Source organism: Lysobacter capsici, assembly GCF_018732085.1.
In the GTDB taxonomy this organism is placed as follows: Bacteria; Pseudomonadota; Gammaproteobacteria; order Xanthomonadales; family Xanthomonadaceae; genus Lysobacter; species Lysobacter capsici_A.
The window spans coordinates 1668503-1724544 of record NZ_CP076103.1 but is presented as its reverse complement, the minus strand read 5'-3'; the positions used below and the strand labels follow the sequence as shown (position 1 = coordinate 1724544).

Below are 56042 nucleotides of genomic sequence, written 5' to 3'. Positions count from 1 at the left end.
CCGACGATGTAGCCCACGCCGAGCAGCGCCGGCGACAGGTTGGTGCCCATGAAGCCCAGGTACTTGCCGAGCCAGCCCGAGGCGATGGCGTTGTCGGGGATCAGGCGCATGCCGCTTTCGGCGGCGAGCTTGACCAGCGCGCCGACGCCGCCGGCCAGGCCGAGGATCTTCAGGCCCGGGCCGGGGTTTTCGCCGGCCTTGAGCACTTCGGCCGCGGCCTTGCCTTCGGGGAAGGGCAGCGGGTCTTCGACGATCATCGAGCGGCGCAGCGGCACCGAGAACAGCACGCCGAGCAGGCCGCCCAGGCCGGCGATGGCGAGCACCCACGAGTAACGAAAGTCCTGCCAGTAGCCCAGGATGACCAGCGCCGGGATGGTGAAGATCACGCCGGCGGCGATCGAGGAACCGGCCGAGGCGCCGGTCTGGACGATGTTGTTTTCCAGGATCGTGCCGCCGCCGAGCAAGCGCAGCACGCCCATCGAGATCACGGCGGCGGGGATCGCGGTGGCGATGGTGAGGCCGGCGAACAGGCCCAGGTAGGCATTGGCTGCTGCCAGGATCACCGCCAGGAAGACGGATAGCAGGACGGCTCGGAGGGTCAATTGCGGTTGTGCGGACGAGGCCATCGGCGTCTCCATCGCGGGTGATCGGGCAGTGCGGCGGTGTATGGGCGGACCCGGCCGCCAAGGGCCGGGCGCCACGCAATCCGCCGATGATCGCATCCGCTGCGGGCCGCTGTAAAAGTGCAGTGCGGCAAAAGCGGGATTGGGCAAATGCGGGGATTTTCCGGATTTGGCTGGGGAAAGTGGTAACGGTGGCGGGCGGCCCTCACCCCAGCCCTCTCAGCTCTGCACTTCCTTCGGTCGCCGCTAGCGGGAGAGGGAGCAACAGCCCGAGCGCAGGAACAGACGCGATGCAAGCTCGAGGTCTCCCTTCTCCCGCTAGCGGGAGAAGGTGCCCGAAGGGCGGATGAGGGCCGCCATGGCCCATAACCCTATACTCCGCCTCCCGGCCCGCTCCCGGACCGAAGGGAATCCACTCGTGCCCGCAGCCAGCACCCTGTCGACCCCGGCGCCCGACGCGCCCGGCAGCAACGACTTCCTCGGCCATCCCAAGGGCCTGTACGTGTGCTTCTTCACCGAGATGTGGGAGCGCTTCTCGTTCTACGGAATGAAAGCGCTGCTGCTGCTGTACTTGCTGAAGTACCACCTGTTCAGCGACGACGCCGGCTACGACCTGATCGGCGCCTACGGCGGCCTGGTCTACGCGGTGCCGGTGATCGGCGGCCTGCTGGCCGATCGTTACCTGGGCATGCGCAAGGCCGTCGTGCTCGGCGGCGTGCTGCTGGTGCTCGGCCACCTGGGCATGGCCTACGAAGGCCACGCGGCGAAGATGGTCAACGGCGTGGCGGTGCGCGACGAAACCGCGCTGCAGGCGTTCTACCTGTCGCTGGCGCTGATCATCGGCGGCGTGGGTTTCCTCAAGCCGAATATCTCGACCATCGTCGGCAAGCTGTACGCGCTCAACGATCCGCGCCGCGACTCGGGCTTCACCCTGTTCTACGCCGGCATCAACGTCGGCGCGCTGTTCTCGGCGCTGATCTGCGCCTTCCTCGGCGAAACCTACGGCTGGAAATACGGCTTCGGCGCGGCCGGCATCGGCATGATCGCGGGCCTGGCGATGTTCCTGTGGGGCCAGCGCTATCTGCAGGGCCACGCCGAACCGGCCGAGCCGGCCAAGCTGCGCGAGAAAGTCGGCCCGGCCGGTTTCAAGCTCTCGCGCGAGGTCTGGATCTACCTGGGCACCGCGCTCGGCGTGCTGGTGCTGTGGGGCACGATCCAGGTCGCTTCGCAGGTCACCATCGCGATCGGCAACCTGAGTTTCACCGCCGCGCTGGGGATCATGCTCGCGACCTTGCTGGTGTTCCTGATCTGGTTCTTCGGCTTCATCGCGCGCGGCTGCGACCGGGTCGAACGCGAACGCATGCTCGCGCTGGTGATCCTGATCTTCGCGGTGCTGATCTTCTTCACCCTGTACGAGCAGACCTACGGCTCGTGGGTGACGTTCAACGACCGGTTGATGACCAAGGACATGTTCGGCATGGCGCTGGGGCAGTATTCGCCGACGTTGCCGTGGTCGCTGTTCTCGATGGCGCTGAGCCCGCCGCTGATGATCGCCGCGCTGACCGCCAGCGATCGCGGCCGCGACGGCCTGGCCAAGGCGCTGGTCGGCGTGTTGACGCTCGGCCTGGCCCTGGCGACCGCGCACGACGTGGTGCTGGTGCCGCAGACCGCCGGGTCGCTGACGTACCTGGGCGCGTTCTTCATCGTGGTGCTGGCGCCGCTGTTCTCGTGGCTGTGGCCGTGGCTGGCGCGCAAGGGCCGCAGCCCGAGCAAGCCGCTGACGATGTCGCTGGGCCTGATCTTCGCCGGCCTGTCGTTCCTGCCGCTGATGGCCGCGGCCAAGGTGTCCGGCGGCGGCGAGATGGCCAGCGTGTGGTATCTGGTCGCGGCGTATTTCATTCTCGAAGTCGGCGAGATGTGCCTGTCGCCGATCGGCCTGTCGGCGGTGACCAAGCTGTCGGTCGCGCGCGTGGTCGGCCTGATGATGGGCGCGTTCTGGCTGGCGACCGCGTTTTCGGAAGTGCTGGCGGCGCAGCTGGCGAAGATCGCGTCGGTCGAGATTCCCGAGGGCGGTACGATCGACATGGCCGCGGCTTCGGTCAAGTACGGCGAATTGTTCTCGATGCTGATGTGGTTGGGGATCGGGTCGGGCGTGGTGTTCTTGTTGTTGGCGCCGTTGCTTAAGCGGTGGATGCACGGGTTGAAGTGATTGGGGCTGGGATTCGGGATTTGGGATTTGGGATTTGGGATTCGGGATTTGGGATTTGGGATTTGGGATTCGGATTTTGCAGAACGAAAACGGCGCCGAGTGGCGCCGTTTTTTTTATTGTCGCGGTCGCGGCTCGCGCCGCTCCTACATGGGCTAGCTGTAGGAGCGGCGCGAGCCGCGACCGCGAATCCGCAACCACGACGAAACCACCTTCACCCGCGCGGTCGCCGATCGCGCGGCCCGCTCCGCGACTTACCGCCTATCGCTCACGGCTTACGGCCTATAACCGAAATCATTTCTTCCCCGCCGCCTCAACCTTCGCCGGCGCCGCGGTCTTCCCACCCAACGACCGCGACAAAAACGCCAACAGCCGCGAATAGAACTCGCGCTTGTGCGCTTCCTCGTAGAAGCCATGGCCTTCGGTCTTGTAGTACAGCGTCTCCACCGGCACGCCGGCCTGGCGCAGGGCTTTCTCCATCTTCTCGCTGTGCGCCTGCGGCGCGCGCTGGTCTTCGCCGCCCGCGGCGAGGAACACCGGCACCTTGATCCGGTCGGCCAGGCGCGCGGGCGAGACCTTGTCGAGCGTCTCCGGCGGGCCGAGCCAGTTGCGCAGATAGCTTTCGCCCGAGCCGCGCTTCTGCACGTCGCCGGTGGTGTGCATCATCGGCAGGTCGTACACGCCGACATAGCCGGCCGCGCACTTATACAGGGTCGGTTCCTTGGCCACGCCCATCAGCGAGGCGTAGCCGCCGTAACTGGCGCCGTACAGGCAGATGCGCGCCGGATCGGCGATGCCCTGCTCGATCGCCCAGCGCGTCGCGTCGGTCAGATCGTCCTGCATCTTGCCGCCCCACTCGCGCTTGCCCGCGTGCAGGAATGCGCGACCGTAACCGCCCGAGCCGCGAAAGTTGAGCTGCAGCACGGCGTAACCGGCGGCCGCGAGCAACTGCGGGTCGTCGTCGAAATACCACAGGTCCTGGATGCCGAACGGACCGCCGTGCGGCATCACCACCAACGGCAGCGACTTGCCGGCGCTGCCGTTGGGCGTGGTCAACAGGCCCGACAGGCTCAGGCCGTCGCGCGCCTTGAGCGTGATCGGGCGCACCGGCGCGGTCTTGGCCGGATCGAACCACGCGCGCCGGCTGACCGCATGCGCGGCATGCTTGCTCTGATTGTCGAACAGGTACACGTCGCCGGGATTGCGGTCGTTCCAGACCTGCACCAGCGCCAGCTTGCCGTCGTCGGTCTGCGAGGTGATGCGCACCGCGTCGCCGGCGAACGCCGCTTCCAGGCTGCGGTACTGGCGCGCCTCGGGCGAGGTCTTGTCGAAGAACGCGGTGCGCGGCTTGCCGTCGTAATAGAACACCCCGACCGGCACGTGGCTGCGCAGCTGGTAGATGATCCGCGCCGGGTCGGCGACCTTGTCGCGCAGCAGTTCCTTGCGGGTCTTCGCCACCGTGTCGTAAGCGACGATCGCGTCGGGGCCTTGCGCCTGTTCGCTGCGGAAATACGCGGTGAGGTTGTCGGCGGAAAAACCGATCGGGATGTCCATGCCCTCGTCGTCATCGTCCGAGCGCAGCAGTTCCCAATCGGCCTTGTCGTTGCCGCGATAGAACAGCTTGCGCACCGAGTCGGTGCCGTAGCCGAGCGCGAAGCGGACGACGCCGGCGTTGTCGGTGTAGTAGTCGGCGTTGCGCACCGGCGCGATGGTGATCGCGTTGCGGCGGCCGGTGAACACGTCGAGGTGTTCGGCGCGTGTGTAGGCATCGGCGCTGAACTGCTGCACCGAGATCACCACGCGTTTGTCGTCGCCCGGCAGGTCGTCGACCAGGTAGGCGGCCACCGCTTCGACCTTCTTGGGCTGGATGCGGGTGCCGGTGTTGTTCACCTGCAGGCGGTAACCGACCAGCACGTCCACGCCGGTGCCGTTGGCGTTGATCGCGTAGATCTCGCCGGTCGGGATCGGCTCGTCGCGCGAACCGAGCTTCTGCGCCATGCTGATCAGCAACCGGGTCGGACTGACCCAGTCGAAATCGGCGACGTGATTGTTCTTGCCGAGCCGGAACGAGCCGGCCATCTTCATGTCGGTGCGGGTGAAGATCACCAGCCCGGTTTCATCGCCCATCGGCACCGAGGCGGCGTAGAACTCGCCGGTCGGCGACAGCTTGATGTCGCTGAAGGTGTCGGCCTTGACGAAGGCGTCGACATCGACGGTGGCGGCGGCCGATTCGGTGGCCGCAAGCGCGGAGGTGGCGGCGGCGGCCGTAAGCACGCCCGCCAGCAGCAGCGCGCATCGCAGATGGTTCATGGTGGTCCCCTGTGACCGTGTCGATCCGATCGCAACCGTGAGGCGGCGAATTCCCTGTGCATCCGCCGACCGCGATGGCGCGTCCGGCGAACCCCGACCGCCGCGTCCTCCCCGGACCCGCGACGGCCGTCGCGTCCGCGACGCAGGGATCATAGGCAGGAGGATGGGGGCGGCACAATCGGTCGGGGCGCGGCGCGCGGTGGGATTGGAGCGGCGCCTGCGGGTGAACAGGGTTTCGTCGCGATGGCGGGTTCGCGGTGGCGGCTTGCGCCGCTCCTGCAGGTAGCTCATGCAGGAGCGGCGCAAGCCGCGACCGTGATGTCGCTAGATCGCTTCGTCGGTACCGGCAGCGGCGTTGGTGTCGGCAACGGCAACATCGCAACGTTCTCGGCATGCGCGTCGAACAACGACGCCGGCAAGCACAGTCTCGTCGCGGTTGCGAATTCGCGGTCGCGGCTTGCGCCGCTCCTACAGGGGGCCCATGGGAGCGACGCGGATGCGGCTGGGTTCAGGCGCCCTGCCCGTCGCGATCCAGGGTCGTGCGCAAGGCGTCGCGCCACGCCGGAATCGCCAGGCCGTATTCGTCTTGCAAATGCCGCGTGTCGAGCACCGAATACGCCGGTCGACGGGCCGGGGTCGGGTACTCGGCGGTGGTGATCGGCAACACCCGCGGCTTGCGTTCGATCAGGCCGCGCGCGTGGGCTTCATCGAAGATCGCCTCGGCGAAGCCGTGCCAGCTGGTCTGGCCGGCGGCGACCAGGTGGCGCACGCCCGATTCGGCGATGCCCTGGCCCAGCACCTGCGCGGCCGCATCGGCCAGCAGCCAGGCCGGCGTCGGCGAACCGTGCTGGTCGGCGACCACGCGCAGTTCCTCGCGCTCGGCGCCCAGGCGCAGCATGGTGCGCAGGAAATTGCCGCCGCGGGTGGCGTAGACCCAGGCGGTGCGCAGGATAAGGTGACGCGCGCCGCTGGCGGCGATCGCCTGTTCGCCGGCGAGCTTGCTCTGGCCGTAAGCGCCGAGCGGCCCGGTTGGATCGGTGTCGAGGTAAGGCCGGGTGCCGGCGCCGTCGAACACGTAGTCGGTCGAGTAATGCAGCAGCCCGATGCCGTCGGCCGCGCACAGCTCGGCCAGCCGGCCCGGCGCCTGCGCGTTGACGATGAAGGCGAGCTCGCGTTCGGTTTCGGCGCGATCCACCGCGGTGTACGCGGTCGCATTGACCACATGGTCGGGACGTACGCGCCGCAGCAGCGGTTCGATCGTGTCGACCCGGGCCAGGTCGAGCGCTTCGCAGGCGCCGCCGTCGGCCAGCGTCCCGCCGCGTGTGGTGACGACGACCTCGCCCAGCGGCGCCAGCGCGCGGCGCAATTCGAAACCGACCTGGCCGTCGCCGCCGAGCAGCAACAGCTTCATGGCCGGCCCTGTTCTGGCATGTACACCGGCAGGCGGTCTTGCGCGATGTCCTTGAGCAGCGGCGCGGTGGTGTCCTTGCCCGACAGCGAAGGCTCGCTGATCGGCCAGTCGACCGCCAGATCCGGATCGTCCCAGCGCACGCCGGCATCGGCCTGGGCGTCGTAGGTGTGGGTGCATAGGTAACTGAATACCGCGCGTTCGCTGAGCACGGCGAAGCCGTGGGCGAAGCCTTCGGGAATCCAGAAATGACGCTTGTTCTGTCCGCTCAACACCACCGCGGTCCAGCGACCGAAGTGCGGCGAACCGCGGCGGATGTCGACCGCCACGTCCCACACTTCGCCTTCGATCACCGACACGTACTTGCCCTGCGGATTCGGCCATTGGTAATGCAGGCCGCGCAACACGCCGCGCGCCGAGGACGATACGTTGCCCTGGACGAAGTTGGGCTTCAGACCCACCGCCGCCAGTTTGTCGTGATTGAACGATTCGTAGAAAAAACCGCGCGCGTCGCCGAACACCTGCGGTTCGATGATCACACAGCCCGGCAGATCGGTTTCGATGATCTTCAAAACGGTTTCCTCAAGGCACGAAGCCGCGTTCGGCCAGGCCGAGCAGGTACTGGCCGTAGCCGTTCTTGGCCAGCGGCCGGGCCAGTTCGCTCAACTGCGCGTTGTCGATCCAGCCGTTGTTCCAGGCGATCTCTTCCGGACAGCAGATGCGCAGGCCCTGGCGCGCTTCGATGGTTTCGATGAAGTTGGACGCTTCCAGCAGCGACTGGTGGGTGCCGGTGTCGAGCCAGGCGTAACCGCGGCCGAGCTGTTCCAGGTGCAGCGAACCTTCGTCCAGGTACAGGCGGTTGAGATCGGTGATCTCCAGTTCGCCGCGCGCCGAGGGTTTCAGCTTCGCGGCGAAATCGCTGGCGCGGCCGTCGTAGAAATACAGGCCGGTGACGGCGTAGTTCGAACGCGGCTTGAGCGGTTTTTCCTCCAGGCCGACAACCTTGCGGTCGGCATCGAACTCGGCCACGCCGTAGCGCTCCGGGTCGCGCACCCAGTAGCCGAACACGGTCGCGCCGTGCTCGCGCTGATCGGCGCGCTTGAGCATCGCGGTCAAGCCGGGGCCGTGGAAGATGTTGTCGCCCAGCACCAGGCAGCTGGGCTGGCCGGCGAGGAACTCGCGGCCGATCAGATACGCCTGCGCCAGCCCGTCCGGGCTGGGCTGCTGCGCGTATTCGATCTTCATCCCCCAGCGCGACCCGTCGCCGAGCAAGGTCTTGAACAAGGCCTGCTCGTGCGGGGTGTTGATGATCAGCACTTCGCGGATGCCCGCCAGCATCAGCACGCTAAGCGGGTAGTAGATCATCGGTTTGTCGTACACCGGCAGCAGCTGCTTGCTGATGCTCTGGGTCAGCGGATACAGCCGCGTGCCGGAGCCGCCGGCGAGGATGATGCCCTTGCGGTTCATGCCTAACTCCTCAGTGTGCCGGGCTCAGGCCTGGCCGATGCGTTCGAGCCGGTAGCTGCCGTCGAGCACGCGCTGCACCCACGGCTGGTTGTCCAGATACCAGTCGACGGTGCGCGCGATGCCTTGTTCGAAGGTCAGGGTCGGAGTCCAGCCCAGTTCGTTCTTGAGCTTGGACGCGTCGATCGCATAGCGGCGATCGTGGCCCGGGCGGTCCTTGACGTAGGTGATCAGCGACTCGCGCGCGCGACCGTCGGCCAGCGGACGGCGCTGATCGAGCAAGGCGCAGATGGTCTGGACCACGACGATGTTGGGACGCTCGGCGTCGCCGCCGACGTTGTAGGTCTCGCCGACGCGGCCGGCTTCGAGCACGCGCGCGATCGCCGAGCAGTGGTCGCCGACGAACAGCCAGTCGCGTACGTTGAGGCCGTCGCCGTAGACCGGCAGCGGCTCGCCGGCCAGGGCCTTGGCGATGATCAGCGGAATGAGTTTTTCCGGAAACTGGAACGGCCCGTAGTTGTTCGAGCAGTTGGTGGTCAGCACCGGCAGGCCGTAGGTGTGGTGGAACGCGCGGACCAGGTGATCCGACGCGGCCTTCGACGCCGAATACGGCGAATTGGGCGCGTACGGCGTGGTCTCGCTGAACTTGCCGCTGTCGCCGAGCGAGCCGTAGACCTCGTCGGTCGACACGTGCAGGAAGCGGAAGCCGTCGCGCGCCGGCGCATCGAGCGCCTTCCAGTAGTCGCGCACCTGCTCGAGCAGGCTCAGGGTGCCGACCACGTTGGTCTGCACGAACGCGGCCGGGCCGTCGATGGAGCGGTCGACATGGCTCTCGGCGGCGAAATTGATCACCGCGTCGGGCCGGTGCTCGGCCAGCAGGCGCTTGAGCAGGTCCGCGTCGCCGATGTCGCCCTGGACGAATACGTGACGCGCATCGCCATCGAGAACGCTCAGGGTGTCGAGGTTGCCGGCGTAGGTCAGGACATCGAGATTGACGACCTTGATTCCGCGCCGGACCGCATCGAGGACGAAGTTACCGCCAATGAAACCGGCGCCGCCGGTTACAAGCCAAGTAGGCACTCAGGACACTCCTTCAAATGATCGACTGGCGAATGTTCGATTGAGCCGACCCGCCCCGTGCCGCGCGGCGCAACGGCGCAGAGCCGCCGCAACCTGTTCACTTTGGCGGGGCCGGCCGAACAATCGCGGGATTGTAAAGCCTATCGCCCCGCGGCCGGCGTCGACACGGTCGCATCGATAAGTTGCGCTACAGCTTGCATGCCGAAATCAAGCAAAAAAAAAGGCATTTCACCACCGCGATGCGGTCCGGCGATGCACAGATCGAATCCTCGGATCGGTCACGGATTCACGCCCTTCCGCTCACGCCGGAAACCGCCGCGCGCTTTGCCGATCCGGCCATCCGGGCGATCAGGCCGGACCGAACCCGGCCCGCGGCGACGGCCTGCCGCCCGCGCTCACTGCCTGGCCCCGCCCACCTCGAAATCGCGCTGCGCATCCCTGAGCCGGTCCAGGCCATCGCCCGGCGTCCACACCTCGAAGCGCGCGCGGGTCATGGCCAGATAGGCGGCGCGGACCGGACTGTGCGGTTCGCCCTCGCGGTTCACGAGGTAGCAGCACGGGCTCAGGACCACGGCGTCGGCCTCCATGTTCTTGCAATGCTGGACCAGGCTCAGGGTGAGCTGCTCGCTGCCCGGCTCGGCCTGCGCGGCCATCAGCGCATCGATATCCTCGCTGCCGAAGCCGCGTTCGATCATCCGCGCTATCGACCCCAGCCCGGTATCGGCCAGGTGCTGCGAAAACGCCGACCACGAACGGAAATCGCCCAGGCTGCGGCGCCCGTAGCTGTCGCCGCCCAGGTGCAGCGAAATCGCCGCCCGCGCCAGTAGCGCGACCTCGTCGGCCGAGGCCGGCACCAGGCGGAAGCGGCCGCCGGCGGCCTTGATCCGCAGCGCTTCTTCCAGCAAGGCCCAGCCGCCGCCGAACACGCGCAGCGCGCGGCCGGGCAGCTCGTCGCGGTTGCGGTAGACGCGGTTGCGGGTCAGGCGATCGGGCGCGCCGATCAGCGGAAACTCGATCAGGCGCTCGTGCGCCACCGCGAGGGTCTGGTCGATCAAGGGCGCGGCCTGCACGCCCATGCGCACCGATTGGCTCATCACGATCGTCTTGGCCTGGGTGGCCCTGGGCACATGGCCGAACAGGCGTTGGTACGGATCGCCCATCAGCACGCAGCCATGGCGATAGGCCTGCAGCAAGGCCCGCCACGGCGCGGACAGATCGTGGGCTTCGTCGACGAGCAAGGTGCCGTAGCCGTCGGGAACCACCGCGCCGCGCACCGACAACCACTTGACCAGATGCACAGTGTTGATATCGAAGGCCGCGCCGGCGTCGTTGGTCCCGAGCCCGGCGAACATGCAGTCCCACACCCGCTGGCCGATCTCGATCCAGCGCTTGGCCTCGATCGCCGCATACGGCACATGACGGGCGAAATGGAACTGGCCCAGCGCCGGCGCCGCGCTGTAGCACCACGCCCGCAGCGCCTTGTGGACGATCGCCAGCACCGCCTCGGGCGGACGTCCATCGAGGGCAGGGACACCGGCGATCTTGGTCTGCGCGGTCAGGCTGTGGGTGGTCTTGATCACCCGCGGCGCCCAGCGCAGCCGCGCGGCGCGGGCGTGGGCCGCGGCGGTCGCGTTGGCCAGCACGGTCTGGGTCACGGTCTGGATGCCCGTCGCGGCGCCGCCGGCGCGGATCTTGAAACCGTGGATATGCGCGACGGTGGGCGCCAGGTAGGTCATGCCGCCGGCCAGACCGCCGGCCATCGCCAGCAACAGATGGGTCTTGCCGGTGCCGGCGTAAGCGTCGAGGTTGACCAGTTCGTCCGGCGCCGCCGCGATCACCTGGGCCGCCACCGCCTGGTCGCGGGTGCCTTCCATGACCAGGCGGGTCCTGCGCGGCGCGGCCTGGGTATCGGCGCTGGGCGTGTCGTAGGGAACATCCGCGTCGGCGGCCGCCTCGTCGATCTGGTCGGCGCGATCGAAGCCGATCTCGAAACGGTCCATCGGCTGGCGATAGCGCTCCTGGAACACATGCGCGTAGCGGCCGTCGTCGTCGCGCCAGGCCTCGTGCCGCATGTCCTGGAGGTCGGCGAAATTCACGCCCTTGTCGGCCAGCCGGCCCAGCATGTCGGCACGCTGCGGTTGCGCAATGCCGCGCCGGCCCGCGTCCAGATGCGCCGCGGCGACCTCGGGCGAACTCGCCGTCATCAAGCCGTGGGTCTCGAAGATCAGGCGACTGATCGCGGCGTTGGAGTATTCCTGCGTCAACAGGACCAGCATCACCGACAGCGCCGCGCGCTCTATCGACGACTCGGGCAGGCGCCCGTCGTCGACGAAGGCCTGCGCGACCTCGCGGGTCACCGGCAGGTAGTACGGGGTGGTGTTGGGGATCACGTGGCGATGCTCGGCGCGGTTTGCGTCATTGTCCATGACCAAGGCGCTCGCAGGGCCGCGGCGGCGCGCATCGCCCGGAAAACGAAAACTCCGCGCAGATATCGCGGACGCGGGCCGGCCCGCGCTTGACGCCGGCGGCCGGCGACCCTAGCCTTTCGCCCGCAGTCGCCTCAACCGCGCTGCCGTAGGCGTTACCGTCATCCAACGCACCCTTCGTCGAGCGGGCCCCAGCAGGGGATCTCGATGCAACAGGTGCCACGGTACGCCATCACTTCCCTGCTCCGCGGGCCTTCGCCCGATCAAGACCTTTCGTGGGCAGGGTTTGTCGTGATGCTGCCTTGCCGGAACAACGCCACAGGCGCGTTCCGCAGCTTGCCGTGGCCTTTCCCCCATCTGGCCAGACAACCCTGGCCCGACCACGAGGCACGCATGAAAACGACCGGCAACACCCTGCTCATCACCGGCGGCACCAGCGGCATCGGCCGCGCGCTCGCCGAAGCCTTCCACGATCGCGGCAACCGCGTCATCGTCGCCGGCAGGCGACGCGCGCTGCTCGACGATATGACCGCGGCCCGTCCCGGCATGGTCGGCCTGTGCGTCGACCTCGACGATCCAGCCTCGCTGTCCTCGTTCGCGAGCGAGGTTCGAACACGCTTCCCCGAACTCAACGTGCTCATCGCCAACGCCGGTATTTCGCGCAGCGAAAACATGGCCGCGGACGACTGGGACATTGCCGACGCGCAGGCGATCGTACAGACCAATATCCTCGGCGTGCTGCGGGTCACCGCGGCGCTGCTGCCGACGCTGAAACGGCAGGCGAACGCGACGATCATGGCGACCAGCTCCAACCTCGCCTTCCTGCCGCGCGCCGACTTTCCGAGCTACTGCGCCAGCAAGGCATTCGTGCATTCGTGGCTGCAGTCGCTGCGTCATCAACTGCGCAAGGTTCCGGTCGAAGTATTGGAACTCGCGCCACCCTACGTGCGCACGCAGCTCACCGGTACACAGCAGGCCCAGGATCCGCGCGCCACGCCGGTCGACGCCTATGTGGCCGAAGTGATGCAGTTGCTCGAACGCGCAGAGCATCCTCGCGGCGAGGTGCTGGTCGAACGCGACCGCGCGCGGCGATGGGCCGAGCGCGATGGCCGCTACGAAGAAACCTTCGCGGCGATGAATCCGGATTGAGCCTGCATCCGGTAACCGGGCCGGCCCGGGAGCGGTTGCGCCGCTCCCGGGCCATCGCGTCGTGGATCGACGGCGGATCGCGGCAGCCGGCCTGACTCGGCGAACATCGGCCAAGGCGATGGCTTGGACCGATCGCGAGAAGACGACACAGGACATCGCGCATGTCTGCTCGAACGTCCTCGCGGCTGTCCCATCGCCGTCGTCATGACATCGCGATCGCTCGCTTGAAGGTTCGCGCAGCAACGCGCTCTTGACCCGCACCCTTCGTCCTCACGCATCGAACGTGCCTGCGTCACGCATCCGCGCGAAAGCGCACAAGCTGTGGCGAAGCACGCGTTACGGCCGCGAGCGCTCGCATAGGATCGACCACATCCGCGACCGCATCGAAGGGGCCGCAGTCGCCGGAGGACGACGCGATCGTCGCGCCGTCGCTGCACATCGGATTTTTTTGTCGCAGGCGTCGCCCGCGGACGCGAAGGCTTCGCGCCGTCTCGCTCCGTGATGCGGCGCTCATGTTTCCCCTACGAGGAGAAGACATCATGAAACTGTTGATGAAGGGCCTGGTTTTTCTCGTCGCATCCGTGTTCGCCGGCGGCGCCTGGGCGCAGAACTGGCAACTGGTATGGAGCGACGAGTTCAACGGATCGATCGGACCGGACTGGGTGTTCGAAACCGGCAACGGCAGCGGCGGCTGGGGCAATAACGAACTGGAGTACTACCGGCGCGAGAACGCCGGCATCGAGAACAACGCCCTGGTCATCAACGCCCGGCGCGAGGATTTCGGCGGTTTCCGCTACACCTCCGCGCGCATGAAGACCCAGGGCATCCGCAACTTCAGGTACGGCAAGATCGAAGCGCGGATGAAGCTGCCCTCGTTCATGGGCGCGTGGCCGGCGTTCTGGGCGCTCGGCGCCAACCTGCCGCAGGTGGGCTGGCCCGACTCGGGCGAGATCGACATCATGGAGCATGTCAACAACGAGGATCGCACCTACGGCACCATCCACTGGCGCGACCACAACGGCAACTACGCCCAGTACGGCGGCAACACGCTGATCAGCGTCGCCGACTGGCACGTGTACTCGGTGGAGTGGGACGCGAACGCGATCCGCTGGTACGTCGACGGCAACAAGTTCCAAGAAGCCAGCATCCAGAACAGCGTCAACGGCACCGAGGAATTCCATCGCGACTTCTTCTTGCTGCTGAACTTCGCCATCGGCGGCAACTGGCCGGGCTTCAACGTCGACGAAAGCAAGCTGCCGGCGAAGATGCTCGTGGACTACGTGCGCGTGTACAACGCCGGCGGCAGCAGCCCGTGGTCGCAGACGCTGGAGGCCGAAAGTTTCGCCGCGCAGAGTGGCGTGCAGGTCGAGGCGTGCTCGGAAGGCGGCTCCAACGTCGGCTGGATCGACACCGGCGACTGGCTGTCGTACAGCAACGTCAACTTCCCCAGCAGCGGCAGCTATCGGGTCGAATATCGCGTGGCGAGCCCCAACGGCGGCGCGCTGTCGCTCGATCTCAACGCCGGCGGCACGGTGCTGGGCCAGGTGCAGGTGCCGGCGACCGGCGGCTGGCAGAACTGGCAGACCGTCTCGCATACGGTCAACGTCAACGCGGGCACCTACAACCTCGGTGTCTACGCGCAGCAGGGCGGATGGAACATCAACTGGATTCGCGTCACTCGCTTGTGAGCACGGCGAGTCGCGAGGTCGGTTGACCCGGTGGGCGCCACGAAGCGGCGCCCACCGCGGTTATCGCCGAGGGACGTCCGTCACGCGGGCGACGGTGACCGCGGCGCCGGGATCGTGACCGCCTGAGCGCCTTCGTCATGAAGAACCGCATAGAATCGCGGTCGATGTCGATGCGCGTGACGGATCTCGACGATCGCCGCGATGACGCCACGGCGTTGCCGACATTCGTCACCGATCGATCGTGCTCCGGGTCCGTCGCGAATGTGCAGCGACGCGGCGCGCGTGTGCATCGCCCACCCCACTGCGCGCGCCATCATGAAACCTTCGCCCTGGCTGGTCCGATCCGGCAATTCCGAACACGCGCGCCTGCGCCTGTTCGCATTTCCTTTCTCCGGCGGCAGCGCGAGTTCGTACGCGTCCTGGCGCAAATGGCTCAGCCCGCAGGTCGAGCTGTTGTGCGTGCAACCGCCCGGACGCGGCATGCGTATGGCCGAGCCGCTGATCCGCGACGTCGACGCTCTGCTGACGCAGTTGCTGCCCGACCTGCTGCCGCTGCTCGACCGGCCTTACCTGCTGTACGGCCACAGCAACGGCGCGCTGATGGCTTTTTCCGCCGCCAACCGCCTGCTGCAATTGGGCGCGCCGCCGCCGCGCGCGATCGCGCTGTCGGCCAAGTGCTCGCCCACCGTGGACCGTCCGCGTGAGCGGGTCAGCGAGCTGCCCGACAATCGTTTTTTGGCCAAGCTGCGCAGCCTCAACGGCACGCCGCGCGAACTGCTCAACGACCCGGAGGTCATGCAACTGTTCTTCCCCGCGCTGCGCGCCGATTTCGCCCTCGGCGAGAACTTCCGCCTGCCGCCGGTGCATCCGGATCTGGCGCGGATCCCGGCGCTTATCCTGGCCGGGGAACAGGACGAAACCCGGGTCGACGACGTGTTCGCCTGGGGCGATCTGTTCGCGGATGCGCAATGCGCGGCGATGACCGGCGGCCATTTTTTCATCAACACCAATCCCGGCTTCGCCCGCAAGCTGGACGCTTTCGTGCGCGTACACTGCCCGCCGCAGACCGAGCCGGTCCCGGGCTGAACGCATCGGCCGCGCCGCGGCCGGGTTATCGCACTCAATCCGCCGACTGCCGGGGCGGCCATCCGATGCGCGCGGCATGGCGCAGGCAGGAACGCACGATCAAGCGGTGAAACGGCGCGATCGCCGCGATATACGCGCGGCCTAGGCGGTTGTGGCAATGCACCGCGGTCGAGACGATCAATCGCCGCCGCGCGACGGCCTCCCCGGGCGGCTGGCACAGCACCGACAGCTTGAAATCCAGGTGCTTGTCGTCTTCGCCCAGCACGATCTCCAAGGGCTGCCGTTCGTAGATGCGGAACATGCCGACGCGCTCGCCGCCGTTGGCGCCGAGCCGGTGCAAGCGCCGCGCGGTCTTCAGGCCGAGCCCCGCCACCAGCGCATCGCGCACGCGCATCAGTCCGCCGATCCAGGCCGGGCTGCGCGCGAACACGAATCGCGCCAAGGTTTCCGGATCGCCGGACGCCTGGTCGGGCAACTCGATCGAATAGGCGTCGTACAAATCCATCGACGGGTACACGCCCGCCACCCGCGAATGCGGCGGCGGCACGACGTCGGTCACTCGATGCAGCGCAATCGACATGGTCCGGACTCCCTGATGTCGGCCCGGTCCGCAGCCGCGCAACGTCGCCGACATCAGTATCGTCCCGTCGCCGACGCGACGCCTGCGACGCAGGCGCCATGCTCCACGCCGCGGATCCATCGGCCGCAGGCGATGGAACACCCCGAAGACCGCGCCGACGATGTCGCCGGCGCGATCGAACCGTCAGAACTTGTAGCCCACCGTGAAGCTGTAGCTGCGGCCGAAGATGCTGGCGTAATCGCTGGAATCGCCGAGGAAACTGTTGGGATCGTAGAACGGCAGGCGATCGAACAGGTTCTTGACGGTGACGCCGACGTTGAGCTTTTCGGTCGGCCGCCAGGTCAGGCTCAGGTTGGCCGTCCACCACGACGGCACGCCGTCGCACTGGGCCTTGGCCACCGGCAGGAAGCCGGCGGTGCAGGTCTGCGGGTTGTTGTCCTGCGCGTCGATGCGTTCCCAGGCCCACTTGGTGGTGCCGACGTAGTTCACGAAGAAGCTGGTGGTCACCTGGCGGTAGTTCCAGTCGGCGTTGATCGTCGCGCGCAGGCGCGGGTTGCCGTAATAGCCCACGGTATTGCCGTAGTACCAGCCGTTTTCGTCGTCCAGATACGCTTGGTTGCGGCGCGCGATGGTCGCGGCCAGGCCGATGTTCAGGCTGCCCCACTCGCCCAACGAGAAGCGGCTGCGCGCATCGATGTCGAAGCCGTCGATCAGGGTGCGGCCCTTGTTCTTGTACTGGCCGACGACACTCGCCACGTTGCCGACGCTGTAGCCCGGCAGCGTGCCCGGGCAGCTCACGCCGCTGGCCGGATCGGCGCACATCGCCGCCAGCGCGGCGACCGCTGCGCGATCGGACTCGGTGATCGGCGAACGCGTCGACGACAGGATGTCTTCGTCCTTGCTGTAGTCGGGCGCGGCGATCTCGTTGCGGCGATAGATGAACCAGTAGTCGGCCGACACCGACAGCCAGTCGAGCGGTTCGAACACGAAGCCCAGGGTGGCGATCTTCGCCTTCTCCGGCTTGAGGTCCTGGTTGGGCTGGGTCATGCGCGCGACGGTGCGGCTGCAGTCGGCATTGAGCAGCGAATTGCCCAGGTCGACATCGCCGCCGCGGCGCGACTGGCGCAACAAGTTGGCGATGGCGTTGGTTTCGGCGCAGCGCACTTCGTCGCGGTAACCGCCGAGTTGGGCGAACACGCCGCCGGTGCCGGACTCGGCCAGGCTCGGCGCGCGGAAACCTTCCGAGTAGGTGCCGCGCAACAGCAGTTGCGGCAAGACCTGATACTTCAGGCCGATCTTCGGCGCGACGTTGGCGCTGAAATTCGGGTACTTGTCCACGCGCAGCGCGGCGTCGAGTTCGAGCTTCTCGGTCAGCGGCGCGACGGTTTCGGCGAACACGGCATAGGTGTTGCGCTTGCCGTCGAACCACGAGCCGCCCTGCTGGGTGATCAGGCCGTTGGCCGCGTCCGAGTTGCCCGGGGTGTAGAAGGTCTCGCGGCTGACGTTGAAGCCGAACGCCGCGCGCACCTCGCCGGCCGGCAACGAGAACAGCGGGCCTTCGATCTTGCCGTCGAGGGTGTGCAGGCGGGTCCAGGACTGGATGTCGAAGGTCGGGAAGGCGGCGCGGATCAATGCGGCGTTGGCCTCGTTGATCTGCCCGAACTTGTACGCCGGATGATCGGAGATGATCACCCGGCCGGTGCCCGGGTCGGTGGTGTACGGGCCGAAGGCTTTCTCGAAGCCTTGCAGGTTGACGTTGATGGTCTGGTAGGTGGTCGAGTGGGTGCCGGCGGTGGCGAACGCGGTTTCCCAGTTCCAGTCGCCGATGGTGCCGCGCAGGCCGCCGAGCGCGCGATAGCTCTTGTCGGTGTTGCGCTGGCCGAAGTAGTTCGCGCCCGCATCCTGCAACAGGTATTGCAGGCCCACCACTCCGCCCATCATCGCCTTGAGCTGCGGGCTGGCGTGGTTGTACTCGTTGTTCGGGCCGAGGAAGGGATACAGGAACTGATTGACCGAAGTGCCGGTGTTGCGCGAGAACCAACTGGTCGGGTTGCCGGTGGTGGTGCTGTAGGCGCGCGGCGTGCCGCCGTTGGCGCGCAGGTCGATGTCGGTATAGGTCGCCTCGGCGAAGGCCTCGGTGCTGTCGCCGATCAGGAAGTGCGCGTTGACATAGGCGGTGTTGCGTTCGGACTTGGCGCCGGCGTCGATCTCGTTGTTCATCCAGGTCTGCCAGATGCAACGCGGACCGGCGGCTTCGGTGGTGAGCACGTTGTTGCAGCCCGGCGCGGCTTCCTGCACGCGCCGGCCGGTGACCGGGTCGAAGGCGAAGTAGCTGCCGGGATTGAACACGCCCGGCTTGCTGCCGGTGCCCAGGCGCAGGTTGTTGAGGTAGTTCGGGTTGTTGACGTAGTACTGCTTGGGCCGCTTGTCGTAGAAATCGCTCAGCGGGATCGCGTCGCGACGGTACAGGTTGACCGAGGCGTAGACGTTGTAGCGGTCTTCGTCGAGGTCGCCGAAACCGGCGGTGATGCTGGCCTGGTGCTCGCCGTAGGAATCGATGCGCGAGGACATGTCGGTGGTGACGTTGACCTCCGCGCCCTGGTAATTGCGCTTGGTGATCACGTTGATCACGCCGGCGACCGCGTCGGTGCCGTACACCGCCGATGCGCCGTCGGTCAGCACTTCCATGCGTTCGATCGCCGCGGCGGGAATGGCGTCGATGTTGACGAACTGGGTCTGGAACCCGGCCGGCGCGCCGTAGTACGACAGGCGACGGCCGTTCAACAGCACCAGCGTGCCCTGCGCGCCCAGGCCGCGCAGATTGGCCTGCGAGGCGCCGTCGGAACCGGTGAACAGCGAGCGCGAATCCTGCTGCGCCGGGCGCGCGGCCGGCAGGTTGTCGAGCACCTGCAGCAGCGTGCGCGCGCCCATGTTCTCGATGTCCTGCTTGCTGACGATCTGCACCGGCGAGGCGGTTTCCACGTCGGTGCGGCGGATGTTGGAACCGGTGACTTCGACCCGCGACAGTTCGGTGGTCTTGTCCTTGCTGTCCGTGCCGGCCGCGCCATCCTGTGCGGCGGCGAGGGACACGTGGCCCAGCAGTGCGACGGCCAGGGCCAGCGACAGCGGGGTGGCGGGGATGCGGTTGGCGCGGTGACGGCGCGTACGGCGGCTTGCGGGCAACATCGGAACTCTCCTGGCAGGACTGCGGCGCGGATGGCGGACGAAGGGCAACAGCGATCCCGGGCCGCGGCCGGATGGCCGCAGTCGGATTGGGCGGGGGGAGGAGCGGTGTTACGGGTTCGTGGTTACGGGTTCGGCGTTACGGATTCGGTTTGACGGGTTCGCTGCGGCGGTTGGGTTGCGTGTTCGGGGGCGTGTTCGGGATCGGGGGTTCGGAAGGTTCATGGCGCGATCACGCTGGCGGTATCGCCCTCCTGGCCGATCAGCACCGCGTTGGCCCAGTTCGCGCACACCTGCGCGGGTTGGCTGCCCTGCGCGCCCAGCGTGCGCAGGCTCAAGGTCGACAGCCCGCGGATATCGAGTTCCGGCTTGACCACGCCGGGCGCTTTCACCAGACCGCTGTCGTAGAGCAGACGATCGTCGCCCCACACCTGGAACTGCAGACCGCCGGCGGCGCGACAGGCATCGTCGATGCCGAGGTCGGCACGCAGCAATCGCCACTGACCTTGCAGGCGCAGATCGATGCGGCTGGTCGGGCCAACACCCAGACCGCGACGGAACAGCAGGCCGTTCATGCGCAGCGCGTCGTCGCCGCGGAACGTGCGATCGGCATGCACTTGGCTGTTCAACGCGGCCGGCAATGGCAACTCGGACAGATAACGCTGCTGCGCCGGACGCTCAGGTTCCTGATGTTCGAGAATGTGGAAACTCGACAGCGCGATCGGCCCGACATCGCGCGGCTGCAGCGCATCGACCGCGCGCGCCGCATTGCCTTGCGCGGCGGTGACCATCGGATCGGTCGCGGATGCGCCGTCGCCCTCGGGGTTCTGCACGCTGAGCACGCGGAAGCGCAGCAGGCGGCCGGCGCGCGCGGGGAACTCGATGCGCTGCGTTTCCTGCTTGAGCTGCAGACGGCCGCGCGCGATCGGCTCGCCCCACTCGCCGTTGCTGTCGCCCAGGTACACCTCGTAGTCGCGGACCTGGCCGTGCTTCCAGTTCTTGTCGTTGCGCGGCGCCAGTTCGATGCCGTCGATCAACTTGCGTTCGCCGAAGCCCACCGTCCATTCGTGCGCGCCGGTCCGCACGGCTTGATTGCGCACGCTGCGGAACCATGTCGCGGGATCGTCGTCGAACGCATTTTCCAGCGCGTGGCCGGGTTCTTCGGCGGGACGATTGACCACCAGCAAGCTGTCGGCCGGCAGCGCGCGACCGAGCGCAGGCGCGGCCGGGAACGCATCGTCGGCGGGCGCCGCGGCGGTGGCGATGTCGAGCGCGATCTGCAGAGGCTTGCGGATATCGACGGCGGCGGTGCGCACATGCAGGCTGCCCTTGCGTTGCGCCGGATCGAAGTACCAGCCTTCCGCGGCCGCCTGCAACGCGGCGGCATCGGCCAGCTTCGGCAGCGCGCGGCCGTCGACCGACACCGCGCGCGGCGCCTGCCGGCTGAGCACGCGCAAGCCGTAGCGACGTTGCGGCAGTTGGCCCTGGTACTGGCCCTGCACCGCATCGATCCGCACGCTCACCGGGCCGCTGCCCTGCGCCGGCGCGCTCATGCGCACTTGCTGGGTGCTCGACTCGCCTTGCTCATAACGACGCGTATTGCCGTCGTCCTCGTACAGCGTGTACTGCGAATCGCCCTGCGGATACAGGTCGAAGGTGATTTCGTCGAGCGGCTTTTCGCCGTCGAACAGCATCGCCGGATGCATCGGCACGATCGCACCGGCGCGCACGAACAGCGGCAGCGTGGCGAGATCGACCTGGCGATCGAGCTCGCGCCCGGCCGCGCCGGCTTGCACGCTGCGTCCGTCCCAGTAATCGATCCAACGGCCGGCCGGCAGATGGATGCCGCGTCGCCAGCCGCGGCTCGCGGCCTGGCTGCGGTAGACCGGCGCCACCAGCAGATCGCGGCCGAGCAGGAACTGGTACTTGTAAGCCTCATCGCGCGCATGCGGGTCTTGCGGGTAATCCCACATCAAGCCGCGCACCGGCGGCGCGCCGGTCTGCGCGGCGTCATGCGCCAGGCCGTACATGTACGGCGTCAGCCGCATCTTCAACTTCAGATAATCGCGATTGATGCTGCGATACGGCTCGTCGAACCACCACGGATGCTTGCGCGCGTTCGACGACCAACCCGACATGCCCATGAGCACCGGCGTAAAGGCTTTCCATTGCAGATCGCGGGTGTAGGTTTCGGCGCTGCCGCCGAAGATCGCATCGACATCGCCGGTGGCGTAGGCCATGCCCGACAGGCCCGAGCCGATCAGGGTCGGCACATGCCAGCGGATGTAATCCCAGCTCGCGCTCTGGTCGCCGGTCCAGGCCACCGCATAGCGCTGGATGCCGGCCCAACCCATCACCGTCCACAGGAACGGGCGCGAATCGGAGTTGTGCAAAATGCCGTTGAACGCCGATTGATTGGCATCCATCGCGAACTGATAGCCCTTGCCGGTCCAGGCCACGTCGAGTTTCTGCACCCGGCTGCCGGCGGTGCCGACTTCCCAGGCGATCTTGTCGACCCCGTTCTCGGTCCACAGGCCGGTGCGGAAGCCGTACTTCGCCAGCCCTTTCACCGTTTCGGGCAATTGCTTGTAGCCGCAGCCGTAGCCGTCGTTGGGCAGGATCCAGCCGCCGGGCATGTCGTGTTCGCGGTACTGGCGCGCGACGCTCTCGACCACGTCGATCGTGGTGCCGGTCGGACCGTCGTGCCAGCCCTCGGGCACGGTGCCGGGCTTCTTGCCGTTGTCGCCGTCGTTGTAGCAATCCGCGTCGCCGTAGGACAGCGCCCAGCGCGGCAACAGGCCGGGACGGCCGGTCAGCTGCGTGTAGCGTTCGAGCAAGTGCGGCAGTTCGCCGACGAAGTAATAAACGTCGAAGCGATCCTCGCGATGCAGCAAGGTGGATTGATCGGGCTGGCGCAGGTCGTAGCTGCCGTCGCTCCACGTGTTGCGCAACATGCCCCAGCCGCGCGAGCTCAGCAGCATCGGCGCGGGGCTCGGGCGATCGCCCTCTTCCCAACCGCCGGAGTACGAGACTTCCAGTTCGCGGCCTTTGAACTGGTAACGGCCGTTCTGCTGGCCGCCGCCGTAGAACGCTTCGTCGGCCTGCGACGACAGCACTTGCACGCTCTGGGTCGCGTCGAGGTCCAGCGGTTGCAGTTCCTGCCACAAGGAGGTGCGGCGTTCGCCGTCGATCCGTTCCAACCGCAGCTTCAACGGTTGCCGCTGCACGTGCAGCACCAGCGCGCCGGTGCGCACGCGCACTTCGGCGGCGTCTTCTTCAAGCGTGGCGTCGACCTTGGCCGCCGGTTGCGGCAGCACGATCGGCGCGGCCTTGTCGCCGGCCGGCGTCAGCTTGCCGCGGCGACCGGCCTGCACCCGCACGAGGTCCTGCGCCAGCACCTCGATGCGCAGCACGCTGCCGCTGTCGGTGCTCAGCTCCCAGCTCGGCGTCGCGCCGGCCTCGGCGCGGACCGCGCGCAGGTTGCCGACCGGCTCGGCCACGGCCGGCGAGGCCAGCAGCGCAGCCAGAATCGTGCTCGAAAGAATCGCGATCGACGGATGCGGACGACGCATGCGGAATGTCACCTTGCCCCCAAGGACCCGCTCGGCGGGCATTCGAAACCTGTTGCGGCCGACTCTAGGGCAGTGATTCGAAAGCTGTCAATGAATTGAAAGAAAAAAGGAAGAATTTATCTGGCAAAACGAAAGATTGTGCAATGCAATACTTTCTAAACATGGCAAAAATCCCTGTTAAGCAAGCAACGAAAGCTCATTCGCGCCGATCTTTCGTTTTTTCCGAGCGAGTTCGAAGAACAAGCTCACCCGATTAATTTCTTTTGTTTTACTTTCGATAATTGACTTTCCGAAAGAAAACGCAGATCGTCACCGCGCTCAACAGGGATTCTCCATGGACCTCACCCCGCTTCCCGACTCGACCGCCTGGCAACGCCTGGGCGGAGCCGATACCGCCGCTGAAATCGCCCAGCAGCCCGCTTTGTGGCTTGAGCTGGCCCGGGATCTGGCGCAGGCGCGCGAACGCGTGCAGACCTTTCTCGGCGACTGCCTCAACGACCCGCGCCAGCGCGTGCTGTTCACCGGCGCCGGCAGTTCGGGCTTCATCGCCGACCTCGTCGCCGACAGCATCAACGCGCAATGGCCGGCCGAAGTGCGCGCGCTGCACACCACCAACCTGCTGACCCATCCGGCGCTGTATCTGCAGCGCGACCGCCCGACCCTGCTGGTGTCGTTCGGCCGCAGCGGTTCCAGCCCAGAGAGCGTGGCCGCGGTCGAACTGGTGCGCGCGCAGGTCGAGCACGCGCGTTTTCTCGACATCACCTGCAATGCGCAGGGCGAACTCGCCCGCCGCGGCGCCGGCCGCGACGACACCTGCACCGTGCTGATGCCGGCGGCGAGTTGCGACCGCGCCTTCGCCATGACCAGCAGCCTGAGCTGCATGCTGCTGACGGCGCTGAGCGTGTTCGACCGCGCGCCGTGGCCGCGGCGGATCGAACGCCTGCAGCAACTGGCCGAACTCGCGCGCGAAGGCCTGTCGCAATGGGACGCGCCGGTCGCGGCCTTGGCGCAGCGGCCGTTCAACCGCGTGATCTACCTGGCCAGCGGCCCGCTGGAAGCCTTGGCGCGCGAAGCCGCGTTGAAGGTGCTCGAACTCACCGCCGGTCGCGTCCTGGCCTTGGCCAATACGCCGCTGGGGTTTCGCCACGGGCCCAAGTCCACGCTCGACGGCGACACCCTGGTCGTGGTGATGCGTAGCAATCACGCATTGGCGCGCCGTTACGAACACGACCTGCTCGACGAACTGCGACGCGACGGCGTCGCCGGGCACGTGCTGTCGATCGGCCCGCACGCCGACATCGGCGGCGATGACGACTACCGCTTGCCAGTGCCGCCGCTGGACGATGGCGCGCTGGCCGACAACGCGTTCGCCGACGGCATGTTTTCTGACAGCTGGCTGGCGCCGGTATGGCTGACTTTCGCGCAGATGTACGCGCTGCAACGTTCGGCCGCGCTCGGCCTGACCCCCGACAATCCCTTCCCGGACGGCACCGTCAACCGGGTGGTCAAGGGCGTCACTATTCACCATGGCTGACGCCGCCGCTTCCACGATCCGCTACGGCATCGACATCGGCGGCACCAAGATCGAACTGGTCGCCTGCGATGCCGCACTGGAAGTGCGCCATCGCCGGCGCATCGCCACGCCGCAGGGCAAATACCCGGGTTTTCTGACCGCGCTCGAAGCGCTGGTCGCCGCGGCCGACGCCGAACTCGGCCTCGCCGACACCGCGATCGGCATCGCCCTGCCCGGCGTGCGCGACCACCGCAGCGGCCGCCAACTCAGCGCCAACGTGCCGGCGCTGACCGGCCACAAGGTCGCCGCCGATCTGCAGGCGCGGCTGCGCCGGCCGCTGCACTTCGGCAACGACCTGCAATGCTTCGCGCTGTCCGAAGCGCATGGCGGCGCCGCCGAAGGTTATCCGAGCATGTACGGCGCGATCCTCGGTACCGGCGCGGGCGGCGGCTATTGCCTGCACGGCCGGTTGATCACCGGCTTCAACGGCCTGGCCGGCGAATGGGGCCACTGGAGCGTACCGGGGCATCTGCTGCAGCGCTACGCCTTGCCGGTGCTGGACTGCGCCTGCGGTCTGCGCGGCTGCGTGGAGCGTTATGTATCGGGCAGCGGCCTGGTCGCGCTGCACCGTCACTTCGGCGGCGAAGCGGCCGACGCGGCCGCGGTGATCGCCCTGGCCGACGCGGGCGACGTGCGCGCACGCGAGGTGATGGCGATCCATCTGGATTTGCTCGGCCACAGCCTGGCCAAGCTGGTGCTGGTGCTGGACCCGCATGTGATCGTGCTCGGCGGCGGCCTGTCGCAACACGCACCGCTGTACGGCGTGCTGCCGGCGGCGGTCGCCGCGCATCTGTTCGACGGCGTGCAGGTGCCGCCGATCGTGCCGCCGCGCTTCGGCGGCGCGGGCGGCGCGCGAGGCGCCGCGTTGCTGGCCTGGCCGTCGGCGTTGTCCTGAGTTTTCCCGGCTTGTACTGAGCCGTCTTGAACCGCGTTGGAGTGTTGCCATGTCGCCCGTGCAATCGCTGATCGCCTCCCACCGCCAGGGCCGCAACGTCGGCCTATACAGCGTGTGCTGCAGCAACGAACTGGTGCTGCGCGCCGCGATGGACGTGGCCCGCCGTCACCACACCTTGCTGCTGATCGAAGCGACCTCCAACCAGGTCGACCAGTTCGGCGGCTACACCGGCATGACCCCGCCGCAATACCGCGACTACGTGCTCGCGTTGGCGCGCGAAGAACAGTTCCCCGCCGATCGGCTGGTGCTCGGCGGCGATCACCTCGGCCCCAACGCCTGGCAGAAGCGCCCGGCCGAAGAAGCGATGGCGCATGCGCGGGTGCTGATCGAAGCCTATGTGGCCGCCGGTTTCCACAAGATCCACCTGGACTGCAGCATGTCCTGCGCCGACGATCCCTCGCCGCTGCCGGACGCGACAGTCGCCGCGCGTTCGGCGGAACTTGCGCGCATCGCCGAACGCACCGCCGCCGCGCACGGCCTGCCGCCGCCGGTGTACGTGATCGGCACCGAAGTGCCGATCCCCGGCGGCGAAGCCTCGCTGGCCGGCGGTCTCGCGGTGACCACGCCACAGGCCGCCGAACAGACCCTGGCCATCCATCGCGAAGCGTTCGCCGCGCCCGATCTGGCGCCGGCCTGGGAGCGGGTGATCGCGATGGTGGTGCAGCCGGGCGTCGACTTCGACCACAGCAGCGTGCACGACTACGATCCGGTCGCGGCCCAGTCGCTGGCCGATTTTCTCGAACGCCAGCCGCGCATCGTGTTCGAGGCGCATTCCACCGACTACCAGCGCGAGGACGGCCTGCACGCGCTGGTGCGCGATCATTTCGCGATCCTCAAGGTCGGCCCGGCCGCGACCTTCGCCTATCGCGAGGCGCTGTTCGCGCTGGCGTCGATCGAAGCCGAACTGCTGCCGCCGGAACAGCGCTCCAACCTGCCGCAGGCGCTGGAACGCTGCATGCTCGACAGCCCGCGCCACTGGCAGCAGCACTACCACGGCGACGAGCGCGAACTGCATCTGCTGCGCCTGTACGCGCTCAGCGACCGCTGCCGTTACTACTGGGGCGAACCGGCGCTGATCGCCGCCGTGCAGCGCCTGTTCGACAACCTGCGCGCGCACGCGCCGCCGCTGTTCCTGCTGAGCCAGCACCTGCCCGAGCAATACCGCGCGGTGCGCGCCGGCGCCCTGGCCAATACGCCCGAAGCGTTGGTGCGCCATCGCATCGGCCTGTGCCTGGACGAATACGCCCGCGCCTGCTCGGCGAATACCGCCGGCGAGCGTGCATCGGCTGAGCGCGCGTCCAGCGCGCCCGCCGCGGCGAACGGCTAATCTTCGACCTTTACCGCGGACCCACCGATGGCCATTCGCAACACCCGCGCCCGCCGGCAACAGATCCTGCAATGCCTGATCGAACTGGGCTCGGTGCAGGTGGCCGAGCTGGTCGATCGCTTCGGCGTGTCGGCGGTGACCATCCGCGCCGACCTGAGCCATATCGAATCGCAGGGCCTGGCCACCCGCACCCACGGCGGCGCCGCGCTGGTGCGCACGCCGCCGCAGGAACAGGACATCCACGAGAAGGACGCGCTCAACCTGCCGCTGAAAGAGCGCATCGGCGCGCGCGCCGCGCAGTTGGTGCAGGCCGGCGACAACATCATCATCGACTCGGGCTCCACCACCATGACCCTGGCCCGCCACCTGCGCGGCCATCGCGATGTCACGGTGATGACCAACGGCCTCAACATCGCCTGGGAACTCGCCAACGCACCCGGCGTCGACGTGCTGCTCAGCGGCGGCGTGCTGCGCAAGCAATCGCTTTCGCTGCAAGGCAGCCAGGCCGAGGCCAGCCTCAACGCCTACAGCTTCGACACTTTGTTCCTCGGCGTGGACGGCCTGGACCTGCAGTTCGGCCTGACCACCCACGACGAGGCCGAGGCGCGCCTCAACCACCGCATGGTCGAACACGCGCGCCGCATCGTGGTGCTGACCGACGCATCGAAATTCGGCCGCGTGAGCCTGCACCGCATCGCCCGCCTCGATCAGATCCACGCCATCATCACCGACGCCGGCATCGACGATCGCTACCGCGAAGGTCTGCAACAACTGGGGATCGAGTTGATCATCGCCGAGGCCACGCCATGAGCGAATTGCGCAGCCTGCAAGGCCGCATCCTGACCTCCGAAGGTTGGCGCCGCGGCGGCATCCGCTTCGACCGCGAGATTCGCACGATCGAAGAGCGCGCCCTTAAAACCAGCGACGGCGACGAATTCATCATCCTGCCGGGCTTCATCGACCTGCACGTGCATGGCGCCGCCGGCGTCGACCTGATGCAGGGCGGCGATGCCGCGCGCACGGTCGCGCGCGCGCACGTTCGCCACGGCACCACCGCCCTGCTCGGAACCACCATGACCGCGGCGGAGCCCGATATCGCGCATGCCTTGCGCGGCCTCGCCACCGCCATCGCCGAACCCGACCCGGAGGCGGCGCGCGTGCTCGGCGTGCATCTGGAAGGGCCGTTCATCAGCCCGCAACGCCTGGGCGCGCAACCGCCGCTGACGGTGGAAGCCACGCTGGAATCGGTGCAACGCCTGCACGCGCTGGCGCCGATCAAGGTGCTGACCTTGGCGCCGGAAATCGGCCACCACACCGAGTTGATCCCGCAGCTGAGCGCGCTGGGCATCCGTGTCCAGATCGGCCACAGCGCCGGCACTTACGAAGACGGCTTGGCCGCATTGCGCGCCGGCGCGTCCGGCTTCACCCATCTGTTCAACGGCATGACCGGCGTCGATCACTACACGCCCGGCATCGCCGCGGCCGCGCTGGCCCACGCCGAATACGCCGAGCTGATCCCCGACCTGCAGCACGTGCATCCCGGCGCGATCCGCCTCGCGCTGCGCTGCATTCCGCGCCTGTACGCGGTCACCGACGCCACCGCCGCCACCGGCATGCCCGACGGCGAGTACGCGTTGGGTTCGCAACGCGTACACAAATGCCTCGGCTGCGTGCGCCTGGCCAGCGGTTCGCTCGCCGGCAGCGCGCTGACCATGGACCAGGCACTGCGCAATCTGGTCGACGTCGGCCTGGACCTCGCCGACGCCGCGCATCGCGTCTCCACCTTCCCCGCCGATTACCTCGGCCTGGCCGACCATGGCCGCATCGCGGTGGGCGCCTGCGCCGACCTGGTTGTGCTGGACGCGCAGTTGCGCATCGTCCAGGTGCATGTCGCCGGGCGCGCTGTCGACTTGTCCTGACGCTCATTTCAAGCCGGGCCGCTTCGCCGGCTCGACGTCACCCGCGCCTTCGTCTGCGAGGCGGATGAGTAGACGCGACATGCGCGCTTGCAACGCCTGAGGTCGAGGGTGTGTGGGACCGCAAAGTGATCACGAACTTCTTCGTTGCGGCCGCTCCAAAGAAAAAGCCCTCCGAACGGAGGGCTTTGTGCGTACTGTTCAATCTTACGCGCTCCAATCCTGGAGCGGGCGCCGATCGGGATGGTAGCGAACATGCCGGGCCGCCACCGATTCCCGGCACAACCCTGTCTGCCGCTACCGCGGGTATCACGCGATTGCTTTCTTCGCGTCCAGGCTCAATCCGCCTGCGCCCACACTTGCCAGCAGCAGAAATCCGCCGGCGATCGCGATGTTCTTCAGGAACATGATCATCTGGATCTGGTCGGCGAATTGATGATGGAAAACGGCGGCGGTCAGCAGACTGAAACCCGCCAGCAGCAAGGCGACGATGCGGGTGCGATAGCCCAGTACGATCAACGCGCCGGAGCCGATCTCGAACACGATCGTCGGCCACAGCAGAGCCCCAGGCAGGTGCATCGCTTCCATATAGCCGCGTGTGGCTTCGGGCGCGCCGATCTTGGACAGGCCGGAAAGGATGAAGATCAGCGCCATCATCACGCGGGCAGCGGATATCGCGGCGGATTGCAGTCGGGTGCTCATATCGGATGGCTCACGGTTGTTTGAGTGGTTGAGTGGTCGAGAAGATGTAGCGGGCGAAGAGCCATCGGCCGTCGGTTTCGCGATGGAATATGAACAGTTCCTGGTTAGCTTCCGCGCTTGCGGGCGCGGCGGAGCCGAGCACTTTCACCGTGCCGTTGGACCGCGTACGGGCGTAGGCCCAGTCGCGCGACAACGGCTGGATCTCGTCGACGGTGAAGTCGACATCCAGTCGGATGGTGTCGAAGACACCGCGATAAGCCGCGCGGACCGCGTCCCGGCCGACGGCGGGAAGGCTGTGCTGTGGCATGAACACCGCGTGCTCGGCATAGAGCTTCATCACACCGTCAATGTCGGAGGCGTTGAGTGCTTGCTCATATCGATTCAGCTGTTGCGTGATCGCGGCTTTGACCGCATCGCTCGACGCGGGTTTGCCCGCGATGGCGACGACTGGAAGCAGCAAGGCCGTCAGCAGCGTGGCCGACCGCAGGCGTTGAATGAGGGTATGCATGGCGGTTTACTCCGGATGTGGGTTACAAGGTGACGACGAACTTGCCGAGCGCGCGATCGCTTTCCATCAGGCTGTGGGCGCGGCGCAATTCGTCGAAGCCGAAGGTCTGGGTACGTAACGAAGGCATGCGTCCCGCGGCGACTTCCCTCGCGATCCAAGCCAACGGCGACTCGGTCAGCGGCATGGCGGCCGATCCGAGCAGGCCGCTCGGAAAGAAGCTCAGCCGCACCGCGCCAGGCAGGTCCTGCATGAGATGGAATTGTTCGAGCACCGGCGGACCGCCTAGCAGACCGATCACCGAAACCGCGCCGAACGGTCTGAGCGTCTTGATCGAATCGCGCAGCGTGGCGGCACCGACGACCTCAAGCACGCCATCGACACCCGACGCAGCGATCTCGCGTACGCTCGCGGCGATCTCGCCGCCATCGATGACGACCTCATCGGCGCCCATGTGCCGCAGCCGCGCCGTGTTTTCGGACGAACGCGTCGTGGCGATGACCTGCAATCCGCGCGCCTTGGCGTAAGTCACCGCCGCGAGGCCGACCGACGAGGTCGCGCCACGCACCAGCAGCGTCTGTCCGGCCTGGATGCCAAGGCTCCGATCGAGCGCGCCCCACACGGTGAGATACGCCTGCGGCAAAGCGGCCAGCTCCTCCCACGACAACGTGCTGTCGTCCAGGGCAACGACGTTGTCGCGCAACACCGTGACTTGTTCTGCGTAGCTGCCGTTGCGGCTGAACTGCATGCCGCCCATTGCCGTCGCCACGCGTTGGCCGATGCGAAACACCCCGGCCGGATCGTGGATGACCTCGCCGACGGCTTCAATGCCGGGCACGACTTGACCGGCGATGGGTCCCATCTTGCCGGCGCGACGATAGACCTCGGCGCGGTTGAGGCCGAACGCCCGCACACGGATCTGCACTTCGTCGGCGCCGGGCTGGGCGGAAGAGAGGTCCCTGAGCAGCAGAGCTTCGGGGCCGCCGGCTTGTTCGATCACATAGGCTTTCATGATCGTGGACTCAGGCGCGCGGCTGGTTGGTGGCGAACAGGTAGCGGTGGATCTTCCATGCGCCGTTTTCGCGACGGAACACGAACAGTTCGTTGTTGCCCTCGGTCACCTCCACGTCCGCGGCGAGGATCTTGGTCCGTCCGGCCGAACTGGTCCGGACCCAGGCCCAATCGCCCGCCTGTTCGATCTCATGGATGTCGAAACCGACCGCGAGCTTGAGAGTGGCGAACACCTGTTCATAGCCGGCACGGACCGCGTCGCGCCCGACGAGGGCGGGAGCGTGCTGCGGCATAAACACCGGGGCGCTGCCGTACAGCGCCAGGATGGTCTCGATATCGTTGGCGTTGAGCGCGGTTTCGTAGGACTTGAGGACGGACTGGATGGACATGGCGGTGACTCCGTAGGGGGCTGTGGTGGCCGGTCTGCCGGCGGGTGAGCTCACTTTTCGACTTCCACTTTCGGCAGGGAATACACATGTGATATAGATTTATTGCCAAAAATGAGAGGGGCGCATGGACCTCAACGCCGTCCAAATGTTCGTCAACGTGGTCCAGGCCGGCAGCCTTTCGGCGGCGGCCGACCGCATGGCCGTTCCACTGCCCACGCTGAGCCGGCGAGTGCGCGAGCTGGAGCGGCAATTGGGCGTGCAATTGCTGGAACGTTCGGTGCGCGGCACCCGCCTCACCGATGCCGGTACGCGCCTGTACGAACACGCCAGCCGCGGGATCGAAACGCTGATGGAGGCCCAGCAAGCGGTGGTCAGCGATCAAACGCAGCTGAAGGGGCGGCTGCGGCTGTCGCTGCCGCCTGCGTACGAGCCGTGGTGGGAACTGCTGTCGGTGTTCCAGCAGCGCTACCCGGATATCCGCTTGCACGTCTACACGACGGCGCGGCGCATCGATCTGATCGAGGATGGGATCGACGTCGCGCTACGCGTGGGTACGATCACCCACGAGACCATGGTTGCGCGGCGCCTGTTGACCTATCGCCACGTGCTGGTCGCCGGTCCGCGCCTGGTGGAACGTCTGGGCATGCCCGAGTCCGTCGAAGCCCTGCATCGTTTTCCCTGCGCCATCTGGACCCCGGCCGCGAACACGCAGGGCGTGTGGCGGCTTGGCGGACAGGCGATCGAGCCCGCGCACGTCCTGGCTACGAACGACTACACGCACCTGCGCAGTCGCGCGCTTGCCGACGAAGTCGTGACCGAGCTACCGCCCTTCCTCGCCTCGGCGGCGATTCGATCCGGTCAACTGATCCCGCTGTTGCCCGACCATCCGATGCCCGAGCAACACATCCACCTGCTGTATCCGTCGCATCGGCATCCCTCGGCTATCGTCAGGACATATCTGGATTTCTGTCAGCAGCATGTATCGAAGCTGGAGGATGCCTGCGCGCTGAATCCTCAATCGCCCAGGGTCTCGTAGAGATCTCGCGGCCATGACTCTGGCGTAAGCCCAGGTCGTTGCCATGGCATGTGTCCATGACCGTGGACATAGGAGCAACCAACGCCCCGGACCCTTGTCGGAACGGCACGCTGGGCCGATCTGAGTTGGGTCGAGACGAGGCGCTTCTATCCGAAGGATTTCTCTTGGCCGAAGCCGCTTCGCGGCTCGGCTCAATTCAGGCACTGGGCCGCTACGCACGGGTCTTGAACCTTCGGCGAACGCGCAGTTGATACGCGGCGGAAATGACCAGCATCGAAAGCAGCGGCGCGCTCAACATGCCGCCGATCGTGGGCGCCGCGATGCGCCGCATGACCTCGGAGCCGGCTCCGCCGCCGACGAGGATAGGCAATAGGCCAGCAAGAATGACCGCGACCGTCATCGCTTTCGGCCGTACACGCTGTACCGCACGTTCGCTATTCGCCGCATCCAGCTCTATCGCGCCGGAAACCGGATTTTCCGCCCGCCGACGCTCCCACGCCTGTCGCAGGTACGACGGCATGATGATGCCGAACTCCACCGCCACGCCGGCCAGCGCGACAAATCCGATCAACCCAGCGACCGACACCGCGCGGCCATCGCCCAGAGCAGCCACAAGCCGCCCACCTCGACGCCAAGGCTGCACCAATCCGACAAAAGTCCACGCGACTATTTTTCGAAGGCTTCAAGCACAAAAAAGCCGCCACTGACTTTGCAGCCAGCGGCGGCTCTTCTCGTCTAAAAACCGCTTGTTTTTAGCCTTTTACCTGCCACGAACAAGTGCAGGCAACTTTACAGTCGATGCAAGCGCTTCTTAGAACGGGATGTCGTCATCGGCGAAGTCGTCGCCGAAATCGTTCGACTTGGCCGGGGGCGCTTCGCGGCGCGGCGGGCCGGCATCGCGATTGCCGCCGTAGTTGCCGCCACCACCGCCGCCGGCTGCGCGCGCCGGGCGCTCGCCACCACCGCCGCCGCGGAAGTCGCTGCGGCCGCCGCCTTCGCGTGCGCCACCGCCACCGCCGCCTTCACCGCCGCCGCCGAGCATCTGCATCTCGTCGGCGATGATGTCGGTGAAATACTTTTCGACGCCGTCTTGGCCGGTGAACTTGTCGTAGCGGATCGAGCCTTCGATGTAGACCTGACGGCCTTTCTTCAGGTACTCGCCGGCGATCTCGCCGAGCTTGCCGAACAGCTTGACCCGGTGCCACTCGGTACGTTCCTGCTGGTTGCCGTCCTTGTCCTTGCGGACGCTGGTGGTCGCCAGGCTGAGGGTGGTCACGGCCATGCCGCCCTGGGTGTATTTGGTCTCCGGATCGTTACCGAGGTTGCCGACCAGGATGACTTTGTTGACGCCGCGTGCCATGGGGTTCCTTAACTATTGCCGGGGTACGGCTGAGATGATGGATTATAGCCCCCCGCTCCGCCATGGGTCCCCGGCGCGGGGACGGGTGGGACTAATCTGGTTAGGTGGTAGGCGGGGCGGGCCTTGCCGGGTGGGGCTTGGGGGGCCTTGAATGGGGCTGTGGATGGCGCTTGCGGCCTGTCTGAACCGGTGCCTCGGCCAAACACGATGGCCGTGGGGCGTTGCACTGGCCCGGAACGAAAGGCGTCGGGGCTGAAGCCCCTCCCACCAAAGCAGTCCCTTTCAAACAACAGCCCGCGCAGGCCGCGGTCACTTTTGTGGGAGGGGCTTCAGTCCCGGCGCTCTCGGCTCAGGTCGCCGCAATCCACTGCCCGTCCCTGCCCTGTTCCTACTGCATATCCCGCAAACTCTCGCGCAACTTGGTCAAGGCCGCGTGGTGCAGCTGCGACACCCGCCCCTTGGTCAGGCCCAGGCTCTGGGCGATGTCCTGAAACGGGACATAGTGGAAATAGTGGGTCTGGATGATCAGCTTCAGCCGCTCGGGCAGGTTGTTCAGCGCGGCGCTCAGGCGATGCTCGGTCTGCCGGCGGTCGACATAGGCCAGCCCGTCGCGGGTGTCGCTGGGGCCGCCGTGGCGGCCGGCTTCGTCGAGCAGGAAGCCCAGGCCCAGGCCGACCACCGAGTCGACGATGCTTTCCAGCGCGTCCTGGCCGCCGTTGTCCTGCAGGCTCTGCAGGCGTTCGCGCAGGGTCGCCTCGTCGCGCGGCGGCGGACGGTCGCCGAGGATCGCGCGCAGGCCGTTGAACACCGCGCCGCGCACGCGCGGCTTGGCATAGACGCGAAAGGTCACGCCGCGCTCGGGGTTGTAGCGGCTCATCGCATCGAGCAGGCCGAGGGTCGCGTTCTGGATGAAATCCTGGCGGTCGACCGGATAGGCGCGGATGCGGCCGTGGACCTGCGAGGCGATCGCCTTGGCCCAGCCGACGTGACGCAGGAACAGCCGATCGCGCGCGTCGTCGCTGCCGCCGCGGTAGCGCTGCCACAGTTCGGCGTCCTCGCCGTCGGCCGTCGCCGTTTCCATCACGCCCCGGTTTCCGTCACGTCCAGTAACTGCTCAACAAGGCCCTGGACACCAGCACCCAGCCGTCGATCAATACGAACAACAGTATTTTCAGCGGCAGGCTGATCGTCGCCGGCGGCACCATGATCATGCCCAAGGCCATCAGCACCGCGCCCACCACCAGGTCGATCAGCAGAAACGGCAGGAAAATCACGAAGCCGATCTGGAACGCGGTCTTGAGTTCGCTGAGCAGGAACGCCGGCAGCAGATGACGGAAACGGATGTCGTCGATGGTCTTCGGCGCCGGCACCCGCGCCATTTCCAGCACCGCGGTCAGGTCCGATTCGCGGGTCTGGCCGACCATGAACTCGCGCATCGGCAGCAGGCCGCGGCGCACCGCTTCGCCGCTGCCGATCTGCTCGGCCATGTACGGTTGCAGCGCGCTGTCGTTGACCTTGTCGAGTACCGGCGCCATCGAGAAATAGGTCAGGCAGATCGACAAGGTCACCACCACCGCGTTCGGCGGCGTCTGCGGCAGGCCCAGGGCGTGGCGCAGCAGCGACAGCACGATCACGATGCGGGTGAACGAGGTCATCGCGATCAACGCCACCGGCAACAGCGACAACGCGGTCAGCGCGATCAGGTTGCGGATCGCCGGCGAGTAGTCCTGCTTGAGCGCTTCGCCCACCAGGTCGCTCGGCGCGGTCACGCCGGCCGCCGCAGCGGCGCCCGCGAACAACAACGCGGCAGCCATGACGCCAACAGCGATCGGCCAACGGCGGCGGTCAGGCGTACGGGTCATGAGGCGAGTTCGCTTGATCGAGAGGTTGCGCGGGACCGAGCTGTGCGCTCGCGGTCGATTCGACAATCAGATAACGGCTGCGTTCGTCGGCGACGCGGTACAGCACGGTGCGCGGGCTCAGCCGCAGCACCTGCTCCACGCGCAGGCGCGAGGCGTCGTCGGCCGCGCCGGTCGGCGCCGGCAGCCAGCGGTTCAACCAGCCTTTGCGCTTGGCGAAAATCAGGCCGCCGAGGCAGGCGCCGAGCAGCACCACCAGCATCAGCAGCACGCCGACCGCCGAATCGGCGACCGATTCGTGCTCGTCGCGAAAACCGATCGGTGCCGCGCTGTGCACCGCGCCCGGCGCGACGACGGGCGCCGCTGCAGGCGCAGCCACAGGCTGGGTCGCCGTCGGCGCGGTTTGCTTAGCGGCCGCTTGCGTTGCGTCAGCGCTCACGCCAGTTCCAGGATCCGCACGCCGAAGTGATCGTCCACCGCGAGCAGCTCGGCGCGCGCGACCGCGCGGCCGTTGAGCATCAAGGTGATCGGCGCTTCCAGCGCTTCGTTCATGTCGATCACGTCGCCGGCCTTGAGCCCGAACAGACGCTCGACCGACAGATTGATCGTGCCGACCTGGGCGGCCAGCGAAACCTGCACATGGCCGATCAGGCCGATGTCCTGGCGCGCGCCGGCGTCGCGCAGATCGAGGGTGGTCTTGTCGGCCGGGATCACTTCGGCGGCTGCACTGTTCTTCATGAGGTTGCCCCTTGCTGCATGGAAATCGAGGAAATACGAATGGCGCGCTGGCCGTCCTGGGCGATCAGCTGACCGCGCGCGAGCGTCGCGCCGGTCGCCGAACGCAAGGTCAATGCGGTGTCGAGCTTGACCGCGGTGCGGATGACTTCGCCCGGCCGCAGATCGAAGGCCTGGCCGATTTCGGCCATGCCCAGATCGAGCACGACCTCCAGGCCGACCTGCGCCTGGGTCATCGCATCGCGGCGCTTGCTCAGCGCGAGCGCCGCGACGGGTTTGTCGACCGGCACCAGCGCATCGCACACGCCGGCGTCGAGGTACAAGGCGATGCGCACGCCGGCCACCTGCACCAGCAGACCGACCACGCCGTGACGCGCCGCCAGCGCGCGTTCGCTCGGCGCGACCGCATCGCTGAGCGCATCGGCGTCGGACGCGGCGGCGAACCAGGCGCGCATCAGATCGCTCCAGGCGCGGCGGCCGACGCCTTCGGCCAGGCCGAGCGTGTCGGATTCGTTGCTGCCGAGCAGGCGTCGCCCCAGTTGATCGAACCCAGCCGAGCCCATGCACGCATGCACCGTGCCGCCGCTGGCGCGCGTGGCGAACCACTGGCCGGCGCCGACACCGCTGTCGAGCGGTTCCAGCTTGAACTCCAGCGCGGCCTTGTCGCTCGACCACTCGCGCAGCCACTCGCCGCCGCGCGCCGACAACAGCGAACGCAGACGCGCCAGGCGGCTCGCGCCGTGCCAGCGCACCGGCAACAACACGGCCATCAGCTGCCCCTCGTGCTGTTGTAGAGCTGCTCGATCATCTCGTTGCTCACGGTCATCACCCGCGAGCTGGCCTGATAGCCGCGCTGGATGATGATCATGTCGGCGAACTCGCGGGTCAGGTCGATGTTGGACAGCTCCAGGCTGCGTCCGACGATGCGGCCGTAGCGCGACTCGCCGGGACGGCCGAGCTCCTTGTCCTGCACGCTCGGCCCCGACACCATGCGGCCGCCGTCGAGCTTGAGCGAGCTTTCGTTGGGCAGCGAGGCCAGCGCCAGACGTGGGCCCTGGCGTTTTTCCTTGGTCGAATACGACAGCTGCAACACGCCCTTCTCGTCGAAGGCCACGTCGTTGTAGCCGAGGATGCCGTGACCGTCGGCGACCGTCGCGGTGACGTTGACGCTGCCGCCGCTGAACGAATAAATGCCGTCGAAACCGCCGGGCGTGCCGAAGTTGAACGTCACCGGCTGCGGCGTGGCGCCGCCGAAGGCGAACTGGGCGGTGAACTCGTTGGTCTCGCGGGTCGGCGTGCCGAGCGTGTCGAACTTCAGGGTATGCGTGGCGATGGTCGCGTCGGTGGAATCCTTGATCACCACGTTGAACTCGGCCGGCATGTTGTTGGCGCTGGTGCGGGTGAACACCGCCGACAGGCGCCGCGCGGTGCCGTTGGAATCGAACACGTCGATCGAGGTGATCGTGTACGGCGTGGTCATGCTCGGAGTCAGCGTGCCCTTGAAGTTGACCTTGCTGGTCAGCTCCGGTGGCAAGGTGCGCATCGGGGTGAGATCGATCGCGGCGAGGTTGCCGTCGCCGTCGTAGCCCATCACTTCGTAGTCCGACACGGTGTCGACCAGCACGCCTTTCTCGTTGAAACGGAACTGGCCGGCGCGGGTGTAGTGCAGTTCGCCGCTGCGATCGCGAAGAATGAAATAGCCCTCGCCGTCGACCGCCATGTCGGTGGCGTTGCCGGTCTGGCGGATGTCGCCCGGTTCGGTGCGCATGCCCTCGCCGCTGATGCGCGAACCCAGGCCGCCGCGCACGTTCTCGAAGAACGCATCGCTGCCGCGGAACCCGGGCGTGTTCATGTTGGACACGTTGTTGCTGATCGTGTTGAGCCCGCGCGAGAAACTGAAAAGTCCCGACAGGCTGTTGAACAAGGCTTGGAACATGAGCGCGCTCCTGCGACTGCTTAAGGCTGCTTGACCAGGGTGACCTGGGACAGGCGGATGCCGGTGGTGACCTGTTTGTTGGCGTCGGTGACGCTCAAGGTCGGACCGTTCTCGGTGAACTGCACCGCGGTGACCGAACCGGTCAGCGGGATCGCCTGACCCTGCACGTCGACGCCGCGGCCGATCAGCGCCAGGGCCTGGCTGGTGGCGTTCATCGACAGCAGCTCGTTGGTGTTCTCGCTGGTCTGGCGCGATTGCTCCAGCGAGGTGAACTGGGCCAGCTGAGCCAGGAATTCGCGGTTGTCGACCGGTTCCAGCGGGTCCTGGAACTGCAGCTGGGCCAGGAACAACTTGATGAAGTCTTCCTGGTCGATGCTCTTCTGCCGGGTCAGTACCTGGTTCTGCGGGTTCGGCGTGCTGCCGATGGCGTCGATGGCCATTAGACGTTCTCCTGTGAGCTGTTGCGATCGGCGCGCCAATGCTCGCGGCCGTTGACGACGATGCGTTGCAGTCGGGTGCCGTGTTCTTGCGCGAGCGTGTGCATCAAACGGCCGAGCCGTTGCGCGGCGTCCGGGTCGAGGCGGTAGTCGCGGATCCACAGGGTGGCGTCGCCGCCTTCGCTTTCGATCCAGCGCAGCACGCGGCTGGCCCACGGCGCGGCCGCGCCGTCGGATGCGTTGCGCGGCGCGCTCGCCGAGGCGGTGGATTCGCCAGAACTCGTGGCGCTCGATTGCAGCGGATCGGCCAGGTTCGGCATCGGCAACACCTGCGGCGACGCCGCGTCGGCCTGGGCCAAATGGCGGATGCTGTATTCGACCCAGGCATCGGCCAACGCCGCGTTGGCGCGGGTCGCCGCGTCGCGCGCGGGCGACGAGGCCAGGCCCTGGCCGCTCGTTCGCTGCGTCGCGCTGAGCAACTGCGACAGGCGCCCACTGGCCGACAGCCGCCACGGCAACGCGAGCAATTCCTGCTCGCCGCCGCGGCCGCTGACGTGGAACTCCAGCAGCAGATCGGCTTGGTCGGCCGCGGCGATATCGAACGCCAGCGACGGCGCATCGATATCGCCGGCCGCGCGCGATTCGCGCTGGGCATCGCTGTGTGCATCGGGCGCATCCGAGGCCGGCGTACGGCCTTGGTCGGAACCGATCCAGCGACTGAAATCGGAGCCGCCCTCGCGTTGCGGCGCGTTGTGACGCGGCAACAGCGCCGCGGCGGCGATGGAGGTGGGTTTGATCATGCGCGATCGCTCCGGTGACTCGCGTACAGATCGGCCATGCGGTCGAACATCAGTTTTTCCTCTTGATCGCGTTCGCCGGCGCGCAGGCGCTCGTGCCGGGTCTGGGCCACGCGGGTGCGGGCGCGCGCGGCAACGTGTTCGTCCTGCGCGGCGTCCTGTTGACGGCGCGCGGCGGCGTGTTCGTCGCGGCGGGTGTCGAGCCGGCTCCAGGCCTGCGCTTCGAAAGCGTCCACCGCCTGCAGCAACACCAGGTCGACGCTATCGGCGGTGAGCAGTTCCTCGCGTCGCGCGTTGATCGCCTGCAGCACGTCCTGCGCTTGCTGCATGCGGCTGAGCGCCTGGCGGGTTTCGTGGCAACGCTGCAGGAACACGGTCGAGGCGCGCGCTTCTTCGAACTCGCGCCAGCGCAGCAGGGTCGACACGGCGGCGGAAGGTTTGCGGTTCATGCCGCGCCGCCTTCGTGCTTGATCGCGGCAGCGAGCTGGCGATAGGCCTCGGCGCGCGCGGTCGCTTCGAGCGGGGTCTGCTGCATGATCCGGTCCAGCGCCGGCTTGAGGTCGACCGCGCGATCCAGCGCCGGATTGGCGCCGCGCTGATGCGCGCCCAGTTCGATCAGATCGCGCGAGGCGGCATAGGCGGCGATCTGCTTGCGCGCGTCGCGGGCGATGGCCTGCTCGGATTCGCTGGCGACCTGGCTCATCAGGCGGCTGGTGCTTTGCAGCAGGTCGATCGCCGGATGGTGGCCGCGCGCGGCGAGGTCGCGGGTCAGCACGATATGGCCGTCGAGGATCGCGCGCATGTGGTCGGTCACCGGCTCGTTCATGTCGTCGCCTTCGACCAGCACGCTGTAGATGCCCGAGATCGAGCCGCCGCTGCGCAGACGGCCGCAGCGCTCCAGCAATTTCGGCAACTGGCTGAACACCGACGGGGTGTAGCCGCGGAAGGTCGGCGGCTCGCCGATCGCCAGGCCGATCTCGCGCTGGGCCATGGCGAAGCGGGTCATCGAATCGACGATCAGCAGTACCGAGCGGCCCTGGTCGCGGAAGTATTCGGCGATCGCGTGCGCGGCATGCGCGGCATGCGCGCGCAGCAGCGCCGGTTCGTCGGACGTCGCCGCCACCACCACCGAACGCTTGAGGCCTTCGGCGCCGAGCGCATGGGTCAGGAACTCGCCGACTTCGCGGCCGCGTTCGCCGACCAGCGCCAGCACGGTCACGTCGCTGCGCACCTGGCGCGCGAGCATGCCGAGCAAGGTGCTCTTACCCACGCCGCTGCCGGCGAACACGCCCACGCGCTGGCCGGCGCCGAGGGTCAACAAGGTGTCGATCGCGCGCACGCCGGTGTCGAGCGCGCTGTCGATCGGCGCGCGCGCCATCGGATTGATCGGCTCGCGGTACAGCGGGTAGGCATCGGAGTACGCGATCGGGCCGTGTTCGTCGAGCGGATTGCCGAACGCACCGATCACTCGGCCGAGCATGGCCTCGCCGACCGGCACGGTGACCGGCTGCCCGGTCGCGCGGATGTGGCTTTCGGTGGAGATCGCGCCGACGTGGCCGTACGGCATCAACAGCACGCGTTCGTCGCGGAAGCCGACCACTTCGGCCATCACCCGCGGACCCGGCGCGGCCGATTCGATCTCGCACAATTCGCCCAGGTGCGCTTCCGGCCCGAGCGCTTCGATCACCAGGCCGTTGAACGAGACGATGCGGCCCAGCCTGCGTCCCATCGGAGCAAGTTGGATATGGGCCTGGGCGCGCGCCGTCAAAGCGTTCATGCGTCGGCCTCTCCGCCGTCGACGCTGCGCAGCAGCGCTTGCTTCAACGCGTCCAGACGCACTTCCAGGCTGGTGTCGTACAGGCCCTTGTGGGTTTCCAGGCGGCATTGTCCGGGGCTCAGGCGCGCATCGGCGATCACCCGAACTTGCGCATCGGACGCGAGTTCGCCGACCGCCTCGACATCGGCCGCGGCCACGCGCACGGTCACCGGACGCTGGCGGTATTCGCTCAAGGCTTGACGGCACAAGCGCTTCATCAACTCGCCGTCGGCGCCGATTTCGCCGAGCAGACGGGTCACGCAGGCGAACGCGATGTCCAGCGACAGGGTCTCCAGGCGCTGGTCGAGTTCGTCCGCGGCCGCCGGCCAGGCCTTCAGCAAGGCGGCGAGTTGCTCGTTGGCGTCGTGCAGCTTGCGCGTCTGCGCGGCATGCGCCTGTTCGATCCGCGCTTCGGCCTTCTGCTGGCTGGCGAGGATCTGTTCGTCGGCGCGCTGCAGGCCGCGCTTGAGCCCTTCGGCTTCGGCGCGTTCGAGCACGGCCTTGCGTTCGCGTTCGAGTTCGGCGGCCGGATCGGGCCGCGCCTGCGACGGCGCCGCGTTCGGCGCGGCCGCGGGCTGCAACAGCGCCGACAATCCGACGATGCGCCCCTGATCGGCGGAAATGCGCTCCATCAGGCGCGTCCTCCGGCCGGCAACGCGGTGGACGCGGCCATCGCTTCGGACACCAGTTGCAACGACTCGGCGCGCAAGGCGTCGGCCAGCTTCGGCGGCATCCGGCCGATGCGGTCGAGCTCCTCGCGCACCGACGCGGCGACGCGGTTATCGAGCAAAGCGAGGCAGAAATTGCGATCGACCCCGGTCCACACCGACAGCACCCGCGCGAACCACGCATGCGGCAAGGTGGTCGACAGCGCGACCAGTTGATCGACATCCAGCGACGTGCGCGCGGTCAGGCCGCGCATCTCGTCGCCGAGCAGGGCGTCGGCGAGTTCCGCCGCCGGCAGCTGGCTGCGGCGCAGGTCGTGCATCAGCGCGCGGATCGTGCGCGCCGACGCCGCCGGCAGCCGCGCCAGCAACTGGCGCTGGTCGGACGCGCCCAGGCTCAGCAGCAACAGCGCGCTCTTGCGTTCGCCCAGGGTGCTCATGGGGTTTTGCTCGCGACGATGCGATGTTCGACCGGCATCTGCCCTTCCGACAGCCAGCCGCGCAGCTTGGCCAGCACCGCTTCGCGTTCTTCGGCGCTGAGCTTGCGCGGCTTGCGCTGCGCGGCGAAGGCGAAGATCGCGCCGAGCAACAGGCCGACCGCGCCGGCCAACGCCCACGGCATCCACGGTTGCAGCTGCAGCGAGCGGTTGGCGATCAGCTCGCCGCGCGGTGCGGCGGGTTCAACCCGATCGGCCGGCTGCGGCGCGGTCAACGCAGCCACCGCGGGCGGCGTCGCGCGCGCCTTGCCGCTGGGCAGGCGCGAAACTTCCAGACGATCACCGCGATTGGTGTCGATACCGGCGGCGGCCGAAACCAGCGAGTGAATGCGCGCGACCTCCTGCTCGTCCAGGTGCTGCGGCAGGATCACCGCGACCGACAAGCGCTCGACCCGGCCCGGCGCGCGCGAAACCTCTTCGCGCGACATGCCATGCACGTATTCGGACTCTTCCTGGCTCTGGCTGCGGCCGGTGGCGTCAGGCGCGAGGCTGGAATTGACCCGCTTGCGCGCGAGCAGCCCGTTGCCGTCGTCGCCCTGGGCGATCGGACGCTCGCTGACTTGGCGCACCGCGTCGAAGTTCAGGCTCGCGTCGACCGAGACCTTGAACTCCTCGTTGTTGAGCACCTGGCCGAGCAGTTCGACCACGCGCAGGCGGATGCGATCTTCCAGCCGCGCTTCCTCGTCGGAACGTTCGTCCAGCGCGATCGCGCCGCGCCCGCCGTCGGCGCCGCCGGCCAGCAAGGTGCCGTTGGAATCGAGCACCGACACGTCGGCCACGGCCAGCCCTTCCACCGCCGACGCGACCAGGCTGCGGATGCCCTGCACCTGCGGACGCGCGAGGGTCTCGCCGGGATTCATCGCCACCGCGACCGAGGCCTTGGAGCTTTCGCGATCGCCGACGAACATGCCCGGACGGCGGATCGTCAGATGCACACGCGCGGTCTGCACGCCCGGCAGCGAGGCCACGGTGCGTTCGATCTCGCCCTGCAGCGCGCGTTGGTAATTGACCCGCTGAGCGAACTCGGTGACGCCGAAATCGGCGTCGTCGAACAGCTCGAAACCGACATGACCGCCGCGCGGCACACCGGCCGAGAGCAGGCGCATACGGGTTTCGTACACGCTGTCGGCGGCGACGGTGATGCCGGTGCCGCCGTCGATGATCTGATGCGGGACCTTCCACTCGTTGAGCGACTGCACGATCTCGGCGGTGTCGGCTTCGCGCAGCTTGCCGAACAGCAGTTGCTGGCGCGGCGCCATCAGCCACCACAGCATGCCGGCGGTCAGCGCCACGATCGCCAGCACGCCGACGATCAGGCTCACCCGCGCGGCCGGAGACAGGGAAACGAAATAGCTTTTGGGATTCATGGGCGTGGTTCAGGTCACAACTGCATGCGGGTCAGTTCCTGGTAGCTCTCGAGCATCCGGTTACGGACCTCGACGACCAGGGTCAGGTCCATGCGCGCTTGTTCCATCGCGATCATCACCTCGTGGATCGGGATGTCCTGGCCGGCGGCGAGCGCGCGCAACTGGGTGTCGGCGCTGCGCAGGCTCTGGTCGGCGCGGCTCAGGCCGGCGCCCATCACGTTCATGAAATCCGCGCCCTTGATGCCAGCCGTGGCGGTCGGCGCGATCGCGTCGGTGCGGATGGTTTCGGGTTGCGCGAGCGCGCTGAGCGCGATCGCTCCGATGGCCTCGACGCTCATCACTTGGCTCCTATTTCGAGCGCGCGCAGCATCATGCCGCGCAGCAGGTTGAACGAACGCACGTTGGCTTCGTAGCCGCGGCTGGCGGTCATCAGCGTGGTCATTTCGCCGACCATGTCGGTGGCCGGGTAATGGACCATGCCGTCCTTGTCGGCCATCGGATGCGCCGGGTCGTTGACTTCGCGCAGGCCGGTGGGTTGTTCGGACACCGCGGCGGCGAAACCACCGCCCGCTCCGTTCAATCCGGGCGCACCGACGCTCAGGCGGGTCGCGCCGTGGCCGGCGGCGACCGGCACGTTGGCCGCGGCGATGTTGCGGCTGGACGCATCCAGGCGCAGGCGTTCGTACTGCATGCCGGCGCGCGCGGCGTCGAGGATCGATTCGATGGCCATGCTCAGCTCCTTCCGGTGACGGCCAGGCGCATCAAACCGAAATGCCGGCTCAGCGCTTCGCTCAGGGATTGGTAGTTCAGGCTCGCCGCGACCATGTCGCCAACCTGTTCGTCGAGTTGCACGCTCTGCCCGACCGAGGCGACCGGCACCGATTCGGGGCTGGTCGTCGTCTGATGCAGGCGCGCGGCGAGTTCGGAATCGCGGCCGCCGGCCTGCGCGGCTTCGTTCAACAGACCTTGCAGGCGGCCGAAGTCGGCGCGCTGCACGCGCGCGTCGGCGCGGTTGGCGCCGGCGATGTTGGCGCTGGCCAGGCGCGCCTGCAGATCCTGCATGCCCAGCGCGAGCCGGACCGCTTCGGTGGTGATGTCGCTGCTCATTGCCGCTTCCCCTGGAAAATGCCGTAGACCGCCATCGATATGCCGCTGCTCGTAAACCCGTGCATCACTGGATCACCAGTTCGCCGTCCAAGGCACCGGCGGCCTTGATCGACTGAAGTACCGCGATCACGTCGCGCGTGCTGAGCTTGATCGCGCGCAAGGCCGACACCAGTTCGGCCACGCTCGCGCCCTCGCGCACGCTGACCAGCGGCGCCGGACCCTCGTCCGCCTTGATCTCGGTGCGCGGCACCACCACCGAGCCGATGCTGCTGCCCGGACGCACGAACACGCCCTCGGGTTGCGACACGGTGTAGTCGGTGCGGATCTCGACCTTGAGATCGCCGTGCGACACGGTCACCTCGCCCAGGCGCACGTCGCCGCCGGCGACCACGGTGCCGGTGCGCTCGTTGACCACCACGCGCGCCTTGCGCTGCGGTTGCACCGACAGGTTTTCCAGGCGCGATATTTCCGAGACCAAGTTGGCCGGCGCATTCGCATACGCCACCGTGACCTTGCCCGCATGCTCCGCCCGTACGCTTGCCCCCGACACCGACCCGCGAATCGCATCGGCGATGCGCTCGGCATTGGTGAAATCCGGCTCGTTGAGCAGGATGCTCAGCGAACGCCCGTCGCCGGCCACGCGCAAGGGCGAGCCCTGTTCGACGCTGGCGCCCTGCGGCACCCAGCCGACGGTCGGATGGTTTTTCTGCAGCGAGGCGGTGACGCCTTCGAACTGATAACCGCCGACCGAGATCGCGCCCTGCGCGATCGCATAGACGCGACCGTCCGGGCCCGACAGCGGCGTGAGCATCAAGGTGCCGCCGGTGAGGCTGCGCGCGTCGCCGGACGAGGCGACCTGCACGTCGAGCATCTGCCCGGGCTCGGCGAACGCCGGCAGGCGCGCGGTCACGATCACCGCGGCGACGTTGCGGCTGGCGAGATCGGCCTCGCTGACGTTGACACCGAAGTTGCGCAAGGTGTTGGCGACCGATTGCAGGGTCGCGCGATTGCGCGCCGAATCGCCCGAACCCGACAGACCGAACACCAGGCCGTACCCGGTCAACGGGTTGTCGCGCACGCCGGCGACGCGGGCGAGTTCCTTGACCCGCACGCCGGCCGCGGCCTGCGCGGTCGCGGATGCGCCCAGCAACGCGCCGAGCGCGACGCCGGTCAGCAGCAGATTCTTGAAAGTCGTCATCGCGCTCACATCAACCTCAGCCACTTGAACATGCGATAGATCAGGCTCTGACGCTGCGACGAACTGACCACGCCGACGCCGACCAATTCCAGGTCGGCATTGGCGATGCGGTGCGAGAGCACGGTGTTGTCGGGGCCGACGTCTTCGGGACGGACCAGGCCGCTGACCTTGATGGTCTGTTTCTCGCCGTTGACCTTGAGCGTCTGCAGACCCTGGATCTGCAGGCTGCCGTCGGGCGTCACCCCGACCACCTGCGCCGAAATCTGCGTGCGCAGTTCGCCGACACGGGTGGTCTGGGCGCCGGCGCGATTGCTGCCGCCCAGGCCCAGGCGCGCGTCGAAATCGGTCGACGGCGAGGTCAGGCCGGCGCGCATGTCCAGATCGCTGGACGCGTCGGTGGCGGCCTGCGACTTGGCCCGCGTGGCTTCGATCACGTACACCGTGATCACATCGCCGATGCGGTGCGCGCGGTGATCGGCGGCCAGACCGCGATAGCCGTTCACGTCGATCAGGCTTTCGCGCGACGGCGCGGACACTGGCGCGGGCATGGGCATCGGTTCGATCGTCTGTTGCGGCATCGACGGCTGCTGCGCGATCGCCGGGCCTGCGCAGACCGCCGCGACGGCCAATGCGATCGGAACCAGCGCTTGCCGCGCATGGGCGTGCTTATTCATCCACTTGCACCTTTTGTTTTCCGGTGACGCGTGAAACCACGGTTCGTTCTCCATCGTCGGCGCGCACCGGGATGCGCTCGCCGATCCGGCCGTCGCGCAAGGCGACCCCGGGTACGCTGAGCCGCACCGCGCCGCGGGCGACATCGATATGCACGGGCTGTTGCGCCTGCACGTCGGGAATGACTTCGAAATCGGCGACCATCGCCGGTTGCCCGGCGCGCACCGAACGTTTCAGACGCAGCGACTGCACGGCATCGATCGATTCCAGCGCGTTACCCGCGCAGCAATTCATGTCGACCTGCGCCGTGGCCAGGGCGATGCCCTCGCCGGCACGGCGCGCGGGGTAATCGGCGCTGTAGGTCGGCACATTGCGCAGGTCCTGGCTTTCGACCCACACCGTCAAGCTGCGCGCAACCGCGCCGTCGACACGCAGTTGCACCGGCACGCCGACCCGTGCGCGCGGCCAACGTCCGGCAATGCTGCCGACTTGAGTGCTCAATGCACCCGCGGGTACGGTCTGATCGTCGATTCGACCGGCCACTTTCACGCTGGCCTGGCTACGTCCGGCCGCCTGCAGCCGCGCGCGCAGCTCGGCTTCGACCGTGCGCGCGATCGCGTCCGCGCTGACCTGCTGCACGGGCGCGGCGGCAGGCACGGCCGCGCCCATCGCAAGCGGTGCGGCGAGCGTGGACAGCAGCAGGACGGCGCAGGCGTTCATGCTCAGCGGCGCAGGTTGTTGATGGTTTCGAGAATCTGGTCGGCCGCCTGCAGCACGCGTGCATTGAGCTGATACGCGCGCTGCGCCAGCACCAGCGCCGACATCTCGTCGATCATCTCGACGTTGGCCAGTTCGACATAACCTTGCTGCAGCCCGCCGAAGCCCGGTTCGTTGGGGCGGCCGTAGGACACCGTGCCCGAGGCTTCATTGGGCACGTAGCGGTTGTTGCCGATCGAGACCAGCGCATCGGGCGCGGCGAAAGTGGCCAGCTCGATGTCGCCGAGCACCGAACGCGCTTCGTCGCCGGCCAGCAGCGCGGTGATCTCGCCCTTGGCGTCGATGCGGATGTCCTTGGCGTCGGCCGGAATCTGCACCGAATGGGCCAGGCGCTGGCCGTGGATCGAGGCCAGGAAACCTTCGTCGTCGAGACGGAACTGACCGTCGCGGGTATAGACCGTGCTGCCGTCGGCGGCTTCGAGTTCGAAGAAACCGTTGCCGTCGATCGCCAGGTCCAGCGCGCCCTGGGTCTGGCGCATTTCGCCGGGCGAGAACAGAGTCGAGGTCGAGATCACCCGCGCGCCGTTGCCGCGCATCAGCGACTGCGTCGTCAGCTCCGATTCGTTGGACTGCGCGGCGACGGCCGCGGTCGCGACTTCGGCGAAGTTGACCCGGCTGCGCTTGAAGCCCGGGGTCTGCATGTTGGCGACGTTGTTGGAAATCACGTCGATCTGTTTTTGTTCGCCGCGCAGGCCGCTGGCGGAAATATAGAGTGCGTCGATCATGGTCGTGCTCCGTTGATTCAGTTGTCGCCGAGGCGGTTGATGCCGGTGTCCATGGCTTTGTCGTAGATCGAGATCGCGCGCTGCACCGATTCGGCGTGGCGCGTGGTTTCCATCAGGCGGATGGTTTCGCCGGCCGCGTCGATATTCGCGGCCTCGAGCGCGCCCTGGATCACCTGGCCGCTCCACGGCTCCTGCTCGCCTTCGTAGCGGTACGCGCCGCCGCCGGCCGGACGCAGTGCGCCCGCGTCGGCGACGGTGATCAATTCGAGTTGGCCCAGGCTCTGAGTGCCATTCCACAAGGCGCCGTCGGCGTCCACGCGCAAGGCATCCAGGTCGGTTCCGATCGGCGCGTTAGGGCCTCGCACCACGTCGCCGTTGGCGGTCACCAGTTGCCCCTGCGCATCGACCCGGAACGCGCCCGAGCGCACCAGCAGCGGCTCGCCCTCGCGTTCGACCACGAAGAAGCCCGGGCCCTGCAGCGCCAGATCGAGCTTGCGCGCGGTCTGCATCACGCTGCCGTCGGTCTGGTCCAGCGACGTGCGCAGCAGCGCCTGCTGGCTGAACTCCGGCACCGCGCGCACGCCGCGATAACCCGGGGTGTTCATGTTGGCGACGTTGTGGCTGATCGTGCCCAAGGTCTGCACGTCGGTGCTCAAGGCGCGGGCGATGGCTTGCAAGGTGTCGGTCACGGCGGGATCGCTCAGTTGGCTTGGATGGCGGCGAAGGAACGCACCGAGGTGGTCGGCGGGATCTCGTTGAGACCCAGCACGGCGACGTAAGGCATCGAGCGGTGCAGCAAGGCGCGCAGCGAACGCCGCACCGGCGAGGGACACAGCACGACCGGGCTGAGATTGCGGCCCATCATCGATTCGGCCTGACGTCCCAGGTTTTTCATGAAGCCGTCGAGCTGGCCGACTTCGTTGAACAGCCCGCCCTTGAAATCGCCGGGACGCGCATTGGCCATCAGGCTGCGTTCGAGCTCCGGCGCGAGGGTCAGCACATGCAGGTCGCCCTGCGCGTCGCGCAGGCCCTGGCAGATCATCGGGCCGAGCCGTTCGCGCACGCGTTCGGCCAGATCGTCGGGCGATTTCAGGGTCTTGCCGGCGTCGACCAGCACTTCCAGGATCGCTTCGATATGGCGAATGCTGACCTGCTCGCGCAGCAGCAACTGCAGCACCTTCTGCACGTCGGAGAAACTCAGCACGTTCGGAATCAGTTCGTCGATCAGCGAACCGTGCTGATCGCGCACGCGCTGCAACAGGCGCTCGGTATCGGCGCGGGTCAGCAGGTCGGCGGCCTGGCGCTTGACCAGTTCGCTCAGGTGGGTCATCAGCACCGTGTCGGGATCGACCAGGGTGTAGCCGGCGCTGCGCGCGAACTGGCGCGCGTCCTTGGCGATCCACTGCGCCGGCAGGCCGTAGGCCGGATCGCGGGTGTCCGGGCCTTCGAGCTTGGCGCGATTACCGCCGGGATTGATCGCCATGACCCGGTCGACCGACAGCTCGCCCTGCCCCACCCGGCAGCCCTGGAAATGGATTTCATAGCGGTTGGCCGCCAGTTCGGTGCGCTGGCTGGTCTGCACCTTGGGCAGGACGAACCCCAGGTCGAGCGCGAACTGCTTGCGCAGGTTGGCGATGCGTTCGACCAGATCGCTGTTGGCGCCGATCAGCGCGGTCGACAGCTCGCTGCCCAGGCGCACTTCGATCGGTTCGATCTTCATCCACTGCTGCAACTCGTCGGCCGGCTTGGCCGCGCCGCCGCTGGTGGACGCCTCGATGTTGTCGGGATCGTCCTCGGCCTTGGCCGCGCGCTGCGCGCGCATCGCCACCCAGATCAGCGCGCTGAGCACGATCAGCACGAACAGCACCGGCAGTTTCGGAAAGCCCGGCAGCAGCAGCACCGCGAACAGCGAGATCGCCACGATCAACAACGCGCGCGGGTTGTTGAGCACCTGCTTGGGAATTTCCGAGCCCAGCTGCGCATCGGCCGCGGCGCGGGTGATGATGATGCCGGTGGCGACCGCGATCACCAGCGACGGAATCTGGGTGACGATGCCGTCGCCGATGGTCAGCAGGGTGAAGCGCTGCACCGCCTCGCCCCAGGACAGGCCGAGCTGGGCGATGCCGATGGCGAGGCCGCCGACGATGTTGGTCAGGATGATGATGATGCCGGCGATCGCGTCGCCCTTGACGAACTTGGTCGCGCCGTCCATCGCGCCGTAGAAATTGGCTTCCTTCTCGACCATCGCGCGGCGGTGACGGGCCTCGTGTTCGTCGATCAGCCCCATGTTCATGTCGGCGTCGATGCTCATCTGCTTGCCGGGCATGCTGTCCAGGGTGAAGCGCGCGGCGACCTCGGCCACGCGCTGCGCGCCGCTGGTCACCACCACGTACTGCACCACCACCAGGATCAGGAACACCACGATGCCGACGATGTAGTTGCCGCCGACCACGAACTCGCCGATCGCGTTGATCACCCGGCCCGCGTCGGCGCCTTCCAGGATCAGGCGCGTCGCCGAGACGTTGAGCGCCAGCCGCAGCAGGGTCGACAGCAGCAGGATGGTCGGGAAGGTCGAGAACTTCAGCGGCGTTTCGGTGAAGAAGGTGATCAGCAGGATCAACAGCGCGATCGAGATGTTGATCACCAGCAGGAAGTCGAGCATCGGCGCCGGCACCGGCACGAACAGCACGGTCAGCACGCCGATCACCATCGCGATCAGGGCCAGGTCGCGCTTGCCGCTCCACAGTTGGCCGAACAGGTCTTTCATGGTGACGCGTCCTTCGCTTCGTTCGGTTGGGCGTGGTTCGTCGAGGCGCTATTGGAAGCGTCGTGAGTCTTTGAAGCCTTCGCCGCGGCCTTGTCGGCCCACAGCTGCCGATAGATCGGCGCGAGTTGCGCGTAACGGTCCTCGGGCACCGGACCGTCGATTTCGCATTCCTGGTACAGCGCGCGCGCCAGCGGCGGCACCCGCACGATCGGGATGCCGTGACGCGCGGCGAGCGCGCGGATGCGCTGGCTGAACATGCCCGCGCCCTTGGCCAGCACCACCGGCGCGAGCATCTGCCCGGGCCGGTAACGCAGCGCCACCGCGACGTGGGTCGGGTTGGTCAGGATCACATCGGCTTCCTGCACCTTGCTCAGCGCGCGCGCCTTCTTGAGCAGATCGCGCAGTTGCTGTTTCTGCTTGGACTTCACCGCCGGATCGCCGTCGCGGCGCTTGACCTCGTCGCGCAGTTCGCGCCGGCTCATGCGCATGCGCTTCATGAATTCGCGGCGGCTGAACATCAGGTCGATCAGCGCCGCCAACCCGATCACCAGCAACACGTAGACCGAGGTCTTGATGAAACCCGACAGCACCAGCGAGCCCAGCCGCTGCGGCAGGCTCATCGCGGTGGCCTCGGCCAGCGCGCGCGCCTTCCACACGAACAAGGCGCAGATGCCGGCCAGCATCAGGCACTTGACCACCAGCTTGCCGAGCTCCCAGATCGTGCGCATCGAGAAGATCCGCTTGACCGTGTTGGCCGGGTTCATGCGCTTGAAATCGGGCTTGAGCGGATGGGTGGTGAACATCGGCCCGGTCTGCAGCACGTTGGCGACCACCGCCGCGATCAACAGCCCCAGCACCAGCGGCGTCAGCGCCTGCCACACCGGCGCGTAGGAACGCATCACCCAGTCGAAGAACGAACCGTTCAAGGCCGGCGCATTGCCCGACAGCTGCAGCATGCGCCGGGTCGCGGTCGCCAGCGCGCTGGCCACGCCGGCGCCGGTGACCGCGATCACCGCGGCGAACACGATCATCACCAGCGCGCCGGCGACGTCGGGGCTCTTGGCCACTTCGCCGCGCTTGCGCGCTTCTTCGAGCCGATACGGCGTGGGTTGCTCGGTCTTGTCCTGATCGCCCTGCGACACGGTCAGCCTCCCAGGATCGCCGGCGCGCGAGCGAACGCATCGCGGAACAACCGCCCCATCAACGCGGGCACGAACGGCAACGTCGCCACCAACAGCAGCAGCGCGACCACGATCTTCAGCGGCAGCATCAGGAAATACACATTGGCCTGCGGCATCGAGCGGGTCGCGTAAGCCACGCCGACATCGACCGCGAACAGGCCCAGCATCACCGGCGCGACGATCATCAGCGCCAGCAGGAAACTGCTGCCGATCAGTCCGAAAAACGCTTCCACGTCCAGATGCAGCCCCGCGCCGCCCACCGGCATCACCGCAGTACTCGCAACCAGCGCGCGATACAGCTCAAGGTGCAGGTCGAGAGTGAAGAACAGCACCGTCGCCAGCAGCATCAGCGCGGTGCCGATCATCGACTGCATGTCGCCCTGCCCGCCCGGGTTGAAGATCGCCGCCGCGCTCAGGCCGGCCTGCACGTCGACCAGCCAGCCCGACAGGTGCAATGCGGCCTGCGGCATCATCACCACCAGGCCGAACACGAAACCGATGCTCAACTCGACGATCGCCGCGGCGATCCAGCCGCCGGCCTGGGTCGGCATCGCGCTCCACGCGTCGACCGGCATCGCCAGCACCGTCATCCACGCCAGCGCCATCGCCAGGGCGATGCGCACCAGCGGCGGCGCCCAGTTCAACGGCGACAACGAGGCCAGCGCGATCGGCGGCAGATAGCGCAGGAAGGCCAGGCCGAGCATGCCGACGAAGCGTTCCAGACCATCCACAGCGGCGGCGTTCATCGCTACAGTCCCGCCGCCACTTCGAACATGCGCTTGGCCAGTTCGATCGCGACCGACAGCATCCAGCTGCCCAGCCCCAGGCAGACCACGACCACCACGCCCAGCTTGGGCACGAAGGTCAAGGTCATTTCCTGGACCTGGGTGACGACCTGCACGATCGAAATCAGCAGGCCGACGACCAGGGTCGCCAGCAGGATCGGCGCCGACATTTTGACGGCCGCCAACAGCGTGTCCGTCAGCAGACGGATCGCGAAATCGGAATCCATGGCACTGCTCCGGGCGGGTTAGCGCGGTTGGATTCCGAGGGTGGCTTTCAGGCGCTGGGCGAATTCATGCACCGGCAGCGGACTGCCGGGCATCAACTCGCCCATCAAGGCATCGGCGGCGGCGTTTTCGCCGCGCGCTTCGAGCACCAGGGTCTTGGCGTAGCGCGCGGTGACCGCCTGCGGGTCCAGGCGCAAGGCGCGCTTGATGCCCTGCTCGGCGGCATCGTAGTCGCCGCGCAAGGCGTCGATCAGCGCGAGCCCGCCATGGGTGTCGCCGAAGTTGCGGTCGAGCTCGTAAGCCTTGCGGTAACTGGTTTCGGCCGCGTCGCGATCGTTCTGCAACAACTGCGTCCACGCCAGCGCATGCCAGGTGCCGATGTGATCGGGCATCGCCACGACCGCGTGGTGCAAGGTGTCGCGCGCGGCGGGCAAGTCGTTGCGCAGCATCTGCAACTGGCCGTAGCCCGACAGCGCGCGGCCCGAATTCGGATGCCGTTGCAGGCCGCGTTCGAACAGCACCTGCGCGCTGTCCAGATCGCTCTGCCACAACGACATCGTGCCGGCGACCAGCAGCGCTTCGTGTTGTTCGGGATAGCGCAGCAGGCAATCGCGCGCGGCGACCGCGGCCTCTTCGAAACGGCTGGCGTCGAACAGGGCCAGGGCGCGCACGCCCTGCGCGGCTTCGTCGTCGGGATCGAGCTGCAACGCGCGATCGAGCGCGTCGACTGCCTCGTCGTAGCGCTCGCGCATCAGCTCGATGCGGCCCTTGAGCACGAACAGCGCCGGCGCCGGTTCGAACCGCGCGAGCGCGGCCTCGACCGTGGCCGCGGCCTCGTCGACATGACGCTGGCACAGCTGGGCGAACGCCAGATCGTGCCGGATCGCGAGGTTGTCGTGACCGTGCTCGACCAGGCCGCGATAACCGGCCTCGGCCTGCGCATGGCGGCCGTGGATCAGATCGATCCGGGCCAGGCGGAACGCCGGCCCGGGCGCGCTCTCGCCCTCAGGCAGGCCACGCAACACGGCTTCGGCCTGCGCGTACTCGGCCTGCGCGCATAGCGCATCGGCGAGGTCGCAGGCGAGATTGATATTGGTTGGATCTACTGCAAGAAAGCCACGCAGCTGCGTGACCCGCACGTCCATGCGTTCCATATCCTGACGTCGTCTCCAAACGTCGAACTGCTGATTTTCGATCGACCCTCACCCATCCCCATGGACGACGGCCGACCCCCTGTACCTCGATGTTGCTCCCGCCGCGTTACACAACTGATACGGCAAACCGACGGGTGGCGAACGCTAACTCGACAAATTCGTGTCTGTCAACACACTTTGCGACAGACCCGTCTCACGGTTTCAGACGCGAAGTTCGGAAAGCAGGCGCGACATGGCCTGGCGGTGGGATTCGTCGGTCTGCAGGGTCTGCACCAGCGAGTCCAACATCGGCTGCCATTGGCTGTGTTCGCGCAACTCACTGCCAAATTCCCATAGCAAAATGGTGCGAATCACACGTGGCCTTGCCGCGTCCAGGGCTTCGGCGTCGCCGGCCGGGACGTCCTTGAGCAGTTCGGCGAGGTCGCGACGCAACGCGGCCAGGTCGCGCTTGCCGGTGCGCGCCGGCGGCGGCGTCTCCTCCGAGGCGGGCGTGTTCTTGCCGCCGACGCGTTCGGTCTTGCGGCTCAGTTCCGATCGCAGTGCGGCGATCAGCGAAGCGGTCGTCGATAGACGGTCGATCGACATCGCCGATCAGTGCTCGCGCCCGTAACTGGCCAGGAACATCGGATTGGCGCTGATCGGGTTGACCTCGGCCAGGGCGGCTTCGGTGGCCTGCGCCGTCGCGAGCTCGGCGCCCTGCACGCTCAGGCGATCGCGCAGACGCTGCATGTCGCCGGCCAGCGCGGGAATGTCCTGCGGCAGGGCCAGGCCCTGGTCGAGCTCGCGCACCGCGGCCGGCGCGTCCTCGTTGGCGGCCGCGACCAGCGCGCGCGCATACGCGGCCAGCGCGTCGCCGCGATCGGCGAGCGGCGCCAGCATCTGCGTGGCTTCTTCGATGGTGCCCTTCATGACCAGCAACTGGCCGAGCTGGAACCGTGCGATCGCCAGATCCGGCGCGCCCGCCACCGCGGCGCGGAACCCGGCCTCGGCGCGCTCGAACATGCCCAGTTGCGCATGCTGCGCGGCCAGCAGGTACTGGGCGTAGACGTGTTTGGGATCGCGTTCGAGCAAGGTCTTGAGCATCACCAGCGAGTCCGCGTCGCGGCCGTTGTTGATCGCGTCCAGCGCCAGGCGCAGCAGTTCTTCGTTGTCGAGCTTGTCGTAACCCATCGCCTTTACCTCGAATGCGCCGTAGCGCGGTCATTGCTGAAGTGTGGCCCGGGGCACCATTGGAGACTAGACGGTGCCGCGATGGATCGGGGATGCGGCATGGCGCCCCGGGCCACAGCTTTTGTATCCGCGCCATGGGGCGAACGGTTTAGGGCCAATTCGCATCGGTACTGCGGGGCGATTCAGCGGCCGGCCGGGCCGGGCCAGTTCAGCCCAGAACCAATTGTCCCATATGAACACCCAATCCCAAGCAAAAATTCTGACTGAAATAACACTTCATCCGACCTAAACCTTTTCCCCGTCCCATGGATAGGTAGATAGGCCGCTGCAAGAAAGCGGCGAACCATCGAACTATCTTGGGGAAGTCGGCATGTCGGCAGTGATTTCGGGTAACGGTCTGGGTCTGTTCAACGGCTCGGCGAGTCAGATCGGGACCGGTCTGGGCGGTGGCGCGCGGCTGGGGCAAGGTCGGGACAACCAGTACGTCAACATCGCCACCGGCAACCTGCTGCTGCAAAGCCAGGACGAGCAGTTGCTGTTCCGCGGCATGAGCATCGCCGCGCAGCGCACCTACAACAGCCGCGGCCTGCTGGCCGATGTCGGCGCCGACGCGTGGATCACC

General features: G+C 67.3%; 54 protein-coding genes and 1 pseudogene (2 of these 55 running past the window's edge). 11 read left to right on the top strand and 44 right to left on the bottom strand.

What is annotated here, in order from left to right; all coding sequences use genetic code 11:
* Window positions 1–626 carry the 5' end (the start) of an OPT family oligopeptide transporter gene (locus KME82_RS06995; protein ID WP_215497882.1) on the bottom strand. Its footprint begins 1321 nt before the window's first position, so only the first 626 of its 1947 coding nucleotides appear in the window; the start codon lies at window positions 624–626; its stop codon lies beyond the left edge, outside the window.
* Between the two features lie 415 nt (window positions 627–1041).
* Here KME82_RS06995 and KME82_RS06990 point away from each other — a divergent pair, with 415 nt between their 5' ends.
* Window positions 1042–2832, top strand: a complete 1791-nt coding sequence (locus KME82_RS06990; RefSeq protein ID WP_252255649.1) for a peptide MFS transporter — start codon at window positions 1042–1044, stop codon at window positions 2830–2832.
* Between the two features lie 292 nt (window positions 2833–3124).
* Here KME82_RS06990 and KME82_RS06985 read toward each other — a convergent pair whose 3' ends face one another.
* The 6 genes from KME82_RS06985 to KME82_RS06960 all read right to left on the bottom strand — a co-directional run bounded on the left by KME82_RS06985 (window position 3125) and on the right by KME82_RS06960 (window position 11518).
* The gene (locus KME82_RS06985) at window positions 3125–5140 is read right to left on the bottom strand and encodes an alpha/beta hydrolase family protein (protein ID WP_215497880.1); all 2016 of its coding nucleotides are present in this window, start codon (window positions 5138–5140) and stop codon (window positions 3125–3127) included.
* Between the two features lie 508 nt (window positions 5141–5648).
* A complete protein-coding gene (gene rfbD, locus KME82_RS06980; RefSeq protein WP_215497879.1) occupies window positions 5649–6551 on the bottom strand; it encodes a dTDP-4-dehydrorhamnose reductase in 903 nt (300 codons plus the stop codon).
* Entirely contained in the window at window positions 6548–7120 is a 573-nt protein-coding gene (gene rfbC / locus KME82_RS06975) for a dTDP-4-dehydrorhamnose 3,5-epimerase (RefSeq protein ID WP_215497878.1), read from the bottom strand. The genes rfbD and rfbC overlap by 4 nt, the downstream gene beginning before the upstream one ends.
* Window positions 7121–7130: 10 nt before the next feature.
* Window positions 7131–8015, bottom strand: coding sequence for a glucose-1-phosphate thymidylyltransferase RfbA (rfbA, locus tag KME82_RS06970; protein WP_215497877.1), 885 nt, complete (start codon window positions 8013–8015; stop codon window positions 7131–7133).
* 24 nt (window positions 8016–8039) lie between these two features.
* Window positions 8040–9092, bottom strand: coding sequence for a dTDP-glucose 4,6-dehydratase (rfbB, locus tag KME82_RS06965; protein ID WP_215497876.1), 1053 nt, complete (start codon window positions 9090–9092; stop codon window positions 8040–8042).
* Window positions 9093–9487: 395 nt separating this feature from the next.
* Window positions 9488–11518 carry a hypothetical protein gene (locus KME82_RS06960; protein WP_215497875.1) on the bottom strand — a complete coding sequence of 677 codons (2031 nt, stop codon included), beginning with the start codon at window positions 11516–11518 and terminating at the stop codon, window positions 9488–9490.
* 207 nt (window positions 11519–11725) lie between these two features.
* Here KME82_RS06960 and KME82_RS06955 point away from each other — a divergent pair, with 207 nt between their 5' ends.
* The 3 genes from KME82_RS06955 to KME82_RS06945 all read left to right on the top strand — a co-directional run bounded on the left by KME82_RS06955 (window position 11726) and on the right by KME82_RS06945 (window position 15441).
* Window positions 11726–12667 carry an SDR family oxidoreductase gene (locus tag KME82_RS06955; protein WP_215497874.1) on the top strand — a complete coding sequence of 314 codons (942 nt, stop codon included), beginning with the start codon at window positions 11726–11728 and terminating at the stop codon, window positions 12665–12667.
* A 539-nt stretch (window positions 12668–13206) separates the two neighbouring features.
* Window positions 13207–14355: a carbohydrate-binding protein gene (locus tag KME82_RS06950; protein WP_215497873.1), complete on the top strand. Its 1149-nt coding sequence runs from the start codon at window positions 13207–13209 to the stop codon at window positions 14353–14355.
* Between the two features lie 315 nt (window positions 14356–14670).
* Window positions 14671–15441 carry a thioesterase II family protein gene (locus KME82_RS06945; protein ID WP_215497872.1) on the top strand — a complete coding sequence of 257 codons (771 nt, stop codon included), beginning with the start codon at window positions 14671–14673 and terminating at the stop codon, window positions 15439–15441.
* Between the two features lie 34 nt (window positions 15442–15475).
* On the opposite strand, the gene KME82_RS06940 is transcribed toward KME82_RS06945, so the two are convergent.
* The 3 genes from KME82_RS06940 to KME82_RS06930 all read right to left on the bottom strand — a co-directional run bounded on the left by KME82_RS06940 (window position 15476) and on the right by KME82_RS06930 (window position 22776).
* The gene (locus KME82_RS06940) at window positions 15476–16021 is read right to left on the bottom strand and encodes a DUF2867 domain-containing protein (RefSeq protein ID WP_215497871.1); all 546 of its coding nucleotides are present in this window, start codon (window positions 16019–16021) and stop codon (window positions 15476–15478) included.
* Window positions 16022–16204: 183 nt separating this feature from the next.
* On the bottom strand, window positions 16205–19207 hold the full coding sequence (locus KME82_RS06935) for a TonB-dependent receptor domain-containing protein (protein ID WP_215497870.1): 3003 nt from the start codon (window positions 19205–19207) through the stop codon (window positions 16205–16207).
* A gap of 218 nt (window positions 19208–19425) precedes the next feature.
* Entirely contained in the window at window positions 19426–22776 is a 3351-nt protein-coding gene (locus KME82_RS06930; protein ID WP_215497869.1) for a TIM-barrel domain-containing protein, read from the bottom strand.
* A 334-nt stretch (window positions 22777–23110) separates the two neighbouring features.
* Between KME82_RS06930 and KME82_RS06925 the strand changes: the two genes are divergently transcribed.
* Genes KME82_RS06925 through nagA form a run of 5 tightly spaced genes read left to right on the top strand, consistent with a single transcriptional unit; the run spans window position 23111 to window position 28550 of the window.
* A complete protein-coding gene (locus KME82_RS06925) occupies window positions 23111–24310 on the top strand; it encodes an SIS domain-containing protein (protein ID WP_215497868.1) in 1200 nt (399 codons plus the stop codon).
* Window positions 24303–25244, top strand: a complete 942-nt coding sequence (locus KME82_RS06920) for an ROK family protein (protein WP_215497867.1) — start codon at window positions 24303–24305, stop codon at window positions 25242–25244. Before KME82_RS06925 ends, KME82_RS06920 begins: the two co-directional genes overlap by 8 nt.
* Window positions 25245–25293: 49 nt before the next feature.
* Window positions 25294–26631, top strand: a complete 1338-nt coding sequence (locus tag KME82_RS06915; RefSeq protein WP_215497866.1) for a D-tagatose-bisphosphate aldolase, class II, non-catalytic subunit — start codon at window positions 25294–25296, stop codon at window positions 26629–26631.
* 33 nt (window positions 26632–26664) lie between these two features.
* Window positions 26665–27441, top strand: coding sequence for a DeoR family transcriptional regulator (locus KME82_RS06910; protein ID WP_215498999.1), 777 nt, complete (start codon window positions 26665–26667; stop codon window positions 27439–27441).
* Entirely contained in the window at window positions 27438–28550 is a 1113-nt protein-coding gene (gene nagA, locus KME82_RS06905) for an N-acetylglucosamine-6-phosphate deacetylase (RefSeq protein ID WP_215497865.1), read from the top strand. The genes KME82_RS06910 and nagA overlap by 4 nt, the downstream gene beginning before the upstream one ends.
* Window positions 28551–28856: 306 nt before the next feature.
* Here nagA and KME82_RS06900 read toward each other — a convergent pair whose 3' ends face one another.
* The 4 genes from KME82_RS06900 to KME82_RS06885 are packed head-to-tail and all read right to left on the bottom strand — an operon-like array spanning window position 28857 to window position 31154.
* Entirely contained in the window at window positions 28857–29249 is a 393-nt protein-coding gene (locus tag KME82_RS06900) for a DoxX family protein (RefSeq protein WP_215497864.1), read from the bottom strand.
* A 10-nt stretch (window positions 29250–29259) separates the two neighbouring features.
* Entirely contained in the window at window positions 29260–29757 is a 498-nt protein-coding gene (locus tag KME82_RS06895) for a YybH family protein (RefSeq protein ID WP_215497863.1), read from the bottom strand.
* A gap of 22 nt (window positions 29758–29779) precedes the next feature.
* On the bottom strand, window positions 29780–30766 hold the full coding sequence (locus KME82_RS06890) for a zinc-binding dehydrogenase (RefSeq protein WP_215497862.1): 987 nt from the start codon (window positions 30764–30766) through the stop codon (window positions 29780–29782).
* A gap of 10 nt (window positions 30767–30776) precedes the next feature.
* Window positions 30777–31154: a YybH family protein gene (locus tag KME82_RS06885; protein WP_215497861.1), complete on the bottom strand. Its 378-nt coding sequence runs from the start codon at window positions 31152–31154 to the stop codon at window positions 30777–30779.
* A gap of 124 nt (window positions 31155–31278) precedes the next feature.
* On the opposite strand from KME82_RS06885, the gene KME82_RS06880 reads away from it, so the two are divergent.
* Window positions 31279–32190, top strand: coding sequence for a LysR family transcriptional regulator (locus KME82_RS06880; protein ID WP_215497860.1), 912 nt, complete (start codon window positions 31279–31281; stop codon window positions 32188–32190).
* A 211-nt stretch (window positions 32191–32401) separates the two neighbouring features.
* Here KME82_RS06880 and KME82_RS06875 read toward each other — a convergent pair.
* The 30 genes and pseudogenes from KME82_RS06875 to KME82_RS06730 form a co-directional block, all read right to left on the bottom strand.
* Window positions 32402–32814: pseudogene (locus tag KME82_RS06875) on the bottom strand (efflux RND transporter permease subunit); the annotation flags it as partial.
* 187 nt (window positions 32815–33001) lie between these two features.
* A complete protein-coding gene (gene ssb, locus KME82_RS06870) occupies window positions 33002–33550 on the bottom strand; it encodes a single-stranded DNA-binding protein (protein ID WP_215497859.1) in 549 nt (182 codons plus the stop codon).
* Window positions 33551–33938: 388 nt separating this feature from the next.
* Window positions 33939–34631, bottom strand: a complete 693-nt coding sequence (locus KME82_RS06865; protein ID WP_215497858.1) for a sigma-70 family RNA polymerase sigma factor — start codon at window positions 34629–34631, stop codon at window positions 33939–33941.
* Between the two features lie 16 nt (window positions 34632–34647).
* Window positions 34648–35412, bottom strand: coding sequence for a flagellar type III secretion system pore protein FliP (gene fliP, locus KME82_RS06860; protein WP_252255648.1), 765 nt, complete (start codon window positions 35410–35412; stop codon window positions 34648–34650).
* A complete protein-coding gene (locus tag KME82_RS06855; RefSeq protein WP_215497857.1) occupies window positions 35396–35788 on the bottom strand; it encodes a hypothetical protein in 393 nt (130 codons plus the stop codon). Before KME82_RS06855 ends, fliP begins: the two co-directional genes overlap by 17 nt.
* A gap of 56 nt (window positions 35789–35844) precedes the next feature.
* Window positions 35845–36147 carry a FliM/FliN family flagellar motor switch protein gene (locus tag KME82_RS06850; protein WP_082124179.1) on the bottom strand — a complete coding sequence of 101 codons (303 nt, stop codon included), beginning with the start codon at window positions 36145–36147 and terminating at the stop codon, window positions 35845–35847.
* The gene (locus tag KME82_RS06845; RefSeq protein ID WP_215497856.1) at window positions 36144–36914 is read right to left on the bottom strand and encodes a FliM/FliN family flagellar motor switch protein; all 771 of its coding nucleotides are present in this window, start codon (window positions 36912–36914) and stop codon (window positions 36144–36146) included. Before KME82_RS06845 ends, KME82_RS06850 begins: the two co-directional genes overlap by 4 nt.
* On the bottom strand, window positions 36914–38080 hold the full coding sequence (gene flgF / locus KME82_RS06840) for a flagellar basal-body rod protein FlgF (protein WP_215497855.1): 1167 nt from the start codon (window positions 38078–38080) through the stop codon (window positions 36914–36916). Before flgF ends, KME82_RS06845 begins: the two co-directional genes overlap by 1 nt.
* 20 nt (window positions 38081–38100) lie before the next feature.
* Window positions 38101–38520: a flagellar hook assembly protein FlgD gene (locus KME82_RS06835; protein ID WP_036101693.1), complete on the bottom strand. Its 420-nt coding sequence runs from the start codon at window positions 38518–38520 to the stop codon at window positions 38101–38103.
* Window positions 38520–39317, bottom strand: a complete 798-nt coding sequence (locus KME82_RS06830) for a hypothetical protein (protein WP_215497854.1) — start codon at window positions 39315–39317, stop codon at window positions 38520–38522. Before KME82_RS06830 ends, KME82_RS06835 begins: the two co-directional genes overlap by 1 nt.
* On the bottom strand, window positions 39314–39763 hold the full coding sequence (locus KME82_RS06825; RefSeq protein ID WP_215497853.1) for a hypothetical protein: 450 nt from the start codon (window positions 39761–39763) through the stop codon (window positions 39314–39316). The genes KME82_RS06830 and KME82_RS06825 overlap by 4 nt, the downstream gene beginning before the upstream one ends.
* Window positions 39760–41091 carry a FliI/YscN family ATPase gene (locus KME82_RS06820; protein WP_215497852.1) on the bottom strand — a complete coding sequence of 444 codons (1332 nt, stop codon included), beginning with the start codon at window positions 41089–41091 and terminating at the stop codon, window positions 39760–39762. Before KME82_RS06820 ends, KME82_RS06825 begins: the two co-directional genes overlap by 4 nt.
* Window positions 41088–41762, bottom strand: a complete 675-nt coding sequence (locus KME82_RS06815; protein ID WP_215497851.1) for a FliH/SctL family protein — start codon at window positions 41760–41762, stop codon at window positions 41088–41090. Before KME82_RS06815 ends, KME82_RS06820 begins: the two co-directional genes overlap by 4 nt.
* Entirely contained in the window at window positions 41762–42235 is a 474-nt protein-coding gene (locus tag KME82_RS06810) for a hypothetical protein (protein WP_215497850.1), read from the bottom strand. Before KME82_RS06810 ends, KME82_RS06815 begins: the two co-directional genes overlap by 1 nt.
* Complete coding sequence (fliF, locus tag KME82_RS06805; protein ID WP_215497849.1) at window positions 42232–43659, bottom strand: flagellar basal-body MS-ring/collar protein FliF; 1428 nt, start codon at window positions 43657–43659, stop codon at window positions 42232–42234. The genes KME82_RS06810 and fliF overlap by 4 nt, the downstream gene beginning before the upstream one ends.
* A gap of 14 nt (window positions 43660–43673) precedes the next feature.
* Window positions 43674–43997: a flagellar hook-basal body complex protein FliE gene (gene fliE, locus KME82_RS06800; RefSeq protein WP_215497848.1), complete on the bottom strand. Its 324-nt coding sequence runs from the start codon at window positions 43995–43997 to the stop codon at window positions 43674–43676.
* Window positions 43997–44389: a flagellar basal body rod protein FlgC gene (locus tag KME82_RS06795; protein ID WP_215497847.1), complete on the bottom strand. Its 393-nt coding sequence runs from the start codon at window positions 44387–44389 to the stop codon at window positions 43997–43999. Before KME82_RS06795 ends, fliE begins: the two co-directional genes overlap by 1 nt.
* A 2-nt stretch (window positions 44390–44391) precedes the next feature.
* Window positions 44392–44766, bottom strand: coding sequence for a hypothetical protein (locus KME82_RS06790; RefSeq protein ID WP_215497846.1), 375 nt, complete (start codon window positions 44764–44766; stop codon window positions 44392–44394).
* A gap of 64 nt (window positions 44767–44830) precedes the next feature.
* The gene (locus KME82_RS06785) at window positions 44831–45964 is read right to left on the bottom strand and encodes a flagellar basal body P-ring protein FlgI (protein ID WP_215497845.1); all 1134 of its coding nucleotides are present in this window, start codon (window positions 45962–45964) and stop codon (window positions 44831–44833) included.
* A 5-nt stretch (window positions 45965–45969) separates the two neighbouring features.
* Entirely contained in the window at window positions 45970–46638 is a 669-nt protein-coding gene (locus tag KME82_RS06780) for a flagellar basal body L-ring protein FlgH (protein WP_252255647.1), read from the bottom strand.
* Window positions 46631–47356, bottom strand: a complete 726-nt coding sequence (gene flgA / locus KME82_RS06775; protein ID WP_215497844.1) for a flagellar basal body P-ring formation chaperone FlgA — start codon at window positions 47354–47356, stop codon at window positions 46631–46633. The genes KME82_RS06780 and flgA overlap by 8 nt, the downstream gene beginning before the upstream one ends.
* A 2-nt stretch (window positions 47357–47358) precedes the next feature.
* Entirely contained in the window at window positions 47359–48138 is a 780-nt protein-coding gene (flgG, locus tag KME82_RS06770) for a flagellar basal-body rod protein FlgG (RefSeq protein WP_215497843.1), read from the bottom strand.
* A 17-nt stretch (window positions 48139–48155) separates the two neighbouring features.
* Window positions 48156–48827 (bottom strand): flagellar hook-basal body protein, encoded by a 672-nt coding sequence (locus KME82_RS06765; protein WP_215497842.1) that lies wholly within the window; start codon window positions 48825–48827, stop codon window positions 48156–48158.
* Window positions 48828–48838: 11 nt separating this feature from the next.
* Window positions 48839–50905, bottom strand: a complete 2067-nt coding sequence (locus KME82_RS06760) for a flagellar biosynthesis protein FlhA (protein ID WP_215497841.1) — start codon at window positions 50903–50905, stop codon at window positions 48839–48841.
* Window positions 50902–52047 carry an EscU/YscU/HrcU family type III secretion system export apparatus switch protein gene (locus KME82_RS06755; RefSeq protein WP_215497840.1) on the bottom strand — a complete coding sequence of 382 codons (1146 nt, stop codon included), beginning with the start codon at window positions 52045–52047 and terminating at the stop codon, window positions 50902–50904. The genes KME82_RS06760 and KME82_RS06755 overlap by 4 nt, the downstream gene beginning before the upstream one ends.
* 2 nt (window positions 52048–52049) lie before the next feature.
* The gene (locus KME82_RS06750) at window positions 52050–52832 is read right to left on the bottom strand and encodes a flagellar biosynthetic protein FliR (protein ID WP_252255646.1); all 783 of its coding nucleotides are present in this window, start codon (window positions 52830–52832) and stop codon (window positions 52050–52052) included.
* A gap of 2 nt (window positions 52833–52834) precedes the next feature.
* Entirely contained in the window at window positions 52835–53098 is a 264-nt protein-coding gene (locus tag KME82_RS06745; RefSeq protein WP_036101654.1) for a flagellar biosynthetic protein FliQ, read from the bottom strand.
* 18 nt (window positions 53099–53116) lie between these two features.
* Window positions 53117–54250 (bottom strand): tetratricopeptide repeat protein, encoded by a 1134-nt coding sequence (locus KME82_RS06740; protein WP_215497839.1) that lies wholly within the window; start codon window positions 54248–54250, stop codon window positions 53117–53119.
* Between the two features lie 201 nt (window positions 54251–54451).
* Entirely contained in the window at window positions 54452–54835 is a 384-nt protein-coding gene (locus KME82_RS06735) for a hypothetical protein (protein WP_215497838.1), read from the bottom strand.
* A gap of 6 nt (window positions 54836–54841) precedes the next feature.
* Window positions 54842–55420: a hypothetical protein gene (locus tag KME82_RS06730; protein ID WP_215497837.1), complete on the bottom strand. Its 579-nt coding sequence runs from the start codon at window positions 55418–55420 to the stop codon at window positions 54842–54844.
* A gap of 370 nt (window positions 55421–55790) precedes the next feature.
* Here KME82_RS06730 and KME82_RS06725 point away from each other — a divergent pair, with 370 nt between their 5' ends.
* A protein-coding gene (locus tag KME82_RS06725) for a putative Ig domain-containing protein (protein ID WP_215497836.1) crosses the window boundary here: on the top strand, window positions 55791–56042 show its beginning. 14616 nt of this gene lie beyond the right edge of the window; the window shows 252 of its 14868 coding nt (coding positions 1–252); the start codon lies at window positions 55791–55793; the stop codon falls past the right edge of the window.

Bases quoted from the DNA above. Each gene is read 5' to 3' on its own strand.
- KME82_RS06895 (WP_215497863.1), bottom strand. From the start codon at position 29,757: ATGCATACCCTCATTCAACGCCTGCGGTCGGCCACGCTGCTGACGGCC.
- KME82_RS06900 (WP_215497864.1), bottom strand. From the start codon at position 29,249: ATGAGCACCCGACTGCAATCCGCCGCGATATCCGCTGCCCGCGTGATG.
- KME82_RS06835 (WP_036101693.1), bottom strand. From the start codon at position 38,520: ATGGCCATCGACGCCATCGGCAGCACGCCGAACCCGCAGAACCAGGTA.
- KME82_RS06940 (WP_215497871.1), bottom strand. From the start codon at position 16,021: ATGTCGATTGCGCTGCATCGAGTGACCGACGTCGTGCCGCCGCCGCAT.
- KME82_RS06960 (WP_215497875.1), bottom strand. From the start codon at position 11,518: ATGGACAATGACGCAAACCGCGCCGAGCATCGCCACGTGATCCCCAAC.
- KME82_RS06920 (WP_215497867.1), top strand. From the start codon at position 24,303: ATGGCTGACGCCGCCGCTTCCACGATCCGCTACGGCATCGACATCGGC.
- KME82_RS06730 (WP_215497837.1), bottom strand. From the start codon at position 55,420: ATGGGTTACGACAAGCTCGACAACGAAGAACTGCTGCGCCTGGCGCTG.
- flgG (WP_215497843.1), bottom strand. From the start codon at position 48,138: ATGATCGACGCACTCTATATTTCCGCCAGCGGCCTGCGCGGCGAACAA.
- flgA (WP_215497844.1), bottom strand. From the start codon at position 47,356: ATGAACGCCTGCGCCGTCCTGCTGCTGTCCACGCTCGCCGCACCGCTT.
- KME82_RS06780 (WP_252255647.1), bottom strand. From the start codon at position 46,638: ATGAATAAGCACGCCCATGCGCGGCAAGCGCTGGTTCCGATCGCATTG.
- KME82_RS06825 (WP_215497853.1), bottom strand. From the start codon at position 39,763: ATGAACCGCAAACCTTCCGCCGCCGTGTCGACCCTGCTGCGCTGGCGC.
- KME82_RS06945 (WP_215497872.1), top strand. From the start codon at position 14,671: ATGAAACCTTCGCCCTGGCTGGTCCGATCCGGCAATTCCGAACACGCG.
- KME82_RS06790 (WP_215497846.1), bottom strand. From the start codon at position 44,766: ATGAGCAGCGACATCACCACCGAAGCGGTCCGGCTCGCGCTGGGCATG.
- KME82_RS06935 (WP_215497870.1), bottom strand. From the start codon at position 19,207: ATGTTGCCCGCAAGCCGCCGTACGCGCCGTCACCGCGCCAACCGCATC.
- KME82_RS06830 (WP_215497854.1), bottom strand. From the start codon at position 39,317: ATGATCAAACCCACCTCCATCGCCGCCGCGGCGCTGTTGCCGCGTCAC.
- KME82_RS06890 (WP_215497862.1), bottom strand. From the start codon at position 30,766: ATGAAAGCCTATGTGATCGAACAAGCCGGCGGCCCCGAAGCTCTGCTG.
- KME82_RS06785 (WP_215497845.1), bottom strand. From the start codon at position 45,964: ATGACGACTTTCAAGAATCTGCTGCTGACCGGCGTCGCGCTCGGCGCG.
- fliF (WP_215497849.1), bottom strand. From the start codon at position 43,659: ATGAATCCCAAAAGCTATTTCGTTTCCCTGTCTCCGGCCGCGCGGGTG.
- rfbA (WP_215497877.1), bottom strand. From the start codon at position 8,015: ATGAACCGCAAGGGCATCATCCTCGCCGGCGGCTCCGGCACGCGGCTG.
- KME82_RS06815 (WP_215497851.1), bottom strand. From the start codon at position 41,762: ATGGAGCGCATTTCCGCCGATCAGGGGCGCATCGTCGGATTGTCGGCG.
- KME82_RS06745 (WP_036101654.1), bottom strand. From the start codon at position 53,098: ATGGATTCCGATTTCGCGATCCGTCTGCTGACGGACACGCTGTTGGCG.
- KME82_RS06760 (WP_215497841.1), bottom strand. From the start codon at position 50,905: ATGAAAGACCTGTTCGGCCAACTGTGGAGCGGCAAGCGCGACCTGGCC.
- KME82_RS06740 (WP_215497839.1), bottom strand. From the start codon at position 54,250: ATGGAACGCATGGACGTGCGGGTCACGCAGCTGCGTGGCTTTCTTGCA.
- KME82_RS06850 (WP_082124179.1), bottom strand. From the start codon at position 36,147: ATGAAGAACAGTGCAGCCGCCGAAGTGATCCCGGCCGACAAGACCACC.
- KME82_RS06795 (WP_215497847.1), bottom strand. From the start codon at position 44,389: ATGGCCATCGAATCGATCCTCGACGCCGCGCGCGCCGGCATGCAGTAC.
- KME82_RS06885 (WP_215497861.1), bottom strand. From the start codon at position 31,154: ATGTCCATCCAGTCCGTCCTCAAGTCCTACGAAACCGCGCTCAACGCC.
- KME82_RS06915 (WP_215497866.1), top strand. From the start codon at position 25,294: ATGTCGCCCGTGCAATCGCTGATCGCCTCCCACCGCCAGGGCCGCAAC.
- KME82_RS06985 (WP_215497880.1), bottom strand. From the start codon at position 5,140: ATGAACCATCTGCGATGCGCGCTGCTGCTGGCGGGCGTGCTTACGGCC.
- nagA (WP_215497865.1), top strand. From the start codon at position 27,438: ATGAGCGAATTGCGCAGCCTGCAAGGCCGCATCCTGACCTCCGAAGGT.
- KME82_RS06925 (WP_215497868.1), top strand. From the start codon at position 23,111: ATGGACCTCACCCCGCTTCCCGACTCGACCGCCTGGCAACGCCTGGGC.
- fliE (WP_215497848.1), bottom strand. From the start codon at position 43,997: ATGAGCGTCGAGGCCATCGGAGCGATCGCGCTCAGCGCGCTCGCGCAA.
- KME82_RS06810 (WP_215497850.1), bottom strand. From the start codon at position 42,235: ATGAGCACCCTGGGCGAACGCAAGAGCGCGCTGTTGCTGCTGAGCCTG.
- KME82_RS06750 (WP_252255646.1), bottom strand. From the start codon at position 52,832: ATGAACGCCGCCGCTGTGGATGGTCTGGAACGCTTCGTCGGCATGCTC.
- KME82_RS06930 (WP_215497869.1), bottom strand. From the start codon at position 22,776: ATGCGTCGTCCGCATCCGTCGATCGCGATTCTTTCGAGCACGATTCTG.
- KME82_RS06820 (WP_215497852.1), bottom strand. From the start codon at position 41,091: ATGAACGCTTTGACGGCGCGCGCCCAGGCCCATATCCAACTTGCTCCG.
- KME82_RS06950 (WP_215497873.1), top strand. From the start codon at position 13,207: ATGAAACTGTTGATGAAGGGCCTGGTTTTTCTCGTCGCATCCGTGTTC.
- rfbD (WP_215497879.1), bottom strand. From the start codon at position 6,551: ATGAAGCTGTTGCTGCTCGGCGGCGACGGCCAGGTCGGTTTCGAATTG.
- fliP (WP_252255648.1), bottom strand. From the start codon at position 35,412: ATGACCCGTACGCCTGACCGCCGCCGTTGGCCGATCGCTGTTGGCGTC.
- KME82_RS06865 (WP_215497858.1), bottom strand. From the start codon at position 34,631: ATGGAAACGGCGACGGCCGACGGCGAGGACGCCGAACTGTGGCAGCGC.
- flgF (WP_215497855.1), bottom strand. From the start codon at position 38,080: ATGTTCCAAGCCTTGTTCAACAGCCTGTCGGGACTTTTCAGTTTCTCG.
- ssb (WP_215497859.1), bottom strand. From the start codon at position 33,550: ATGGCACGCGGCGTCAACAAAGTCATCCTGGTCGGCAACCTCGGTAAC.
- KME82_RS06845 (WP_215497856.1), bottom strand. From the start codon at position 36,914: ATGGCCGTGTTGTTGCCGGTGCGCTGGCACGGCGCGAGCCGCCTGGCG.
- KME82_RS06955 (WP_215497874.1), top strand. From the start codon at position 11,726: ATGCAACAGGTGCCACGGTACGCCATCACTTCCCTGCTCCGCGGGCCT.
- KME82_RS06880 (WP_215497860.1), top strand. From the start codon at position 31,279: ATGGACCTCAACGCCGTCCAAATGTTCGTCAACGTGGTCCAGGCCGGC.
- KME82_RS06735 (WP_215497838.1), bottom strand. From the start codon at position 54,835: ATGTCGATCGACCGTCTATCGACGACCGCTTCGCTGATCGCCGCACTG.